Origin of the sequence: Parabacteroides acidifaciens (assembly GCF_003363715.1) — a bacterium.
In the GTDB taxonomy this organism is placed as follows: Bacteria; Bacteroidota; Bacteroidia; order Bacteroidales; family Tannerellaceae; genus Parabacteroides; species Parabacteroides acidifaciens.
Map to the genome: position 1 here is coordinate 1 of NZ_QREV01000045.1, position 40,748 is coordinate 40,748.

The 40,748-nt window shown below is 44.9% G+C and carries 36 protein-coding genes and 2 pseudogenes; 12 read left to right on the forward strand and 26 right to left on the reverse strand.

What is annotated here, in order from left to right; translation table 11 throughout:
• Positions 1 to 306 precede the first annotated feature (306 nt).
• From rocF to DWU89_RS15555, 3 genes are all read right to left on the reverse strand, one after another.
• A complete protein-coding gene (gene rocF, locus DWU89_RS15545) occupies positions 307 to 1,203 on the reverse strand; it encodes an arginase (protein WP_115500553.1) in 897 nt (298 codons plus the stop codon).
• A 6-nt stretch (positions 1,204 to 1,209) separates the two neighbouring features.
• A complete protein-coding gene (gene rocD / locus DWU89_RS15550; protein ID WP_115500584.1) occupies positions 1,210 to 2,418 on the reverse strand; it encodes an ornithine--oxo-acid transaminase in 1,209 nt (402 codons plus the stop codon).
• A 340-nt stretch (positions 2,419 to 2,758) separates the two neighbouring features.
• Positions 2,759 to 3,991, reverse strand: a complete 1,233-nt coding sequence (locus DWU89_RS15555) for an MFS transporter (protein ID WP_115500554.1) — start codon at positions 3,989 to 3,991, stop codon at positions 2,759 to 2,761.
• Positions 3,992 to 4,216: 225 nt separating this feature from the next.
• On the opposite strand from DWU89_RS15555, the gene DWU89_RS15560 reads away from it, so the two are divergent.
• Positions 4,217 to 8,179, forward strand: a complete 3,963-nt coding sequence (locus tag DWU89_RS15560) for a hybrid sensor histidine kinase/response regulator transcription factor (RefSeq protein WP_115500555.1) — start codon at positions 4,217 to 4,219, stop codon at positions 8,177 to 8,179.
• Between the two features lie 58 nt (positions 8,180 to 8,237).
• Here the strand turns inward: DWU89_RS15560 and DWU89_RS15565 are convergent, their stop codons facing one another.
• From DWU89_RS15565 to DWU89_RS15635, 15 genes are all read right to left on the reverse strand, one after another.
• Positions 8,238 to 9,395, reverse strand: coding sequence for a 1-acyl-sn-glycerol-3-phosphate acyltransferase (locus tag DWU89_RS15565; RefSeq protein WP_115500556.1), 1,158 nt, complete (start codon positions 9,393 to 9,395; stop codon positions 8,238 to 8,240).
• Between the two features lie 5 nt (positions 9,396 to 9,400).
• Positions 9,401 to 10,378 carry a D-alanine--D-alanine ligase gene (locus DWU89_RS15570; RefSeq protein WP_115500557.1) on the reverse strand — a complete coding sequence of 326 codons (978 nt, stop codon included), beginning with the start codon at positions 10,376 to 10,378 and terminating at the stop codon, positions 9,401 to 9,403.
• Between the two features lie 2 nt (positions 10,379 to 10,380).
• Entirely contained in the window at positions 10,381 to 11,460 is a 1,080-nt protein-coding gene (locus DWU89_RS15575) for an RluA family pseudouridine synthase (RefSeq protein ID WP_115500558.1), read from the reverse strand.
• A 2-nt stretch (positions 11,461 to 11,462) separates the two neighbouring features.
• A complete protein-coding gene (locus tag DWU89_RS15580; RefSeq protein WP_115500559.1) occupies positions 11,463 to 12,095 on the reverse strand; it encodes a PASTA domain-containing protein in 633 nt (210 codons plus the stop codon).
• Between the two features lie 120 nt (positions 12,096 to 12,215).
• The gene (gene rpmH, locus DWU89_RS15585; protein ID WP_005633099.1) at positions 12,216 to 12,368 is read right to left on the reverse strand and encodes a 50S ribosomal protein L34; all 153 of its coding nucleotides are present in this window, start codon (positions 12,366 to 12,368) and stop codon (positions 12,216 to 12,218) included.
• Between the two features lie 142 nt (positions 12,369 to 12,510).
• On the reverse strand, positions 12,511 to 13,476 hold the full coding sequence (locus DWU89_RS15590; protein ID WP_115500560.1) for a tetratricopeptide repeat protein: 966 nt from the start codon (positions 13,474 to 13,476) through the stop codon (positions 12,511 to 12,513).
• Between the two features lie 48 nt (positions 13,477 to 13,524).
• Positions 13,525 to 15,339, reverse strand: coding sequence for an O-antigen ligase family protein (locus DWU89_RS15595; protein ID WP_222940365.1), 1,815 nt, complete (start codon positions 15,337 to 15,339; stop codon positions 13,525 to 13,527).
• 14 nt (positions 15,340 to 15,353) lie between these two features.
• Positions 15,354 to 17,270 (reverse strand): hypothetical protein, encoded by a 1,917-nt coding sequence (locus DWU89_RS15600; protein WP_115500562.1) that lies wholly within the window; start codon positions 17,268 to 17,270, stop codon positions 15,354 to 15,356.
• Between the two features lie 21 nt (positions 17,271 to 17,291).
• Positions 17,292 to 18,179 (reverse strand): signal peptidase I, encoded by an 888-nt coding sequence (gene lepB / locus DWU89_RS15605; protein ID WP_115500563.1) that lies wholly within the window; start codon positions 18,177 to 18,179, stop codon positions 17,292 to 17,294.
• Between the two features lie 161 nt (positions 18,180 to 18,340).
• Positions 18,341 to 18,775: a hypothetical protein gene (locus DWU89_RS15610; RefSeq protein WP_147292127.1), complete on the reverse strand. Its 435-nt coding sequence runs from the start codon at positions 18,773 to 18,775 to the stop codon at positions 18,341 to 18,343.
• A gap of 200 nt (positions 18,776 to 18,975) precedes the next feature.
• The gene (locus DWU89_RS15615; protein WP_115500565.1) at positions 18,976 to 20,175 is read right to left on the reverse strand and encodes a 6-bladed beta-propeller; all 1,200 of its coding nucleotides are present in this window, start codon (positions 20,173 to 20,175) and stop codon (positions 18,976 to 18,978) included.
• 156 nt (positions 20,176 to 20,331) lie between these two features.
• A complete protein-coding gene (locus DWU89_RS21135) occupies positions 20,332 to 20,577 on the reverse strand; it encodes an NVEALA domain-containing protein (RefSeq protein WP_244205930.1) in 246 nt (81 codons plus the stop codon).
• Positions 20,578 to 20,802: 225 nt separating this feature from the next.
• Positions 20,803 to 21,666, reverse strand: a complete 864-nt coding sequence (locus tag DWU89_RS15625; protein WP_115500566.1) for a DUF1573 domain-containing protein — start codon at positions 21,664 to 21,666, stop codon at positions 20,803 to 20,805.
• Between the two features lie 7 nt (positions 21,667 to 21,673).
• Positions 21,674 to 22,726, reverse strand: a complete 1,053-nt coding sequence (locus DWU89_RS15630) for a BF3164 family lipoprotein (RefSeq protein ID WP_115500567.1) — start codon at positions 22,724 to 22,726, stop codon at positions 21,674 to 21,676.
• 9 nt (positions 22,727 to 22,735) lie between these two features.
• Positions 22,736 to 22,966 (reverse strand): NVEALA domain-containing protein, encoded by a 231-nt coding sequence (locus DWU89_RS15635; protein WP_115500568.1) that lies wholly within the window; start codon positions 22,964 to 22,966, stop codon positions 22,736 to 22,738.
• Between the two features lie 224 nt (positions 22,967 to 23,190).
• Here DWU89_RS15635 and DWU89_RS15640 point away from each other — a divergent pair, with 224 nt between their 5' ends.
• From DWU89_RS15640 to DWU89_RS15670, 9 genes and pseudogenes are all read left to right on the forward strand, one after another.
• Positions 23,191 to 24,249, forward strand: coding sequence for a response regulator transcription factor (locus tag DWU89_RS15640; protein WP_115500569.1), 1,059 nt, complete (start codon positions 23,191 to 23,193; stop codon positions 24,247 to 24,249).
• 799 nt (positions 24,250 to 25,048) lie between these two features.
• Positions 25,049 to 25,330, forward strand: coding sequence for an OadG family protein (locus tag DWU89_RS15645; protein ID WP_115500585.1), 282 nt, complete (start codon positions 25,049 to 25,051; stop codon positions 25,328 to 25,330).
• 23 nt (positions 25,331 to 25,353) lie between these two features.
• A pseudogene (locus DWU89_RS15650) lies at positions 25,354 to 26,880 on the forward strand (oxaloacetate decarboxylase); the annotation flags it as partial.
• A 24-nt stretch (positions 26,881 to 26,904) separates the two neighbouring features.
• Positions 26,905 to 27,273, forward strand: a pseudogene (locus DWU89_RS21295) (acetyl-CoA carboxylase biotin carboxyl carrier protein); the annotation flags it as partial.
• Positions 27,273 to 28,508 (forward strand): sodium ion-translocating decarboxylase subunit beta, encoded by a 1,236-nt coding sequence (locus DWU89_RS15655; protein ID WP_115500571.1) that lies wholly within the window; start codon positions 27,273 to 27,275, stop codon positions 28,506 to 28,508. The pseudogene DWU89_RS21295 and the gene DWU89_RS15655, both read left to right, overlap by 1 nt.
• 100 nt (positions 28,509 to 28,608) lie before the next feature.
• Positions 28,609 to 28,773, forward strand: a complete 165-nt coding sequence (locus DWU89_RS20815; protein ID WP_167451705.1) for a hypothetical protein — start codon at positions 28,609 to 28,611, stop codon at positions 28,771 to 28,773.
• Between the two features lie 53 nt (positions 28,774 to 28,826).
• On the forward strand, positions 28,827 to 29,069 hold the full coding sequence (locus tag DWU89_RS21300) for a GNAT family N-acetyltransferase (protein ID WP_392391936.1): 243 nt from the start codon (positions 28,827 to 28,829) through the stop codon (positions 29,067 to 29,069).
• Between the two features lie 141 nt (positions 29,070 to 29,210).
• The gene (locus DWU89_RS15665; RefSeq protein WP_115500586.1) at positions 29,211 to 31,127 is read left to right on the forward strand and encodes a DUF349 domain-containing protein; all 1,917 of its coding nucleotides are present in this window, start codon (positions 29,211 to 29,213) and stop codon (positions 31,125 to 31,127) included.
• Positions 31,128 to 31,179: 52 nt separating this feature from the next.
• Positions 31,180 to 32,391, forward strand: coding sequence for a hypothetical protein (locus DWU89_RS15670; protein ID WP_115500573.1), 1,212 nt, complete (start codon positions 31,180 to 31,182; stop codon positions 32,389 to 32,391).
• Between the two features lie 45 nt (positions 32,392 to 32,436).
• On the opposite strand, the gene DWU89_RS15675 is transcribed toward DWU89_RS15670, so the two are convergent.
• The 6 genes from DWU89_RS15675 to DWU89_RS15700 form a co-directional block, all read right to left on the reverse strand.
• The gene (locus tag DWU89_RS15675) at positions 32,437 to 33,213 is read right to left on the reverse strand and encodes a hypothetical protein (RefSeq protein ID WP_115500574.1); all 777 of its coding nucleotides are present in this window, start codon (positions 33,211 to 33,213) and stop codon (positions 32,437 to 32,439) included.
• Entirely contained in the window at positions 33,206 to 33,946 is a 741-nt protein-coding gene (locus DWU89_RS15680) for a hypothetical protein (RefSeq protein WP_115500575.1), read from the reverse strand. Before DWU89_RS15680 ends, DWU89_RS15675 begins: the two co-directional genes overlap by 8 nt.
• A gap of 230 nt (positions 33,947 to 34,176) precedes the next feature.
• Positions 34,177 to 34,668, reverse strand: coding sequence for a cupin domain-containing protein (locus DWU89_RS15685; protein ID WP_115500576.1), 492 nt, complete (start codon positions 34,666 to 34,668; stop codon positions 34,177 to 34,179).
• A 121-nt stretch (positions 34,669 to 34,789) separates the two neighbouring features.
• Entirely contained in the window at positions 34,790 to 35,488 is a 699-nt protein-coding gene (locus tag DWU89_RS15690; protein ID WP_115500577.1) for a LytR/AlgR family response regulator transcription factor, read from the reverse strand.
• Complete coding sequence (locus tag DWU89_RS15695) at positions 35,485 to 36,507, reverse strand: sensor histidine kinase (RefSeq protein ID WP_115500578.1); 1,023 nt, start codon at positions 36,505 to 36,507, stop codon at positions 35,485 to 35,487. The genes DWU89_RS15690 and DWU89_RS15695 overlap by 4 nt, the downstream gene beginning before the upstream one ends.
• A gap of 18 nt (positions 36,508 to 36,525) precedes the next feature.
• Entirely contained in the window at positions 36,526 to 38,715 is a 2,190-nt protein-coding gene (locus DWU89_RS15700; RefSeq protein WP_115500579.1) for an outer membrane beta-barrel family protein, read from the reverse strand.
• A gap of 160 nt (positions 38,716 to 38,875) precedes the next feature.
• On the opposite strand from DWU89_RS15700, the gene DWU89_RS15705 reads away from it, so the two are divergent.
• Together DWU89_RS15705 and DWU89_RS15710 are read left to right on the forward strand one after the other, a co-directional pair.
• Positions 38,876 to 39,073 (forward strand): hypothetical protein, encoded by a 198-nt coding sequence (locus DWU89_RS15705; RefSeq protein ID WP_115500580.1) that lies wholly within the window; start codon positions 38,876 to 38,878, stop codon positions 39,071 to 39,073.
• On the forward strand, positions 39,070 to 39,345 hold the full coding sequence (locus tag DWU89_RS15710; protein ID WP_115500581.1) for a type II toxin-antitoxin system YafQ family toxin: 276 nt from the start codon (positions 39,070 to 39,072) through the stop codon (positions 39,343 to 39,345). Before DWU89_RS15705 ends, DWU89_RS15710 begins: the two co-directional genes overlap by 4 nt.
• On the opposite strand, the gene DWU89_RS15715 is transcribed toward DWU89_RS15710, so the two are convergent.
• Positions 39,342 to 39,932, reverse strand: a complete 591-nt coding sequence (locus DWU89_RS15715; protein WP_115500582.1) for a hypothetical protein — start codon at positions 39,930 to 39,932, stop codon at positions 39,342 to 39,344. The two genes, DWU89_RS15710 and DWU89_RS15715, sit on opposite strands and share 4 nt — an antisense overlap.
• A gap of 11 nt (positions 39,933 to 39,943) precedes the next feature.
• A complete protein-coding gene (locus DWU89_RS15720; RefSeq protein ID WP_115500583.1) occupies positions 39,944 to 40,435 on the reverse strand; it encodes an RNA polymerase sigma factor in 492 nt (163 codons plus the stop codon).
• Between the last annotated feature and the right edge of the window lie 313 nt (positions 40,436 to 40,748).

A 40,748-nucleotide genomic window follows, 5' to 3' on the forward strand; every position in this document is an offset into this window, starting at 1 on the left:
GCTTTTCTTTACACATTTTTATTTTCTAATTGTGTAAACTTTTTTCCGTACAAGTCAAACATGCAATAGAGGACCGAGGTTTATCCGTTATTGATTCACTATTTGCCTGATTTGAGCTATCCCGTTCCCGCGCTCCGACGCGGGATCGCAAGGAAACAGGCGTTATCCTGAACCTACAAATGAAGATTTAGGATGTGGCAGGCTATTTTGCGATCCCGCGTCGGAGCGCGGGAACAGGATAGCTCATTATTTCTTATAAGTGTATGCTCTTTTTCAAAGCGATGCCTACCCTTTTTTAGAAATATCCTACAGCCTGGAGGTTATGTAATCGATGATATCCAGACAGAGTGCCGTCGTCTGGTCATTCACATCGAGTTCGGGATTCAGTTCGACCAGGTCCATCGACTTGATCAGGTTGGTGGAAAGCATATGTTCGACGAAGTCTTTGAACTCGTCCGGCATCAGCCCCTCGCAGACACGTGTGCCCGTGCCAGGAGCAAAGCGGGGATCGATACTGTCCACGTCGATACTGAAATGAACATTGCGTATCTTCCGTTCCTTCAGCTTCCGCTTGATATCTTCGGCAACAAAACCGATGCCTTTCAGGTGGATCGTGTCCATCGTATAGACACTCAGTTGCTCGCGCTCGATCAACTCCTGTTCGCCTTCGTCCAGGCTGCGGGTACCGACCAGAAAGACGTTCTGCGGATTCACCTTGTTGCCGGGAGCGTAGACATTCACCAGTTCTTCGCTACCCATCCCCATCAATGCGCTGAGTGGCATTCCGTGGATATTGCCGCTCGGAGACGTCTCGCTCGTATTGATATCGCCGTGTGCATCCAGCCAGATAATACCGAAATCGTCGAAACACTTCCCCACTCCGGAAGCACTACCTAATCCCAACGAATGGTCGCCGCCGATCACCAGCGGGAAAGCGCCGCCACGCAAGGTGTCATAGACCAGCTCCGCCAGATTATTGTTGACCTCGACAATCGCATCCAGATATTTCATACTCTGCCCACGGGCAAACTTATCCGCTTCCGAAACGGACGGGACATACAGGTTGCCCAGATCGAAAGCCCGGTGGCCGTTCTTCCGGATCAAAGCCATCAGCCCCCGTTCGCGCAAGTGGTTCGGGGCACGCTCCACTCCCTCACGGTCGCACCCTAAATTCAGGGGAACTCCTATCACATTTATCTTCATAGGCAATCAGAATTGTGCAAATGTATCTTTTATAATGCCGACAGCCTCCATCATCTGCTCGCGCGTAATCACCAACGGCGGCGTGAAACGGATGATATGGTCGTGCGTCGGCTTGGCAATCAACCCGTTTTCTTTCAAGGCAAGACAGATATCCCAGGCGACCTTGCCTCCGCGCGGTTCGGTCACGATGGCATTCAGCAGTCCCTTACCCCTCACCTGTTTGATCATCGGGTTGTCGATCCTTTCCATCTCGCTACGGAAAAGGGCACCCATCTCGAATGCGTTTTCCGAAAGATGCTCGTCGCGCACCACTTCGAGGGCCGCTATCGCCACACGCGCAGCCAAAGGATTGCCGCCATAGGTGGAACCATGTTCACCCGGAGCGATTGTCAGCATGATCTCATCGTTGGCAAAGACTGCCGACACTGGCGTAACGCCGCCCGACAGGGCTTTACCCAAAATCAAAATATCGGGATGAACGGCCTCATAATCACAGGCGAGCAACTTACCTGTCCGTCCGATACCGGTCTGGATCTCATCGGCGATAAAGAGTACATGATGTTGCCGGCACAGCTCATAGCAAGCACGCAGATATCCGTCGTCGGGGACAACCACACCGGCCTCCCCCTGTATCGGTTCCAGCAGGAAGCCGACCACGTCGGGGTCTTTCAAAGCCTCTTCCAACTCCGCCACATTATTATATTGTACTTTGATAAAACCGGGCGTATAGGGTCCGAAGTCTGCGTACGAACTGGGGTCCGTACTCATGGATATGATCGTGATGGTACGTCCGTGGAAGTTCTCGCTGCAAACGATGATCTTAGCCCGTTCGGGAGCAATCCCTTTTACTCGATATCCCCAGCGACGTGCTAACTTCAGGGCGGTTTCGACCGCTTCGGCACCGGTATTCATAGGCAGCAGCTTGTCATACCCGAAGAACTTACAGGCGAACTCCATATACTCGCCCAGCACATCGGCGTGGAAAGCACGCGACACTAATGTCAGTTGTTGCGCCTGATCTGTCAGCGCCTTAATGATCTTCGGATGGCAATGCCCCTGGCTCAGGGCGGAATAACCGGACAGGAAGTCAAAATAACGTTTTCCTTCCACGTCCCAAACATAAACGCCTTCTCCCTTTTGGAGAACGACAGGCAGGGGATGATAGTTGTGTGCACCATACTTCCCCTCGCGGGTGATGTAATCTTCCGGTCTCATCTTCATTCAGATTTAAAATTAGCAGACTGTAAGCGTTTCCTACGTCCATGAGCCAAAGGTAAGAAATTACGCTAACACATTGTCACCAAAACATATATGTTAAGAAACATAAGTCAGCTTATACTTACCGGACGCAGACGACGCAGATCACGCAGATTGACGCAGATATATTATTAAAAATAAGTCTGCGTTCCTCTGCGTGATCTGCGTCGTCTGCGTCCGGTAAATACAAAAGAAGGGACGACTGTTATGTCATCCCTTCTTAAAAAATGTGGCGTGATAATATATGAATCTTGAGAATTAAAAGGTTTGATAAAATTATTACTTTATTACTCTATTGTTATTTATTAGTCTTTAATGCTACCGGTTTGAATAATAAGGCAAACAGGATCAATAATATGAATGAGAATATTGTCGAAATAGCAAAGACAACGGGCCAGTCGCACTTATCCCCGTCGCGGAAAAGACCGATCAGCCAACCGTTCCAGAGCGTCCCGATCAGGAAGCCGATGCCCCATACCAGGAAGAAAAGCAACCCTTGCGCCTGCGCCTTCATTTCTTTGGGCGCCACATTATCCGTATAGACCTGGCCGCCCACAAAGAAGAGACCGAAAATCAATCCGTGCACAATAATTCCAATATAATAGAACCACTGTTGCCCGGTTTCCGCACCGAGGTAGAATGATGCGTAGCGGACCACCAAGGCGATCATACCGAAGATTAGGGTATTCTTGATCCCGGACTTGATCAATATCCAAGTGGTAATGACGAGGAAGAACATCTCCGCCAATTGCCCGAGGTTCAGCGTCACGGTTATATTCTGTACCTGTTCGTCAGCCAGGATCATCGAACCATATACGTGGTACAGGTTGAACGGGATGATCGCCAGGAATGTCAGGATCATAAAGGCGCGGTAATTCTTATCTTTCATCAGCGAGAAGGCGCTGAATCCGGTTATGTCCATGACCGAGATACCGGCACTCTTATCGACCGAAGGAGGCGTATGCGGAAGTCTCAGGTTCAGAAGGGCAGCGACGAAACAAACGGCGGCACCGCAATACATCGGCAAGTTCGTATCGTCGAAAGCCGGAAGATGCATCACATGGAGCGCGATCACACTGAAGATACCCGAAGCGACCCACCCCACCGAACCGAACATACGGATACGCGGGAACTGCTCCGAAGGCGTATGGCTCATGGCAATCGTACTGGTCAGGCTCTGCGTCGGCATGTGGCAAAGCATCGCCAGCACCACGAATGTCATCAACGGGGCAAACGAATCCTGCTGTGCGGCAAAAAGCAAAAAGACACCGGTTAGTATATTCAGTACGGCCAATATCTTCTCTGCCGCAAAATAACGGTCGGCAATCGCACCGATAAAGGAAGAAGCCATCGCACCGATCGCCATCGCACTCAGCACTAACGAAACCTGGTAAACCTCCAGCTTAAGCGTATGGGAAAGATAAGCGGCCAGCGGAACCCACCATACGGCACTCAGCATATACTGCATAAACATCATCGTGCAGAGCTGAACTTTTGTTCCGAATCCTTGTTTTGAAGTAAGAGTGTTCATATGATTATTAGAATAAAAGGTTTCTACGACCTGTGTTTTTACATGATACAAATGTAGAGATTCCCTCAGGCCGGTTTGTCCGACCTTGTTGCAATCTTTCCCGTATTTATCTCATTCTCTGAGAATCTCACCCCTATTGAGATGATTTATGAAATCCGTGATACAATAAATGAAAACCCATACTGCATTTTTCCGTATCTTTCGCCCGTAATAGCAAAATCGCATATGAAGTACCTGAAGTTAATCTTATCAATCCTATTTATATTTTGTCTCACCCGGACATATGCCGACGACAGCAACTACCTTTTCCGCCATTACCAGGTCGAAAACGGGCTTAGCGACAATATGGCGACCTGCTGCGTGCAGGACGGAAAAGGATATGTCTGGATCGGGACGCGGGACGGTCTGAACCGCTTCGACGGCTACACCTTCAAAGTCTTCCGTAACGACCCCGACGAATCCGAGACGTTGGGAAGCAACTGGATCACCTGCCTGGGATGCGACCACGACGGCAACCTGTGGGTCGGGACGCTTTCGGGCCTTTACCAATATAATGACGAGAAGGAATCATTCCGGCATATCGCCTTTACCGCAGACAAGGGCATCGACATTTTCCAGTTCGACAAGGATAACAAGCTTTGGATACTGATGGATGGAAACCTGATCCAGTATAACACGGAAGACAACCAGTTCCGTATCTTCTCCTCCGAGAATAACCAGAATTACACCTCGTTCTGCATCACCCGTGAGAACAATATCTGGATCGGAAGCTCGGACGGCCATATCATGTTGCTGAATCCGGAAGACGAGACAACAGAGTCTTATAATGTATTCACCCATTCTTCCCCGAACACGCCCCGGAAGCTGTCCATGCTCTACCCCTCGCCAACAAACGACCGTATCTACATTGCTTTCGAGCACGACGACGTCAAGATATTCGATCCTGCGACATGCGACTACCAGGACCTCAACATCCAAAAGATCAACCAGCTTACGATCCTGATCAACAGCTTTCTGGAAAAAGACGCCAATGAACTGTGGGTCGGAACGGATTCCGGACTGTTCATTTATAAGATCGACACCGGAGAATGTACCCGCATACGGCAGGACCCGTTGGACCCATACGCCCTGTCGAGCCATTTCATCTCGGCCTTCTGCCGGGACAGGGAAAACGGCATCTGGATTTGTTTCCACCAAAACGGCCTCAACTATTATTCTCCCTTCCGCCCATTCCACGTACACTATCCCTGGGACGGGCAGCACTCGATGAAGGGGGAAGTGATACGGGATATCTGTACCGACGTATATGGGAATATATGGGTCGGGACGGAAGATGCCGGCATCAACTGTCTGGAAAAGAAAACCGGGACCTTCACCAACTACCAGCCGGTACCGGGAGGCAACGGACTGTCGCACACCAATATCCGGGGATTGGCCGCATCGGGCGACCGGCTCTGGATCGGACATGTCATCCACGGTATCGACCTGATGGATATCAAGACGCGGAAAGTGATCAAACACTACAACCTGCTGAAAGATTCGGTAACGGTGAAAAACAGTGCCATACGCTGCATCAAAGTCTCGCAGGAAGGACAAATATATGTCGGCACCGATGACGGCGTGTATAAATACGACTTCCTGAACGACCGTTTCCTCTACGCCCCGCAGTTTCCGCCTTTCGCGGTGAATTGTATCTACGAAGACCGCCTGGGCAGAATCTGGACCGGTATGTTCAACCGCAGTTTCTACTACAACCCGATCAGTAATTCCGGCATGTACCTGCCATACGACAAGCTGAACACACAACGGCACAACTTCGTGAACGACGCCTGCGAAGACAAAGATGGCAACATGTGGTTTGCAACCGTGGAAGGCGTAATCAAATATGATTTCCAGACAGGCGAATCCCTGCACTACACCGTAAAGAACGGCATGCCCAGCAACGTCGCCTTCCGTATCCTGCGTGACGAGAACGAGCATATGTGGATCAGTACGGCAAACGGCCTGGTCAGCCTCGAACCCGGAACGGGGAAAATCACGACCTACACCGAGTCGCATGGGTTGATCACCCGCCAGTTCAACGACAACTCGGCTTTCAAAGATAATGAAGGGACTTTCTACTTCGGCTCCGTAAAAGGTTTCATCCACTTCAATCCGTCCGAAGTCATTCCGACCGCCGAAATGATGAATGTGCACTTGGGTAGCCTGGAAATCCAGAATGAAGAAAGCGAGAAACGGATTATCAACTGTTCCGCCGAATCGGAGCCGAAGAAAATCACGCTGACACACAAACAGTCCACTTTCAGCATCAACTTCTCCGCCCTCAATTTCATCGCGCCCAAATCCATCCAATATTCATACCGGATGGGTAATACGGAATGGATTCCCATAGGCGAACGTAACACGGTCTATTTCACAGAGCTACACCCGGGCGATTATACCTTCGAGGTACGTGCCGCCAACCTGTCGAATACGTGGAGCGACACGCCGACACGGCTGAATATAACCGTCTTGCCGCCCTGGTGGGCTTCGAACACGGCCTATGCTTCCTACCTCGGTGTCATACTCGCCATTATAGCCGGGTCGTTCTGGTCCTGGCGGCTGAAGACCAAACGGGCGATGGCCTACAATATGCAGTTGTTCGAAGACCAGAAAGAAAAGGAGCTGTATCAGGCAAAGATAGACTTCTTTATCAATATCGCCCACGAGATCCGCACACCGCTCACCCTGATCAAGAATCCGCTCGAACGGCTCCTGAAATCCGATAAGATCGGTGAAAAGGAAAACAAGTCCCTGACACTGATGGACAAAAACGTATCGCGCCTTCTGTCGCTGGTCAACCAACTGTTGGACTTCCGCAAAACGGAGATAGAAGGATATCGCCTCAGCTTCGTCCGGACGGAGATCGTCACGCTCCTGACCGAGACTGCCAAACGTTTCCAGGAATCGGCTACGGCAAACGGCCTGTTGCTGAACCTCGACCTGTCGCTATCCGAACTTTATGTATTTGTGGATAAGGAAGCGATTACCAAGATATTCAGCAACCTGTTCTCCAATGCGATCAAATATGCGGCAGGCAGTATCATCGTGCGCCTGCAGCTCGCACCCGACTACGAGACATTCACGATCGACTTCATCAACGACGGCAAGCCGATCCCCGCTGAAATAGGGGAAAAGATATTCGAGCCTTTCTACCGGATAGCAGGAGATGCCGGCAGCAAGCCTGGTACAGGACTCGGACTGCCCTTAGCGCGTTCGCTGACGGAGATGCATAACGGCACCCTTCAACTGGCGAAGTTTGCCGATGGCCCGTCCATGACCATGTTCCGCCTGACCTTGCCGGTCAAGCTCCCGGAATCCATCAAACAGACGGAAGAAGAGGTAACGGCACAGGCCACGCCACAACGGACGGACTTCATCCACGATGAATCGCGCCCGACAATCCTGATCGTTGAAGACAATAAGGAAATGGCTACTTTCATTGCCGATGAAGTCAACCAGTTGTATAACGTAACGCTGGCCGGGAACGGAGCGGAAGCGATCGGACTGTTGAAGAAACATAGCATCCAACTTATTATCAGCGATGTGATGATGCCTGTAATGGACGGTTTCTCCCTGTTGAAGGAAGTAAAGACAGATATAGAATTCAGCCATATCCCGGTCATCCTGCTGACGGCCAAGAACACGATGCAGTCGCGCCTCGAAGGATTGGAGTTAGGGGCGGACGCTTATCTGGACAAACCTTTCTCGACCAGCCTGCTGATGGCACAGATATCCAACCTGATCTCGAACCGCGACAACATACGCAAGTTCTATTTCAACTCCCCGATCGCCAATATGAAATCGATGGCATACACAAAGGCGGATGAGAACTTCCTTGAAAAGCTGAACGAGATTATCAACGAGCATATCGGCAACCCCAACCTGGATGTAAACATGATTGCCGACCTGATGCACCTCAGCCGTCCGACCCTGTACCGGAAAATTCGCGCCATCTCCGATCTGACACCCAACGAACTGATCAAGATCAGCCGTCTGAAAAAAGCGGCCGAACTCCTGATACAAGGAAACATGAAGATATATGAGATATCGGAAGCAACCGGTTTCAGTTCCCAGTCCTATTTCTGGTCCGCCTTCATCAAACAGTTCGGCATGAGCCCGTCGAATTATGCGAAAGAGAATAAGTAATAACAAAAAAGGCACGGATCGATATAATCCGTGCCTTTTTTATTATTACTACTTGTTCTTACTCCTGGTTAGCCAGAAAATTCTTCAGCGGATTTGTGTACATTTCCAGCATCTTTGTACGCAGGAATGCTTCATCCTTATTCGGTAATACGATTTTATCCAACTGGCCTTGCAGGTATTCTTCAAACTGCTTCTTGTCCTTCAAGCCGTAGTGTTCGCTGAAACGGTGCGTTCCGGTCAGCATATCATAAGCTACATAATTGCAGGGATAGAAACGGTAATGTTTATAAATCTCCTTGTCGATAATAGTGGCAACAGCATTGATCAGTTCATTCTTCTCCATATTCGGATCCAACCGGGCAAGCTGGTCGTTAATCGGCTGAGTCAGGGTAAAGTGGACACGTCCCTTGTTATTCAGAATACCGGTCTCCATACTCAACAGGTCGTCGCGCTGGCACTTTACAAACTCGGGATCGTCGCGTTTCTGCTGAAACTCCTTTGCTTTCAGGAAGTCGCACGGGTCGAACTCATAAGAGATCGCTACCGGGAAGATATTCAACTCCATCAGGTTCGACAGGAAATCCTTATCGCCACTCATGTTCAACATCTTCAGGATACTGCCCTGCGTACGGTCGTCGGAATCCTTGGCGCGGCCTTCACGCTGCGCAATCCAGACAGACTCTTTCGTCTCGGTGATCGTATGGCGGATATAAGCGGAAAGCACCTTGCTCACTTCCAACATCTGGCGCACCGGGATATTACGTTTGACAATAAAGCTGTTGTTCAGGCGTACCAACGTCTCGATCCAGGGACGGATCAACAGGTTATTACCAATGGCTACCTGTGTCATTCCATAACCCACATCATACAGCATGACATTCAGGAATGAAGCATCCAACACGATGTCGCGGTGGTTAGAAATAAAGGTACAAGGCTTTTTATCCTTCGGTAAACGGCTACGGCCGGAAATCGTCAGCGAGAAAGTGGTCTTGTTTGCCACTAACATAACTGCCTCATACGCCAATTTAGACTTAAAGTCTTCTTTCGTCTTAAAGGAGCGCATGGTTTCGGAAAACTCTTTCCAGTTCACATCCGGCTCTATATACCGAAAGGCCCGCTCGAAATCTTCGTTGGCAACAAGCGATTCGATCGCATCTTTTACCTCGTCGTTATTCAGCGGACGAATATCGTCAAAATTATTAATCGGAACTTCCATATCTTTTAGTTAAACTCGTTTTCTATAATATCAGTCATTACATCTTTTATATCCAGACCGGCAGCCCGTACTTGCTGCGGGATAAAACTGGTCGCCGTCATGCCGGGAGTGGTATTGATTTCGAGCAGTTTCGGTTCACCGTCTGCCGGAATAATATAATCCACACGGATCAGGCCTTTGGCGCCCAATATATCGTATATTCTTGATGTCTCGCGTTGTACCTTTTCTGTTAGTTCTGCAGAAATGCGGGCCGGTGTAATCTCCTGCACCTGGCCGTTATACTTGGCGTCGAAATCGAAGAACTCATTATCCGTTACGACTTCGGTAAGCGGGAACACCACTTCTTTTTCCGCTGTCTTATAGCAACCGCACGTCACCTCGGTCCCTTCGATAAAACTTTCGATGACCACTTCGCGCCCTTCGCCGAAAGCCTTCTCGATAGCCGGCCGGATCGCCGAAGCCTCTTTCACTTTCGTCACTCCGAAGCTGCTACCGCCATCGTTCGGTTTGACAAAAACCGGAAGCCCGAGGCTGCCGACCACTTCTTCGTCCGTAACCGTCTGTCCTTTGAACAAATGTATGGAACGGGCAATATTGACACCGAATCCTTTCAGATAGTGATTGCAGGCGAACTTATTGAAAGTAAGCGCACTCACAAACATTCCGCAAGAAGAATAAGGCATTCCGATCATATCAAAATAACCCTGCAGGCGTCCGTCTTCTCCCGGAGTACCGTGAATCGTAATATAAGCAAAATCAAAATGTTTGACCTCGCCATTCTCGCGGAAACTGAAATCGTTTTTATCTATTGGCGTATGTTCCCCTCCGGGAAGTTTCACTGCCCATTCGTTTCTTTTAACGATGGCAATATATACATTATATTTGTCTTTATCAAGAAAAGAGTAGATTCCTTCAGCACTTTTTAAAGAAATAACAATTTCGGAGGAATCACCTCCGGCTACAATAGCAATGTTCCTTTTCATCTTTATAGTTCTTTAGTATTTGCATATACGCGCCATTTATCGATCAATGCAGTCATGTCGGCAGGTATTTCGGAATCAAAAAACATTTCCTCGCCTGTAGTCGGATGAACAAAGCCTAACGTCTTGGCATGAAGCGCCTGACGGGGACAAATGGCAAAACAGTTATCGATAAACTGTTTATATTTAGAAGAGGTTGTTCCTTTCAATATCTCATTTCCGCCATAACGCTCGTCGTTAAACAAGGTATGGCCGATATATTTCATGTGGACGCGAATCTGATGCGTACGCCCTGTCTCGAGACGGCATTTCACGAGCGTGACATAGCCTAAGCGTTCCTGTACGGAATAGTGCGTAACAGCCGTCTTGCCCTGATCTCCTTCGGGAAACACGATCATCTGCATGCGGTCACGGGGGTTGCGGCCGATGTTGCCTTCGATCCGGCCTTCGTCTTCACGCACGATGCCCCACACTAATGCACGGTATTCGCGTTTGGTTGTCTTATGGAAAAACTGCATACTGAGATGCGCCTTTGCTTCCGGTTTTTTGGCGACAACAAGCAGTCCGGATGTGTCTTTATCGATGCGGTGCACGAGCCCCAGCGCGGGATCGTTCGGATCGTACGTAGGATCATCCTTCAGATACCAGGCAAGGGCATTCACCAACGTGCCTGTATAGTTTCCGTGTCCGGGATGCACCACGAGTCCCGCCGGCTTATCCACCACTAACAGGTCGTCATCTTCGTACACGATTTTAATCGGAATATTTTCAGGGAGAATCTCAAAGGTCCGCGGAGGCCGTGTCATCATGATCGTCACGACATCTTCCGGCTTCACCCGGTAATTACTCTTCACCGGCTTACCGTTCGCCATGATGCAACCGGCATCGGCGGCCGACTGTATCCGGTTCCTTGTAGCCCCAAACATGCGGTCGACCAGGAATTTGTCCACACGCAACAACGACTGTCCGCGATCGGCAACGAAGCGGAAGTGTTCATACAGTTGAGGGGCCTTATCTTCGCCCTCTTCCGGCTGCAACAGGTCGTCTACCTGTTCATCATCCATTTCGTCCAAAAACTCATCCATAGTTAAAACCAGTTTTCTTCTTCACTATCCAACGATTCGACCGGAACACTGTCGTCCGGCAACCCGAGCGAGTCCGCCGGCATCTCTGCATCGCCGCTGCTGACCTTCAGGACCAGCGGAGCGGTAAGCGGCACATGTTCGCCCTTTTGGAGCGTGCGTCCGTTCAGTTCGACACTCAGAGCCAAGTCTTTAAAATCACCGGGCACATATTCGATCTCGATCTTTTCAAATCCGCGGGCACGGAGGATGGCATAAGCCTGCCGGAAAGAGAGATCTTCCACTTCCGGAATCGTCGCCATCTGCGAGGTAAGCGCGTTCACCGTGATGAACACGATACGTCCTTCTTTCACTTTCGAGCCGGCCATCGGCACAAGCTCGACAATCGCACCCGGCTTCACATCTTTAGAAAAGACGGAGTCGATCACGTTATAGCGTAAATTACTATTCTTAAAAAATTCAGCGGCTTCTTCGATTCTCAGTCCTTTGACATCCGGCACCACAACAGCCTCATTGTGCCGGGTGTACGAGTCGAGCCACTTCAGTGTTCCGAATACCAGAGCACAGGCTACGACGACAGCCAGCAACAAATTTAAGACGTACGGATTTTTTATCAGCTTAACTAAAAAGTCTTTCATTTCTATCTTGTATTTGTAGGCGGGTCAAAAGTAGAAAACAAAGCCGTTAAAACAAAGAAAGTAAAGGCTTTTTAGTAAAAACCTCTACTTTCTTTATGAAAAATCTTCAAACGGAAAGAATTATCCGTTGTATTCGTCAGAAACTGTTAATTTAGCTCTTCCTTTAGCACGACGAGAAGCTAATACTCTGCGGCCATTAGCTGTAGCCATTCTTGAACGGAAGCCGTGCTTGTTCTTTCTTTTCCGGTTGGAAGGTTGAAATGTTCTTTTCATCTTTCTGTATATTATTTATTATTATCTTATTCTCATACCAATTTGGGCTGCAAAGATAGAGGCTTTTTTTTAATAAACAAAGAGTTGCCTCAAAAAACTTTCAGCAAACGACAACCGCACCTTGCTTGAAAACGGAAGGCAGCTAAAATATCCCTCCCTTATACATATCATTAAAGTTCGTATGCTGTCCCTCCAACTTCTGCGCTTCGTCACCTTCGGGATTCAGTTCGATCGACTTTTTCAGGTCTTCGAAAGCGCCTTCCTTATCACCTTTCAGGTTCTTGGCGCGACCACGTTCGGCATACGCTTTGGCAAACTCGGGTTTCAGGTCGATCATTTCGTCAAAGAAAGAAATGGCTTCATCCAAACGCTCCTGTGCGATCAGCAGATTGCCGGTCAACAAGGCGGCTTCGTCGTTAAAGGGATTCAGCTCCAATGTATTCTGATAGTCGGCAGCAGCGGCATCCAAGTTTCCCATTGCTTCATGAATACGGCCTCTCAGCAGATAAGTCGTTTCTTCTTCGGGGGCCAGTTCGATCGCCTTTTCGACATCGGGAAGTGCCTCGGTAGCCTGCGACATAGATAATAATATCTGGGCACGCATTAGGTAGGCATCCGTAAAGTCTTCTTTCAAGGCAATCGCTTTAGTCAGGTCGGCAATCGCACCCAGCGGATCGGCGGTGGTCCGTTTTGCCTTCCCCATCAGGAACCATGCCAGGTGGTTCGTATCTTCCAGTTCGAGGACATGCTGGCAATCAGCAATCACATCGGCATCTTTATCCAACATAAAAAGCACGCTTACCCTTGTCAGACGCGTATTGATATGGTCGGGTTCCAACTCGACCATCCGGTTCAGCACTTCGAGCGCTTCTTCCGCCTTATTTGCAACCGTATAGGCAGCAACCAGATAAGTCATCGTCTCAAAATCCTCCTGCAGGTTCAATGCCTCGGTAAAACATTTGATTGCATACGCCACCTGCCCCATCTTCTGAGCACGGACACCGTCGTATTTCAATATATCGAATTTCTTCTGATCGCTCTTTGCTTTTTCCTCCTCCGGCGTTGCAGCCTTGGATGACGAGAATAAAGATGTAAAAAAGTTTCCCATAACGTCTTGCTATTTGTTTCGAACGGCAAAGATATAAAAAATAATGAGTCAATGGTAATGGGCCAACATCCTTTCCATCTCCTCTCTCATCTCCCTAACAGCAGTACTTTGAACTTTCGGTTCTTTGGTCAAAACAGCTTTGGCAGCAGATTGAAATTTATCAGCCTGGTAGAAATCCGGTTCCGCATATAACTTTGCTAATAAATAGTATGGATACAATCTTTCCGGCAGTATTCCGATTGCATGAAGCAATTCCTTTTCCGCTTCCCTGTAATTTCCTATAGCCTGCTTATTTTTAGCAATCATATACCGAATCATCGGATCTCCACTTAATAACTTCGCACGTTCTAACAACTGTATAGCTTTTGCATATTGTCCCGTCTTATTCAAGCATTGCGCTTCTTCAAATAAAAACTCCGGTTTATGCTTTAGTCTGTCATGCAGTGCCACATAATCATCCGCCACCGATCCATACGACTTATTCTTATAAAATATCTGCATCCGCCCCCACCGTTTATAAGCGTCATATTGCCCTTTCTGTCCATTGGTAATAGCAATCCCGCCCAATGCCAAAATCGTAATTACTCCTTTTACCGATAGTGTCCGATAGTTCCTCTTTCCCTCTTGAGAAGAAATAAGAGATATGTTTTCTTCCGTTACACATATCGCTCCTAAAAACACCAGCACCACCCAAAACGCAGGTAACTGCAACGGATACGACGACACAGCAAACACGACCAGTGCCAATATTCCACCAACCGCTCCATTCTGCCTGTTTCGGATTCCATAATAGACAAAACTCCCCAACCATAACATAAAGACAATCAATCCCCCGATCCCCTGCTCAAGCCCAATTTGCAAATATTCATTAAATGCATATTCCGGACATCCAGCTACCAATTTTACCTTATTGCTCACAGCCCCTGTCTCGAAATATTGACCCTGCATTTCTGCATATGCTTCAGGAAATCCACCCAAACCTATTCCCATAATCGGATGTTCGGCTATCACCTTTCTTGTCACTTTCCACATTAGTAACCGTCCATCCGCTGAATCCTGCTTTAGTTCATATATCCCCACTACTGCACAACCCATCAATATAGCTACAATCATTATAAACAGTATCGTAGCACTCCGATATCGCCTGCATACAGCCTTTGTCTTTTCCCATCCGATCCGTTCCACCCAATAAACCCATCCGCACGCCACAATTGCCGCCATCCACGCCGACCGGCTCATTCCGGCAGGCAAAACAATCAAGATCGCTCCGACACATATCCAGGCAAAATAGTGTATCAGCCGTTGAAACCGCAAGGTCGCCCACAGGCAAACCGGCAATACGACAGTGATATACCCAGAGTAGGGACCCGGATTAAAGAAAGAACCTGTCAGCCGGAAAAGCGAGTGATTAGAATAGCTGTAACCGTGCAATTGCTGCATTCCCCAGACCGCCTCGGTCAATCCGGTAAGCATCAGTACAAGCAGGAAAAAGAATTTCAGTGAAGAATATTCCGTCAGAAAATAACGCAACAGGAACCACAAGACCAATAACTGCGCGCCAAAGAGCAGCTTCTCCGGTTCGGGATTCAGCTGCCAGTCATACGTCAGCAACGTGATCCCAGAAAACAAGAGCAACAACCCGTCCGGCAGCGCAAACGGAATACTTATCCTCTCACCGAGCCATACCGTACCAATCGTCCCGATTGCCATCAGCAACATTACGAAGTGGAACCAGAAGACTTTCCCCATTACAATGCCGTTAGCCAATCCGCTGTCAGCAACGAGCGGCGTGGCAAGCAGCATTGCCCCAAAAACGGATGTCAGCGCAATCCGGACTCCATGCCTATGGAGTTTCTGTTCCATGCCAGTATCTTTTATCAATATCTATAGTTAATCTCATGTCCAAAAACTTGTTCCCCGTTTTCTGCAAAGAAAACTTGTTCTTCCTTTCCTTTAGTCAGGTTGCGAAGCCATAATAAAGAATTGTGTGGTACACGATAATATAATTCCCGACCTTTAGCAGTTTGCTTACCAAGGGATTTCCACCCTTCTATCCCTGAAAAATAGAACAATTCATACTCATCACCTGCCCAGACGAAGTTATCATCGTTACGAGGTGAAAAACTAATTTTCCCGACTGAGGTCAGCTTTCCCATATCAAAACCAATTGCACAAGAGGAATCTCGCAGATTGATATAAGTCAAAATATTCCCGTCTGTCAAATCCTCCGGATTGTAAACTGGCATCATTTCCGGCAAAGGCAAGAGCTCAATCGGCTGTACCGCATCACGGTCGGAATAAATCGCCAATTCTGCCAATTCAAGCCTGTAATCAGGAGGTGCAACATAGCGCATATACCGGAATTGCCCTTGGTGTAATGGAACTACCTCAATCAGATTGGATTGTAATGTATCCGTGATCTCATACAGCAAGATCGCATCTTTGAAATCCCTTCTACAAGCCGCCTCGAAACGTCCGCCAATCAGATCTTTCTGTATATTACGAAATAAAGGCATTAAAGGCATTTTACGTACGAGTCGTACTATATCCAGTCGCGTCGTATCGGGACGTAAAAAACGCAAACTATCTTTTACTAAAATGAAAGGATCTCCGACAGGAACCAATTCGTGCCCATCTTTACCAACCGGCATATAGATATTATCCGGCTCCACATTCCGAAAGATAACTTCTCCACCTTCGTTTTTCGCAATATCAATCGGAATCCATTCCCCACGGTTGAATACGCCGAGATAAGCCAATGGCTCCCGGTTTTTCCACAATGGGACAGGAACTTCGTTCGTTCCCGAATAGTTATTCGTCACATCCCGTATGAACCTATTTTTAAAAAATGAAGGAACTGCTGTTGCTACTGTGATCCCGGCTATTGGCTCCGGTTGTATCCCGAAACAATAACGATACACTTTCCCTTTTTTACGCCCATCGTCTTTCATCTCACGGCTCGCTTCAAACTGGGTGTACCAAAACGGCAGGAAACGCCCAGTCGTGTCGCGCACAACACTCCACATGTGCCCTTGTTGATATTCAGGAGAATAAGAATAAAAATCAATCGCTACCGGTATTCCGCAAGCTCGCATGGCATAGGTGGTGATGTCACACGATTCACGGCAATAACCGATGCGATTGTCCAATAGGAATTCACCTCCCAACCGAGGCAATGAAAAGTCCGTATTGTAATAATAGGATTCTTTTTTCAACTCACCAGCAAGAATGCGACATGCTTCCACCACATCTGTCCCATTCGGATAAAGCGAGTCTAAAAGTGGCACATATCGTTCATAATACATCCTCCTCCAAGCAGTTAAGGGTTCATCACCAATGCGGTAAGGCAGAATTAACTCGCAAAACTCCCCAAAAGGCAAATTACGATTCCAGGAATATTTGCGGTATACTTCGAAAGCGAGATCTATATTTTCGATCAGATAACAAGCTGTCATGGTTTGCACATCCGTTTTTCTAACTGATGAATAAAACGAAACACCCTGCCATTTGGCAACATCAACTTTTGGAATAAACAAATTTCTGGCTCCCTGAACCAGTACGGGACGTATGGAATCGAGCAAAGGACCCTCGTAGCCATACCAACGGGGCATGTTCCGGATCAAGAAACGAGCGGCTGCCAACTTTTCCGGCTCGTCTTGATAATGTAACAAGACCCTTTCCAACTCAGGTCTGTTTTCTCCTGCAAGATCCAAAGCATATTCAATCTGTTTATCCTTATTGAAAGAACAAGCGGAAAACAATACTATCAGGCATATCAAGATTTTTGTATTCATATAAATTTCTTTTTCTTCATGTTAGTGTATAGTTTTCAAAAATCGTTCCCAACGAAATTTGCCAGTATAGGGATTAACCGATTTCCAGATAAAAGTCGCTTTTCCAACGATATATTCTTCCGGCAGCAATCCCCAATAACGCGAATCCTGCGAGTTTTCCCCTTTGTCGCCTGCCATAAAGTAATAGTTTTTCTGAAAACAGTAGTCTTTGATCGGTTTACCATTAAGAAAAACGGTTGAATCTTTATACTCTATTTTAGTTTTTTGTTCCCAAGCTATAAGTTTATGATACAATAGATAATTCTTCCTATCTATTGGCAACCGGTCACCGACTTTAGGAATATAGAGTGGACCAAAGTTTTGAATATTCCAATCAATAATGCCGATAGAGTTATATAGCAAACTACGATACACACCATCCGGGAACTTTCCCGGCAAAGTTTGTCCGATCTTTTGTTGTGACTCAATATTCCCTAATGGCTCGTCTATTCCTTCTACCTGAAATCGACCGTTCTTGATGGAAAGCGTGTCTCCCGGCAACCCGATACATCGTTTGACATAGTACTTCAAAATGTGCATTTCGATCCTGCTCCAATTATTCGAATACGGAAAATTGAAAACCAACACATCATTCCTCTTAATTTTTCGAAATCCAGGAGCCCTATGGATCTCAACTTGTTCAAACCGCAACGTGGCATTCAAGTTGAAAAGCCTTGCTCCCAAGGTTGGCTTCCAGATAAAGATAGCATCCCCTTCAATCAACTCAGGCTCCATAGAGTCGCTGGGAATACGGAAAGAGGAGAAGAGAAAGATTTGTGCCAATGTCCATAGTACAATCATTACACAAAGCAACAAAAACAGGTCGATTGTTTTTTCTAATACGATTTTCCATCTAATAAATAGTTCCATTGTAAATTTATCACATAATATTATTCACATTATATATGAAGATCTATGCTTTCCTGTCTTTTGTCCGATCATGCAACTATAAAAGAACATTACATTACGTTATAAATCAGTTCCTGTTTAAAGCTTACATGTCTATATAAATGTAATTCATGCATTTATATTTAACGATTTAATATCTTTGTTTGCATAATTTCCAAGTAATCATTAGAGATTTCATGATTTGTTTTATCTGTTATAATAACATTCTCCATCCGCAAATCAGGTGTAATCATAAAAGCAATAGGATAATCGTTATATTCTTCAAATAGACCAAAATCGTCTTCTGCTCTATAAATATCAAGATTCAAATCATGATCTTTTATAAATGCTTGAAAATTTCGACGATTTCCAAACTTACAAATTAGTACAATCTTATTTTTCCCTATAATATTACTTGTTTCTTTTAGGGCATTTAAAAAAGATTTATAACATGCAGAACAACTTTGTTCTGAAATAAAATATCCTAAACGATAGCCATTTTGATACAATTCATCAAATTGAGATCTATTATTATTTCTATCGTATAAACAAACATTTTGTATGTTTCTACCTTCCATAGAATACTGCAGTTTGGATAAAACAATCATATTTTCTATTTTATATAACATATTTGCGTTCCCTTCTCGAAGTCTTTCTAATTCGGTCCTTTGTATATTGTTCGTTTTTTGCAAACAAGAATAAAAATAAACAAACAACATTACACATATCACCTCAAAAACATAAACTATACTTTTAACGATCTTCGTATTCATGTTTCCTAAATCTTGATTTTAATTCGTAAAATTACTGGGTTATCATCTTCTTTCAAATTTGAACACATTTTATATAACTGAGGATATTTGTTTTTAAATTCATAAAATTCAGACTCCGACAAAGTCGATATATAATTATTATATCCTTCTATCAAATAAAAAGGATCTAAATCCCAAAGCATCTCATTGCCATCCATATTATGTGGAAGATTTTTATATTTCAGTTTCAAAAGATTGCCTTTAAAAAACAAGTCATCTTCTATCGCTTGTGCAGTAACGACTTTTCCGGTATTTTTTGAATAGAGCGAAAAATATCCGTTAAATTCTTTATCAGTAGAAGTCAAATATATATAATCGTCAGCTATTCCAAAAGACCTTAAGCATCCGTAATCTTTTAACCGGGCTAATTTTTTATCCTGTTTTACGACATCGTCATCTTTGTCAAAAAAATCTTCCGGTATTGTTTTCCCCATATAATTTATTTCTATTTTTCCTACAAGAGAATTATCAATCAACTTGTATATATAATGTCCATAAGGATTGTTTACACAAACAGTATCCTTGTATAAGAAAAGGCTCGATAAGTTTTGATTTGTATCATTTACTGTTTTGTAATTATCCTTGATCGGGAAAAAGGTCTTCAATACTTCTCCCTTACCACTCATTGACACAAGCAGGTTGGGATCATCCAAACGAGTTTCACGAGAGGTTGCGATCAAATTGCCATCATGTAGAAGCAAACATTCACGTAAACCTAACGGAACTTCTGTATCGTACAAAAAAGTACCGTCAATACTTGTTGTTGTTATTTTTCTATATGACATCAATTTCACTTCATTTTCATTGGATATACAAAAAATCTCCAAATCATAATATTCTCCAGGTCCCTGTCCCCTTCTGTCAATCGAATACAAAAAATCCCCGACACTATTGAATACAAATAATTTCCCATTTTGATATCCTGTTGTGGCGTGTATATAGTATTTATTATCGTGATATATAATTTTATTGACTTCTCCTATCAAATTATTCGATCGTGTTTCCAAAGGTATTAATTCTATGGAATCAACAAACTCAGACAATTTTATTCGCTTCCATTTATTTAACTCTATGGATATTTTTGTATCAGCTGTAATCTGTTCTTTATCACTGCGACATCCTACCATTAAAAACAGCATTATGTATAAATATAATATATATTTCATCTCACTTTCTGTTAATAAAACAAAAACACTTTAATATAATTCAAGCTAATTAATTCCTTTAGCTGATACAATCAGCAGTTGGTTTACTGATTCTAAAAGACAAATTGACCATAGCATAAGTAGTTTCCCAACTGCTGATTTACAAAGCTTATATAATCAGCATGGTTCTTGGTCATGAATATTACATGTACCGGAACCTCTTTCGCAAATTTTACAAGAGCCACTTGTCTTCATAACAAATCCCTGGCAATTCGTACAAATTATTTCGTCTCTGGCAAGGGCCTCAACATTTTCCAATGCCAAATCAGACAATTTAACCTCTTGTTTATTTTGCTGGTAATTCCAGCCAGCAGCTGCGGCGATCGCAGCAAAAGCGATAACACCGATAATTCTCTTTCCCATTTTCGTATTATTTTTAGGGATTTAAGATTTCTGTTAGTTTTTGGATCTTTGCCCAGTATCATTTCCTGAGATTGGGTGATTTCCAACCTTTTTTGTTTGCTTCAAATTTACTACTTTTGCGCGCTACCTCCTTCTTTATTTGTTATTGAATGAGGAAAAGTCGGGGAGTTTCTGCTGAAGGTTGCAAGTCTATGGGCAGAGACTCCTTTCTTTTCCCGATATTTATTAGTTGACCGTTCCGATAAAACTCAATGTCAGTGCTTTCGGAATATTGCCATAAATGTCCACCGTCCGGTAAAAATCTCCCGGCTGTTCCACTTCGTAGCTGACCGTAATCGTTCCACTTTCTCCCGGTTGTAATTCTTTCCAGTCGCAAGTCGCTTCAGTGCAGTCGCAAGAGGTTGTGAAACCTTTCAACTTAAAGAGGCTTGATCCGGTGTTTCGAACCGTAACGATCTGTTTTTTTATCGTTCCTTCTTTAACCGTTCCAAAATCGTATTCGCTCTTTTCCGGTTCAAGGGTTGTCGTTGGCAGTACCTCTTTATCTTGGATGCCGGTAATCTGCTTCAGATACAAATCCTTGACAGCCAAATTATGCACCGGATTACCGATCACTTTCACCTTGTTGTCCTTATCAAGAAGGAAAGTCTGGAAGGTAATCTCTTGTGGAAATCTGTTCAGCTTGTCCAAACGGCTATCCCGGTCAATGCAAACTGGACGGGTGAAGTTGTCACGTTTCAGGATATATCGCAACTCTTTGTCGTCTTTCGACTGGAAAACAAAAATGAACGGAATATTGCCATTTGTTGCCGAATCGACATGGGCGATCAATTCTTTCCATTTAGGCAGTTGCAGTTTGCAACTTGTGCAACCTGTTGAATCGACATAAATCAGTACTTTGTATTCGCTTTCCTGTATCGTGTAGTCCACCGTATCTGTGACGAAACGGGTAAAAAGCATATCCTGCGGAAAGACGATCTCTTTCCCTTGCCATTCCTGAACCAAGCGGGCAAATTGCTCTTTCTTGTTCTCCTGGCAAGCGGCTAACAAAAATAACAGAGATAATATGTAGAGTAGTTGTTGCTTCATTTTCTTATTATAGTTTGAATGTCACGATCGGATTATTGCTTTCCGCGCAGGTTGCAATTCCGGTGTTTGTTTTTTCATTAATATGGATGCCTAAGATATTTTTATCGAGCGTATATTTTCGAACCGGATTTCCTTCCAAATCGAACACGTAAAGGAAATGGCCTCCTTTAGGAGCTGCCATGCCACGTTCATAAAATTTATCTCGCTCTTTCCAAGACATCCCATCGAAAACGGTATAAATATAATCGTCTGTGACTTGTATGTCCACGAACCCTTTGATTCCGGTCGGGAATCCTTCTCCTCCTTTTTCGATGAATTGTGGTTCTCCGGCAGGACCGTATATAACGTTATGGGTTTGAGTCTTTAGATTGTATATTTCAAAGGTTTCTCCCAGTTGAGTTGCTATTGCGTATATCCCGTTTTTAGGGTTGTAGTCGGTAAAACTGCGCCAAGCCTGTGCTAAGGCAGGATGAATATCTTGTTTATAGCTGATTTCGGTAGGTATTTCACCTATGTTTTTGATCGGTTTACCTCTATGACTGACTTTGTGATAACGAAAATCGCCCAGGTAGTCTGTGATCAGAAAGGCTGAATCTGTACGGTAGAAGTCTAAAGAACGGACCAGACTTTTGTCTAAGTCTATTTCTTCCACACGGGATGCCGTTTTTTCGTAGGGAGAGATTGACCATCGTGTGATCTGCATCCTATTCGCATCGAGCGCCCAGATGGAATCGGACGAACAAAACTGGAACATTTCGGCGGAAAGCATTTCTTCCGGACCTTCTCCCCGTTTACCGAAGGATACTATAGGGGTCCATTCGGGGTATGTGAAAGAGTAAAAGTAATGATTATCATTATGTAGATCCATAATAACAGCGATACTGTCTTTTATCGCTACCCGATAGGGATAACGGAAAAAGGCAGAATCAATAGAAATCTCCTGCGTGGCTACTGTTTTCTCATCAGGAAAAGTTGTATACCGAGGGTAAAGAGGATCGGGTGAACCACTGCAGGAGATTAATATTATTCCTATAAGTAATATGTATAGGAAATTTTTCATTATTGATTTTTATCTAAAACCACTGTATTTTCTTTCCACTTTTCTACCATGACATTCTATGTCACCCCAACCATAACACAAATAATTTTCATTAGAATCGTCTTCTGCTGAGGCTAAAGCCTCAATATTTTCAAACGCCAAATCATTCAATATGTTTTTATCTGACGGGGTAGAGTAAAAATACAAACCTCCCAGTAAGCAGAGGAGAGCGATACCTGATTGAATAATCTTTCTTTTCATGTTTATTCCATTTTGTTAAATTAGTTTTTGTTATATTTGTCTCATAAACCACTTTAATAGTAATAAGAGGTTGATGCAAAAGTATATATAAAATTGACTTAGGCAAGTGCTTTTAGAAAGGCTGGAGATGGATTGCTGGTAACTGTTTGATCTACAATATGCGTGTCAGCAAATTGTCAGAAAACTTAGCCCGTAGTCAAGGATGAAACAGGAGGATTTACGACATGAAACAAAAGATTTATATAATATTAAGTTGTGTGAGTCTGACTTGTTTATTCAGTTGGTGGCTATGGAGTGCTTTCCATATGCAGTTAAATAAATTATGTTCAGAATCATCTTTGGTATTTGCAGAGGTAATACAAAAAGAGAAAACATTGAGAATAGGGCGGAGATTTGGTGATTACGATCCGATGAGTTCACCGAACAAAATATCAGGAACAGAAAAAGGAGAGTGGTGTGATCAGGATTTTCTTTTTTATAAAGATTCAACCCGTACATTGTTAGACAGCCTTTTCCGTGCTACACTGTTAGAACATAAGATTCAAGCAAATACGGCTCTTCATTGTATAAGGGAAGGACGTGTTATTAAAACTTCTCCCAATGACACTTTTTATGAAGAGGCATTTCCTTTGGAACAATTTGTTTATCGAATAGACGAGAACCCTGATAGAATGATCATGTTACAAGCCTATATCAAGTTCCCTTTCGGGACGGTTTGGCTACACGGTTATTTAATGTGGGGAATTTCGGGTTTTGGACTTTTGTTGTTAGGAGGCGTTATTATAGCTTATCGTTTCTGGTGTAAGAAAATGCAGGAGTTGCAGCGGCAACAACAACACGAGTTAAAACAGCAGGAATTGTTACAAAAACGACAAGAATTACAGGAAAAAGAAAAATGGTTACCAACTCCTGATCTGTTAATTCAGAGCAAGACAATCAACTGGGTTGGATTGGCGGAGGATTTGTTTTTTGATAAAGAACATGGCGGTTTATGTTACAAAAATGAAGTAAATATCTGCCTGGTAGAAAACTCGCTACGATTATTTTGCCTTTTTGTACAAGTCGAAGAGCATAAACTAACCTATGAAAAAATATGTATAGAAGTATTGGCCCGATCGACAAAATATGGATTATCTAAAGCAGATCGTGACGCTGTAGCCAATGCGATTCGCCATTTACGAAAACACTTGGAACAAATACCTATCATCCAGATAGAAGCAATCAGAGGTTTGGGCTATCAAATGGTCATTTCTACTTCCACGCTTGACGAGGAATCGCATTAGATTACAATAACCCCCTTTTTAGCCGTTTTTCTATTTCGTCCGAAATTCTGATCGATTTGGGATTGACTTTTTTTATGATTTTAACCTGATCGGATGACAATAGATAAAATGAGGTGCCTAAGTCGCTCCGGAAAGCGTACAATTTGATTACCAAAAAGCGGAAACGCCGGCAATGTGATAAACCTTAACTCCCGGAGAATCGAATATTTGAAAATAAAACGGACGGCGTTCCAAATATCCTAAGGAAATTCAGGTGCTTTTTTGCCATGAAAACGGTCCTCTTTCCGATTACGACCGTCCTAATCGCCATTACGACCGTGCTAATCTTCGCGAGGTGCCGAGTACACTACACATTAGCACGGTCGTAATGGCAAAGAGGACGGTCGCAATTGGTGAAAACGCTCAAAAAAGAGAGAAAAGTCCCTTTTTGAGGTCAAAAAAGCGGATTAACATTTGTTTTGTTTCGGAGGCCTTTCGAACCAAAAAAATACGTTTTATACAATAAGCCCTCGAAAATCAGGAACAATTTCCATACCCATCGAAGAACTATGCATATAAAAGGATGAGTTGGTTTCAAAATAAACAAATTATCAAGTTAACCATATACATTCATAACATAAAAACCAAAGTTCATTACAAATTATAACTTTTTCAGAAAAAAGGAACGTTATATTTTGTATTTTTATATCGGAGCATAAAGCAGGTTTCAGACATTTTACTAATTTTGTGCCAGATTTTTTAACTTGGGTAGGATTGTGCCAGCCACACCAACCGCACGCCTCCCTATCAATTTATGAGTATGGAAAACTTGGAAACTGGACTTTTGTTAATGGTAGTTGGGATGACCACCGTTTTTGCCATTCTGCTAATCGTTATCAATCTTGGGAAGGGGCTGATCGTATTGGTCAACAAATATGCACCCGAAGAGATCATTGTAAAAAAACAGGTGACGCCGCAAAGACAGGCAGCAGCCGCTTCGCCGGCCGGCGGAATTACAAACCAGACAACTGCCGCTATCGTATCGGCCGTCAGTGTTGTGACAGGCGGTCAGGGTAAGGTTGTCAAAATCGAGAAATTATAATTGCATTTATACATAAAAATATCATGAAGAGAGAAATCAAATTTAGTTTGGTCTTCCGTGACATGTGGCAATCTGCCGGAAAATATGTTCCCACCGTTGACCAACTAACCCGGGTAGCACCTGCCATCATCGAAATGGGATGCTTCGCCCGTGTAGAGACCAATGGCGGAGGATTTGAACAGGTTAATTTATTATTTGGTGAAAACCCTAACAGGGCTGTACGCGAATGGACGAAACCATTCCATGAAGCCGGTATACAAACACATATGCTCGACCGTGCACTGAACGGATTGCGCATGAGCCCGGTGCCCGACGACGTGCGCCAGTTGTTCTATCAGGTCAAGAAAGCACAGGGGACGGATATCGCCCGTACCTTCTGCGGATTGAACGACGTCCGCAACATTGCTCCCTCCATTAAATATGCGAAAGCAGCCGGAATGATCTCACAGTGCTCGTTGTGTATCACCCACTCCCCGATCCATACGGTCGAATACTACACCAAGATGGCGATGGAACTGATCGAATTGGGAGCGGACGAAATCTGTATCAAGGATATGGCAGGCATCGGCCGGCCGCACTCGTTAGGACAGATCGTGGCTAACATCAAGGCCAAGCATCCGGAAATTCCGGTTCAGTACCACAGCCATGCCGGTCCCGGTTTCAACGTGGCTTCCATCCTCGAAGTTTGTAATGCCGGTTGCGACTACATCGACGTGGGCATGGAACCACTTTCATGGGGAACAGGACATGCAGACCTGCTGACTGTCCAGGCAATGCTGAAAGACGCCGGCTATAAAGTACCGGAGATCAATATGGAAGCCTACATGAAGGTTCGCAGCCTGATTCAGGAATTTATGGATGACTTCTTAGGATTGTATATCAGCCCCAAAAACCGTCTGATGAACTCATTGCTGATCGGTCCGGGATTGCCGGGCGGCATGATGGGTAGCCTGATGTCCGACCTCGAAAAGAATCTGGAAACGATCAACAAAAACAATATCAAGAACAACAAGCCGCTTATGAGCCAGGATCAGCTGCTGATCAAGCTGTTCGACGAAGTGGCTTATGTATGGCCGCGTGTCGGTTATCCTCCTCTGGTAACACCGTTCAGCCAGTATGTCAAGAACCTGGCCCTTATGAACGTGATGCAGATGGAAAAAGGCAAAGCCCGCTGGAGCATGATTGCCGACGACATCTGGGATATGATTTTAGGCAAGGCAGGACGCCTGCCGGGACCGTTGGCTCCCGAAATCATCGAGAAGGCAAAAGCCGAAGGACGCGAATTCTTTGAAGGCAACCCGCAGGACAACTATCCTGACTCACTCGACAAATACCGCAAGCTAATGAACGAAAAGCAATGGGAAACAGGTGAAGACGACGAAGAATTGTTTGAATATGCCATGCATCCCGCCCAGTATGAGGCTTATCGTTCAGGCAAGGCAAAAGTGGAATTCAAGGCGGATGTCGCCAAGAAGAAAGCAGAGAAACAAGGTGCCGCCAAACCCGTAGCACCGGCTGCAACACCTGCCGCAGCTCCAGCCAACGTAACGATGGCAATGCCGACCACACCTCAGGTCATGACTGTCGATGTAAACGGACAGGCATTCAAAGTTACTGTCGCATTCGGAGATACCGCAGGCGCACCCTCTGCACCGGAAACACCGGCTGCTCCCGCTACCGCACCAGCGCCTGCCGCTGCACCTGCCGGAGCCGGAAAAGAAGTGCTTTCGCCGTTAGAAGGTAAATTCTTCCTGGTGAAAGGAGCTTCCGACACGCCTGTAAAAGTCGGGGATGTAGTGAAAGAAGGAGATGTGCTTTGTTATGTGGAAGCGATGAAAACGTATAATGCCGTACGCGCTGAATTTGGCGGTACTGTCACTGCAATCTGCCTGGCTTCCGGTGACGCGGTTTCGGAAGATGACGTATTAATGACAATACAATAATGAACGAGATATTTCAAAATTTGTATGAGATGACTGCGTTCAGCAACATCATTGCTGAACCGCAGTTCCTGATCATGTATGCCATTGCGTTCATCCTGCTTTATTTAGGTATCAAGAAGCAGTATGAACCGCTATTGCTCGTACCGATCGCATTCGGCGTGTTGCTCGCCAACTTTCCCGGAGGCGATATGGGTGTGATACAGGCAGACGAGAATGGCTTGATCAACATACATGGAGTGATGAAGAACATCTGGGAAATGCCGCTTCACGACATCGCCCACGAACTGGGATTGATGAACTTCATCTATTATATGTTGATCAAGACAGGGTTCCTTCCGCCTATTATTTTTATGGGTGTGGGAGCGCTGACGGACTTCGGGCCGATGTTGCGTAACCTGCGGCTTTCCATATTCGGAGCGGCTGCCCAATTGGGTATCTTTACCGTTTTGCTGGTTGCCATCCTGATGGGATTTACCCCAAAAGAAGCGGCTGCATTAGGTATTATCGGCGGTGCTGACGGACCGACGGCAATCTTTACGACAATCAAGTTAGCTCCGCACCTGTTGGGACCGATCGCAATTGCGGCCTATTCCTATATGGCATTGGTTCCGGTCATCATCCCACTGGTAGTCAAACTGTTCTGCTCCAAAAAGGAATTGTGTATCAACATGAAGGAGCAGGAAAAGAAATATCCGTCTACCACGGAGATCAAGAACCTGCGCGTGCTGAAGATCATTTTCCCGATCGTGGTCACTACGGTTGTGGCGTTGTTCGTACCGAGTGCAGTGCCTTTGATCGGTATGCTGATGTTCGGTAACCTGGTAAAGGAAATCGGGACAAACACATTCCGCTTGTTCGATGCTGCCTCAAACAGCATTATGAATGCGGCAACCATATTCCTGGGATTATCGGTCGGTGCGACTATGACAGCAGAAGCCTTCCTGAACTTCACGACAATCGGTATCGTGATCGGCGGCTTCCTCGCATTTGCCCTCTCCATCGCAGGCGGTATCTTCTTTGTCAAGCTGTTCAACCTCTTTACAAAGAAGAAGATCAATCCGCTGATCGGAGCGACCGGACTGAGTGCTGTGCCGATGGCATCGCGCGTAGCCAACGAAATCGCCCTGAAGTACGATCCCAAGAACCATGTTCTCCAATATTGCATGGCCAGTAACATCTCCGGCGTAATCGGTTCTGCCGTTGCTGCCGGCGTGCTGATCTCGTTCTTAGGATAAAGCCATAAGCGTCCTTATAAATTAAAACCTGTTATTCGATTGGATAACAGGTTTTTTTATTTACCTTTGTCTCATCATTAACTATTAAAATGTAAAGATTATGGCCAGACCTATCAAAGAAACCCCGATTCTGTTCGGCGAAGACGCCAAACGCTTCATGAAGGAGATGGAAGAGACACGTAACAAACGAGCCTCCAAAGAGGAACGTGAACGCATAAAGAAGAATTATGAACTCCTAAAATCAATAGCAGATTTTTCTATTTAGCCATTAAATTATGGATATAACAAACTATCTTCCGCAGTTATCCGGCAGTAAAAATTGGCAGATTAGCAATTAACAGTGAATATCAAAAAATGGGATTAGGTGTATATATCATTGATTTTCTTAAAAATCTATTCATCCACGATAACCGTACCGGTTGCAAATACATAACTGTTGATGCTTACAGAAGTGCAACACCATTCTACGAAAGAAACGGTTTTAAATATCTATCCGAGGCAGATAAGGATTCAGAAACCCGGTTAATGTATTTCGATCTGATACAACTTGTAGAAGAATAGGAAGATTTTCAGCCTTTTATTTATTATTTTAACATTTTCTCGCAAATAAATCGCTTTCAAATGCTGAAATCCAAAAATATTTACTTTAATTTGTGACTTGATATAGGATACATTTATCCTTATTCTTAAATGCGATTGAATATGATGGACACTCACGAAACTAATTTGCCTGCCGAAGAAACCGGCAAATTGGAAGAAACTAAAGCCCCGGTGACGGCACCGGAAGACACGGCGGAAGAAGTTGTAACGAATGAAACACCGGAAGCCGAAGTTGTAGCAGAAGAAACATCTGCTGAAGCAGAAGTCAGCACTGACGAAACTGCGGCAGGCGATGATGTGGCTACGGCTGCGGGAAAATTATCGAAAGAAGAAATTCTGGAGAAATTGACCGGATTGGTTGCAGCGGCAGCCGATGCAACCCGCAACGAGGTGGAAGCCCTCAAACAGGCTTACTACAAAATCCACCGGAGCGAAGTGGACGAATTGAAGAAAGCATTTCTGGAAAACGGAGGTGAAGAAAAAGATTTCGTTGCTCCCGAAGATGAAACAGAAAACAAGATTAAAGACCTGCTTGCTGTTTACAAAGAAAAACGGGCCGCTATCCTTGCCGAAGAAGAACGCGTAAAGGCTGCCAACTACGCCTTGAAGCTCCAGTTGATCGACCAGCTGAAAGCCCTGACAGAAAGCCAGGAAGACTTCAACAAGCTATACAACGACTTCAAAGACATCCAGCAGAGATGGAAAGAAGTGAAAGCCGTTCCGCAGGAGCATGTCAGCGAACTGTGGAAGAACTATCAGATATACAGTGAAAAGTTCTACGACATCATTAAGATAAACAACCAGTTCCGCGATTACGACTTCAAGAAGAATCTGGAATTGAAAACCGCCCTCTGCGAAACAGTCGAGAAACTGCAGACAGAACCGGATGTCGTATCCGCTTTCCACCAGCTTCAGAAGCTGCACCAACAATGGCGCGAGATCGGTCCGGTTGCCAAAGAATTGCGCGAAGACTTGTGGGCCCGCTTCAAAGCCGCTTCCACAATTATCAACAAGCGCCATCAGGAACACTTCGAGGGTCTGAAAGCTAAAGAGCAGGAGAACCTGGAAGCAAAGACAGCTATTTGCGAACAAATAGAGGGCATCGACTACTCCGCTTTGAAATCATTCAAAGACTGGGAAGAGAAGAACAAAGAAGTGATATCCCTGCAGGAAAAATGGAAAACAATCGGTTTCGCACCGAAGAAATCCAACGTGAAGATATTCGAACGCTTCCGTGCTGCCTGCGATGTCTATTTCAACCGCAAAAGCGAGTTCTACAAAGGCATCAAGGAAGAGATGGAAAAGAATCTCGAACTGAAAAAAGCCTTGTGCGAAAAAGCGGAAGCATTGAAAGACAGCACTGAATGGAAGAGCACTACCGAAAAGATGATCGCCTTGCAGAAAGAATGGAAAACGATCGGTTCGGTTGCCCGCAAACATTCCGACGCCATCTGGAAACGCTTCATCTCGGCCTGCGATTATTTCTTTGAACAAAAGAACAAGAATGTCTCTTCCCAAAAGAGCGTAGAACAGACAAATCTGGCTGCTAAAAAAGCACTGATCGAGAAGATCAACGCAATAGAAGAGACTGACCATGATGAAGCTCTCGCCACCTTAAAAGGACTCATGGCGGAATGGAACACCATCGGCCATGTCCCGTTCAAGGAAAAAGACAAGATATACAAAGAATATCATGAAGCGGTAGACAAACAATTCGACCGCCTCAAAGTCGACCAGAACGACCGCAAGATGCAGACATTCCGCAACAACCTGAGCGATATGAGCGGCGGTGAACGCGGAAAAGGAAAGCTTTACGGCGAACGGGAAAAACTGATGCGTATGTTCGAACGGATGAAGAACGAACTTCAGACCTACGAAAACAACATCGGATTCCTCAGTATCTCCTCCAAAGGCGGCGGCGGATTGGTAAAAGAGATGGAACGTAAGATTGAAAAACTAAAAGACGAGATGGCACTTATCGTCAAAAAGATTGATGCCATCGATGAGAATCTGGAATAAAACATATGAAGCCGCCCGTTAACCGGACGGCTTCGTTGCTTTTCTTTTGCATATGAGATCTAAATTACACTATTTCAACCCAGGACACGAAACAGCCATACTCCAAGGCTCTGAAAATTATACTCCCCCGACCAACGTACAAAGAATGATTCGGGAGCTGGCCTACCTTCCTGTCTGGTATGCAGACCCGGAAGATTTTGTTTTCACGGAAGAACTCATCTCTCCCCGTTTCTTCTCTTTGCAACCAAAAGAACTCAAACCCTTTGCAACCCCTATCTCCCGGAAAGAGCTTGAAGGAAAAGGGAACAACCTGCCCCAAATGGAAGCAGCTCCCTGGGGCGTTTCACCTCAAAGCCTCCATCTCTTCAACAAGCTCAAGCAAAATGGCAACCTGGATCTTGCCATCCCCGAATGGAAAGATGATTATACCTGGTTGACAGGCCGTCAGACCGCTGCCGAATGTCTGGACAAAATACGGGAACTGATGCCGGAGATGGCTTTCCCCGTTGCACCGAAATTCTGCAAGAAGATAAGGGAAGTGGAAAAATACCTGATTCTCCAAAGGGCTCCTTTTGTCCTGAAAACCCCTTATTCTTCCTCCGGCAGAGGACTCCTCTGGTTGCCGGAACGCAAGCTAACGGCTAAAGACCGCACTTGGATAGAGGGGGCGCTTAACAAACAGGGATGCGTCAGCATCGAATGCGCACTCGACAAACACCTCGACTTTGCCATGGAATTCCATTCGGACGGAAAAGGGAATGTACGCTACGAAGGCCTTTCCGTATTCGGAGCAGAAAAGAAAGGAGCCTATTCCGGTAATGTATTGGGAGAGCAGTCACATTTGGAAAGTTTCTTTATCGAGCACTTCGGAGACGACACCTTCCAACGGTTGAAAGAGGTCGTGCGCGAAGCAGTCCGGCAGATATACGGCTCGATCTATTCCGGCTACCTGGGAGTGGATATGCTGGTTTACCGCAAAGCTTCCGACAATTCATTCGCCATACATCCTTGCATAGAAGTCAACATGCGGTACACAATGGGTATGGTCGCCTTGCGCATCAGCCAGAAATATCTGGCGCCACACGCACGCGGCGATATGCACATCACATACCAAAGCAAACCGGGAGAAGCCTACGAGCATCACTGCTTCATGAAGAAAGCCTACCCGCTCGAAATGAAAGACGGCAAAATAAGAGAAGGCTACGTCCCCCTCTGCCCGGTAACGAAAGAGACGAAATACCGGGCCTATATGCTCATATTCTAAGCTGAAATAAGTTTTTAACTTGTAGACTAACTTGAAAAGGAGACTTCAAAGTTTTGTATAAATGTTTCCATCCCTTGTATTTATAAGGTAAACATTTAGGCTACGCCCTAAAATGAAACTTTCGGTAAACAAAGCTGTTTTTTTCTTTACTGTATCGAGTTTATTAAAAATAACAAGTATAGCACAGTTCTTGATGTTATTTTCAACTTCAAGTGCTTTTGACTCACTATCAATAGGAATATAAATTGTATTAACATAAAAATAATCAGAACCACCAAATATCTTTTTAGGCTTTTCTGTCTTTATCGATGTGGGTAAAGATAAACATAACTGATAAAACTCTGTATAATTCTCGATATTACCAAAACTGTATTGCGATACAGAGAAACTTAACTTGATGCATTTTGACGTTAAGTCATAAGAAGATGAACGTGGTAAATCAAAAATAAGAGAACATGTACTACTTTTTAGCTTATCATACTCTTGTTTCATTTTCTGGTATAGCTCTTTCCCTTTCTCTGACTCAAGAAATACTTTTACTTTCAGTTCAGTATCGTATGTATTCCATAATTTGTAATATCTAATAAGATCCAAGTTTAGCAAATTATTGATTTCTGCCAGTTCCCCTTCTTTGGATGAAGAGAAAAAGGATGGATCATATACAACTTTATCAAGTCCTTTTTTTCTAAATTTGAGGGTATTTTCAATAAGAGAATAATAAGAACGGCTCTCCTGTGCATTTAGACAAAACACATACATTGAAAACAACATTATAACTATATATTTCATATTCTGCTTCATGCTAATAATTTGACTATTCATAATATTGAGTTTGTGTTAGTACATTTTGAGAAGAATATCCTAATAATTCTATAACTTCCTCTTCTTTTACAGCTTTATTTCTTTGCTTAAAATAGGATATAACAATCTTTTCTTTGTCCTTATAAGCATTATAAGGGAAACGAGCTCCAAATTCCGTTAATGTTCTAAGATTGTAATTATAAAAATCCGGATATTTATTAGGAGTCAATCCATAGCGTTGTGTATTGATTATTAGATTATTTTGTCGAGGATCATTGACAGAACGGACTAAGCATATCAATTCTTCTAATTCAGATATACGAGTTTGGATATCTGAAAAATCCCCGAGTAGATAACGCGCAACATCATTTGGTTTACTACAAATTGTTAAATAGTTATTAATCCTTATTCCCCTAATTAGAATACTCAGATAAAAACTATCGCTATTAGATAAACAAATATCAACACCACCTCTATAAAGAAGAAAACGTCCTTCTTTATTTTTTGATTTACGATGAAAATAGAGTTTTCCAAAGCGATTTTTCTGTAGTTCATTTTTGTGAACATAGCCATCAACGAAACTTGTCTCATCGTAATAGTAAACCTCTATTTCAATAGGATAGACACATACATCTTTTAATTTAATCATATACTCGGTCAAAACCAGATGATTAATCTCCTGCAATATCTTACACTTCAATTCAATATCGTTTGTTGTAGAAAGCTCATCAACTTTCTTTTCTAAATGTTCCATGTCATCATAAATTTAGGGTATATCCCAATATTATCCCCCTGCTATTACCACTACCTATCATCAGACCGACATGAATCAACTCTTAAAACCGATCTATATTGGCCATTAAGTAATAGAAGACAGTCAAAGGTATTAAAATAAATAAGGACAGAGGAAATACTAAACTATGTTCTTGATACACATTTAGGGCAATAAACACTTGATAAACATGAGGAGAGAGTGATTAAACTCTAAATTAACGAAAGAATCATTTCCCTATGATCAGGATATTCAGATAATAAAACATCCTCATCTGCCAATTCAAAATCTGGATATTCGAATCCAGGTGCAACAGCACAACTAACTAACGCAAAACCTTGCGCCTCTTTTAGTCGGGCGGCAAACCAGATACCAGGCTCTATAGTAACCTGCAAAGTTCCACTTTCCTGATCAGATAACTCACGACAAACCAGTGTTCCTTCTTCAAAAGAATAAATCAGTAAAGGTTCACCTTTATGGAAAAACCAGCTTTCAGGAGATTTTATCCGGTGGAAAGCAGAGAAATCATCCTTTTCCAACAAATAATAAATAGTTGTCAACACTCGTTTCCCAATTGGTAAACCATCGATCGGCTTCCAATATTCTGGACGATACTCTTCCTTGTAATATCCCCCTTCTGGATGAGGCGTCATTCCTAATCGCTTAATCCAATAGGAAGCTTGCATATCCTTCATCTTTTCCATCTACTGATCAAGTTTATAATCTGACAAAAATATCTTTTTTCTTCAGACAAACAACATTAACCCTGCTTTTATTTTAGAAAAGAGTTACCTATAAAAAGCTATTTCTATTGTAAACTTCAGATTACAACGTATTCCTCAACACCCGCCTCATCACCGCCTCGCGCAGGTTGCGGGCGACGGGAATCTTATGGCCGGAGATATGCAGCATGTTTCCTTCTATCAGGTCGATACGGGCGATGTTTACAATGTAGGATTTATGGGATTGCAGGAACGTGTCTTCGGGAAGGGAAGCGGCGATGTTCTTCATCGTGGAATGCACCAGCGTCCTGCCCGCAGGGGTATAAATACAGACATAGTTCTCGACTGCCTCAACAAACAGGATTTCTTTCAGATAGATTTTCTTCATCAGCTTATCACTTTTCACAAAGAGATAAGGATCATCGCCGGCGGCAGGAGCTTCCTTTTGCAAGGCGGCATGCACCTTGTTCACCGCTTTCAGGAAACGCTCGAAAGAGATCGGTTTGAGCAGGTAGTCGGTGACATCCAGTTCATATCCTTTCAGGGCATACTGCTCATAAGCGGATGTGATGACCACTTTCGGAGGATTCGCCAGCGTGGAAAGCAGGTCCAGGCCGGACAGGTAAGGCATCTCGATATCCAGGAAAAGCAAATCGGGCTGCTGCTCCTTCAACAAAGTGTTCAACTGGATCGCATCTTCGCATACGCCTGTCAGGGTAAGGAAATCCACCTTCTCCACATACGACTGCAAGCCTTTCCGGGCAACCGGTTCATCATCTGTTATCACACAATTTATATTCATAAGGCATCGATTTCTATCATGAGTTTTACGGAATACTGTTCCGGTTCTTTCTTAATGACGAGACTGTGCTTTTCAGGATAGAGAAGCTCCAACCTCCGTTTCAGGTTTTCCAGCCCAATCCCCTTTTTCCCGGACGGAGAAGGCGGAAGAGGAGGCAGACTGTTCGTAATCTCAAACAGGATTTTCCCTGCCTCATCCGTCATACGGCAATCGATCCGGTAGTCACCGCCCACATACTTAAAGGCATTCTCCACCAAAGGCAGAAACAAAAGCGGATAAACCGGCTGTTCACAGAGCGAAGGAGAGAAAGAGACGTCCAGCCTCAACCGCTCACTCATCCGCAGCTTCTGCATATTCATATAGGTACGCAGATAGTCGATCTCTTTCTGCACTGGGACTTTCTGACTTCCTCCGTAGAGCTGGTAACGCAGCAGGTCGGACAGCATTTCGATCGTCCGTCGGGGAGCCTCGTTCTTCTCGTCGATCTGGAAATAAACCGTATTCAAAGCGTTGAACAGGAAATGCGGATGATACTGGAAACGCAGGAACTTCAATTCCATCTCCAACTGATCCACCTTAATCTTTTCCAGCTGCAAGATCCGGTTCTGCAGCTCTTTCTCCATCTTCCCGCTACGAAGCAGGATGTAATACATGAAAAGAAGAGGGATATAAATCACATCTGCTATAACATAATCGACCCAGGTGTTTCCCAAATGCAGAAGCCCGATATGATCACCGACAAATATAAGCAGGTTAACCATCACAAACAACTTGAGGAACGTCAAGAAGTACTCGGCTGCCGGAGACAGGTTCAACCGGGGCTTAACCTTATCGAGGAAGTAGCGGCTTTCATAATCAAAGACATAACACATAAAGACCGTTACCGCCAACGCCTGCAGATGAAACCGCATCGAATTAGCCCAAAACGCTTCATTCTTCGCCAAGTCGGTCGTCAACCGGATGAAGTTGAACATCACGATTCCTAAAAACAACGGATATAAACGGGGTAATATCTTCATGCCTGCTCTTGTTATTTCCTACAAATTTATTCTTTTACTCTCATCTACGCTACTTTTCCGGCGGGATTCTTTCACTTCGTAGCCTTTACTGAAACGATAGGTGAAGGAGATGCCGATCTGGGTATTGTCCTGCCGTTCATTGGTAAAAGCCTGCTGCCCCGGCACCGTCAGCATCATCTTCTCCCGGTAGGAATGGAAAATGTCGCGGGCGAACAGGCGGATCGTGCCGTTATTCTTCAAGACTTTCTTCCTGATGCCTCCGTCAACTTGCCAGATCGGACTGAGCGTGGCTTGCCCGGCCGCCATCTTGCCGTTGTAAGAGCCGGACAGTTCCATGCTCCACCCTTTCCCGAAATCGAGTTGGTTCATAAGGCTGCCGATCAAGGTCGCCCGCTTGTTGACCCGCTCGCCGGCTGTATCCGTCCAACGATAGTGGTTATAGACACAGGCCACGTTCGCATTCACCGTCCAGAAAGAGGCCAGGGGAAGATTGCCGGTATAAAGGCGCGGCCCGAGGCTGGTTCCCGTAGACAGGTTCATCGGCGTGACATACACCTGCCTGTTGTCTTTCTCGAAAAAGCTTTTCACGATCACATCATGTGTGCGGGAATAGAGAAAGCCGGCCCGGAACAGGTTCTTATAGATAAAAGTCAGTTCCAGGTTGTCCGATTTCATCGGCTTGAGTGCCGTGTTTCCCTGTTCAAAGGTATAGTCGTCGAAGATATAGACAAAAGGATTCAGATCTCCATAGTTAGGACGGACGATCCGCCTGCCGTAAAAGAGGGACAGCTTGTTTTGCCGGAACGCATATTCGAGCAACAAAGAAGGGAAGAGATTCGTATAGCGGCTGGTGAAAGAAGAGTCTATCTGCGCCTCCCCGCCTGTCAAGCGCCCGTCTATGCGCGTATTCTCCACACGCAGCCCGGCCCGGATATAAAAGGGTTTGAAAGTCGCACCGCACTGGATATAACCGGCGTTTATGTTTTCATCATATACGAAATGCTGGCTCAGGGCTTCGTTCGGCACCCAGCCGTTTCCTTTGTTATCCGCATACGACGCCTCGTTGTCGATCGAGATGAAAGAGAATTTAGCGCCTGCCTCCAACTCCCATTTCCCGGCAAAAGGCAAGGTCAGGTTTACTTGCCCGGTATAGAGGTTGATTGCGCCCGGGACATCTCCCTTTACGGAATCTACCCGCCCGGGCCGATTTTGCGAAGAGCTATGCAAGTCCAGGTTATCCGTATAGCCGAAATGGAGATAGTCGAAGGAAGCATCCACCACCTTTCCCGCCGTATCCAACTGGTGAGTCAGGTTGACTCCGGCAGTGAAGTTCTTCTTTTTCCGGTCCTCCACATTCGAGGTGTGGAGCATGGAGTCAGGCGACGCAGAAGAAGGAGCGCTGAAATAAGTAAACATATCGCCCGGCATCCGGCTCTGATGCAGATTGCCGTTCGTGTACACGCCGACTACGGTACGCGCGGAGGCAAAGAAATCAATCCCCGCCCGGTAATAATGGGAGGTATAAGGATATTTGCGGTAGGAATCCTGCCGGACGGACAGCTCCACCTTGTCCGGTTCCCGCAGGCCGGTAAAGAGGCGGTCTATCTGAAGCTCGTTGCAATCCGTCCCCTGCGAATAGGAATAAGTCAGGTAAAAGTTGAATAAGCCCTCGCGCCTGTTCATCGACAGACTTCCGTTCCCGACGCCATACTTCCCCTGCCGGAAACTGCCGTTAGCCGTCAGGTTCATGCCCTGGAGCCGCATCTTCTTCGTCCGGATATCGATCAGCCCGGCATTGCCGCTCGCGTCGTAACGGGAGGACGGGTGCGTGATCAGATCGATCTTTTCCGCTGTTGCCGCCGGGGTGGACTTGAGCAGGGTGACCAGCTCCTGTCCGGAAAGATACGTCTGTTTCCCGTCCATCAGGACGGAAATGCCGCTTTGTCCGTTCAGGTAAATCTTCCCGTCATTGCTGATCATGACGCCCGGAAGCATTTCCAACACTTCATACAGGCTGCCCTGCCCGCGCGCCACAGCCGACTCGATATGGTACGTCATCTTGTCCGCCTTAATCGTCACGACCGGCACTTTCGCCGTAATAACAATTTCCTCGATCTTCTGATCCGCAATCGTGTCCGTCTGGGCAAGAACGCCCGTGCCTGCGCACCCCGCCAGTAGGAATATCCCCATAAAAAAGCCTTTGTTCATATCATTTTTATTTCAAAACTACACTCCCAAAGGCTCCCCGTCAAATTATTATGACGAACGGTCCGGATTGGTTGACGAACGGTTTAATAGACTTTAATTTGCTGATTCAAAGAAATTAGCTACATTTGTATTCGATAATAACAGTCAATTAAATAGCAATATGGATACGGCAATCAAAAAAGTAGAACTTTCCATTCCGGAAGTAGACATGGCTTTACTGAAAGAACTGGCAAAAAAGTTCGGTTGGAGTGTCAGCAAAAAGAAATCCAGAATTGAAAAAGGATTAGAGGATATCAAAGCCGGACGGGTGCATAAGGCCAAAAACGCAGAAGACATGTTCAAACAAATTTTAGGATGAAATACGAACTAAAATTTGCCAATAGTTTTAAGAAAGACCTTAAGACATGTAAAAAGAGAGGATATAATCTGGACTTATTACAAGCAGTCATCGATATCCTTCAAGCAACCGGGACTCTTCCGGATTATTACCATCCGCACAAACTAAGCGGAACCTACGAAGGGTTATGGGAATGCCATATCAAAGGCGACTGGCTTCTGATATGGCAACAAAATGATACGGAACTTATCCTGATTATGACCGATACCGGAACCCATTCCGACCTGTACTAACCCGGTTCCTCCTCGAACTCCTTCAGCTCTTCCAGGCCTTTTTCGATAACACGGATATTCTTCTGGTAAAAACGGATCTGGAAATAGGCAATAACAGCAGCAACAAAGAGAGCCACAACCATTCGCAGCTCCCATCCTGCAACAAGCCGATCCTGTTCAATAAACAAAAAAGCGATTATGCCGACAATGGCTATTCCAGTACCAATCACATGATTCCTTTTCATCCACAATTTATACACGAACTCCAGCCTGGCAAGCTCGCAAATTTTTTTCTTTTCCATATCAAACCTTATATGAATAGAAAGGAAAAAGACCTGCATAATAAAACCTATAACTAAACATCCTTCCAACACCACAAATGAAAGTGGCCTCATCACCAATTGCCCGGTAAAAGTCAGTATCGGGAACATAAGACAAAAGACAAGCACCAATATAAGTCCCCATATATCATACCGGAACAGCCGTTCATAGGCCGATTGCGTCCGGTTGGTTATCATCTCCTTGATAATCCTTTTGTTCAGCATCTCACTCTTTTCAAGCTGTTCGTTCAAGACACTCCAGCTCGCTTTTAATTCTTCCAGTTCCATATTTATTACGTTTAACTGTTCGACATTGTTTTCAATTTCTCACGGATACGATTGAGTTTGACTGCCACGTTGTTCTTGGAAATACCCATGATGTCCGCTATCTCCTGATAGCTTCGTTCCTCGAGCCAGAGCAGGATAAGCGCGCGTTCGAGCTGGCTGAGCCGATTGATCATCCGGTAGAGTTCACGGAGCTGGGCCGTTTTGTCTTCATCTTCGGCAAAAGCTTCCAGATCGACCGAGATCGGGACGACTTCCGGCTTCCGCTTCGACTGGCGGAAAAAGGAGATGCAGGTGTTCAGGCCGATGCGATACACCCAGGTGGACGACTTACATTCGCCCCGGAAGCGAGGGTAAGCTTTCCACAGATTGATCACCACCTCCTGATACAAATCGTTCAGGTGATCGGCATCGGATGCATACACATAACAGACTTTGTAGATGACCTGCTTGTATTCCTCCACAAGTGCGATAAACTCTTTTTCCTGTTGTCGGGTAGCTTTCATTCTCTCATCGTTTTATTTAATTAGTCGCACAATAGGGAAGTATATTACACGACGACGGTCTTTTTTCTGCCCATGAGGAAGATATTTTCCGTCGAAAGCCATGTAATTAGGGAAGAGCAGGCATCCAAACCTTGTTCGACCCGGGTCGAACAGCTGTCCCACCCCCGTCGAACAGCTGTCTGACCTTCGTCGAACAACTGTCCGACCCGGGTCGGACAAGGATTATGTGGCAGGGGGTGACCTTTCCTGAAATCAGTTTACAGATTAAACAATTATAACTAAACTCAATTTACATAACAAAGATTAAAACCTA

What these genes read in the sequence shown, in the direction of transcription:
- DWU89_RS15565 (WP_115500556.1), bottom strand. Translation starts at nt 9,395, where the DNA reads ATGGAAGTTCCGATTAATAATTTTGACGATATTCGTCCGCTGAATAAC.
- DWU89_RS15630 (WP_115500567.1), bottom strand. Translation starts at nt 22,726, where the DNA reads ATGAAAAATTTCCTATACATATTACTTATAGGAATAATATTAATCTCC.
- DWU89_RS15645 (WP_115500585.1), top strand. Translation starts at nt 25,049, where the DNA reads ATGGAAAACTTGGAAACTGGACTTTTGTTAATGGTAGTTGGGATGACC.
- DWU89_RS15575 (WP_115500558.1), bottom strand. Translation starts at nt 11,460, where the DNA reads ATGGATGAGTTTTTGGACGAAATGGATGATGAACAGGTAGACGACCTG.
- DWU89_RS15590 (WP_115500560.1), bottom strand. Translation starts at nt 13,476, where the DNA reads ATGGGAAACTTTTTTACATCTTTATTCTCGTCATCCAAGGCTGCAACG.
- DWU89_RS15715 (WP_115500582.1), bottom strand. Translation starts at nt 39,932, where the DNA reads ATGGAACTGGAAGAATTAAAAGCGAGCTGGAGTGTCTTGAACGAACAG.
- DWU89_RS15710 (WP_115500581.1), top strand. Translation starts at nt 39,070, where the DNA reads ATGAAATACGAACTAAAATTTGCCAATAGTTTTAAGAAAGACCTTAAG.
- DWU89_RS15560 (WP_115500555.1), top strand. Translation starts at nt 4,217, where the DNA reads ATGAAGTACCTGAAGTTAATCTTATCAATCCTATTTATATTTTGTCTC.
- rocD (WP_115500584.1), bottom strand. Translation starts at nt 2,418, where the DNA reads ATGAGACCGGAAGATTACATCACCCGCGAGGGGAAGTATGGTGCACAC.
- DWU89_RS15685 (WP_115500576.1), bottom strand. Translation starts at nt 34,668, where the DNA reads ATGGAAAAGATGAAGGATATGCAAGCTTCCTATTGGATTAAGCGATTA.
- DWU89_RS15615 (WP_115500565.1), bottom strand. Translation starts at nt 20,175, where the DNA reads ATGAAATATATATTATATTTATACATAATGCTGTTTTTAATGGTAGGA.
- DWU89_RS15655 (WP_115500571.1), top strand. Translation starts at nt 27,273, where the DNA reads ATGAACGAGATATTTCAAAATTTGTATGAGATGACTGCGTTCAGCAAC.
- DWU89_RS15690 (WP_115500577.1), bottom strand. Translation starts at nt 35,488, where the DNA reads ATGAATATAAATTGTGTGATAACAGATGATGAACCGGTTGCCCGGAAA.
- DWU89_RS15600 (WP_115500562.1), bottom strand. Translation starts at nt 17,270, where the DNA reads ATGAATACAAAAATCTTGATATGCCTGATAGTATTGTTTTCCGCTTGT.
- DWU89_RS15700 (WP_115500579.1), bottom strand. Translation starts at nt 38,715, where the DNA reads ATGAACAAAGGCTTTTTTATGGGGATATTCCTACTGGCGGGGTGCGCA.
- DWU89_RS15680 (WP_115500575.1), bottom strand. Translation starts at nt 33,946, where the DNA reads ATGGAACATTTAGAAAAGAAAGTTGATGAGCTTTCTACAACAAACGAT.
- DWU89_RS15675 (WP_115500574.1), bottom strand. Translation starts at nt 33,213, where the DNA reads ATGAATAGTCAAATTATTAGCATGAAGCAGAATATGAAATATATAGTT.
- DWU89_RS15580 (WP_115500559.1), bottom strand. Translation starts at nt 12,095, where the DNA reads ATGAAAGACTTTTTAGTTAAGCTGATAAAAAATCCGTACGTCTTAAAT.
- DWU89_RS15610 (WP_147292127.1), bottom strand. Translation starts at nt 18,775, where the DNA reads ATGGAAGGTAGAAACATACAAAATGTTTGTTTATACGATAGAAATAAT.
- DWU89_RS15570 (WP_115500557.1), bottom strand. Translation starts at nt 10,378, where the DNA reads ATGAAAAGGAACATTGCTATTGTAGCCGGAGGTGATTCCTCCGAAATT.
- DWU89_RS15720 (WP_115500583.1), bottom strand. Translation starts at nt 40,435, where the DNA reads ATGAAAGCTACCCGACAACAGGAAAAAGAGTTTATCGCACTTGTGGAG.
- DWU89_RS15635 (WP_115500568.1), bottom strand. Translation starts at nt 22,966, where the DNA reads ATGAAAAGAAAGATTATTCAATCAGGTATCGCTCTCCTCTGCTTACTG.
- DWU89_RS15705 (WP_115500580.1), top strand. Translation starts at nt 38,876, where the DNA reads ATGGATACGGCAATCAAAAAAGTAGAACTTTCCATTCCGGAAGTAGAC.
- rpmH (WP_005633099.1), bottom strand. Translation starts at nt 12,368, where the DNA reads ATGAAAAGAACATTTCAACCTTCCAACCGGAAAAGAAAGAACAAGCAC.
- DWU89_RS15670 (WP_115500573.1), top strand. Translation starts at nt 31,180, where the DNA reads ATGAGATCTAAATTACACTATTTCAACCCAGGACACGAAACAGCCATA.
- DWU89_RS15625 (WP_115500566.1), bottom strand. Translation starts at nt 21,666, where the DNA reads ATGAAGCAACAACTACTCTACATATTATCTCTGTTATTTTTGTTAGCC.
- DWU89_RS15595 (WP_222940365.1), bottom strand. Translation starts at nt 15,339, where the DNA reads ATGGAACAGAAACTCCATAGGCATGGAGTCCGGATTGCGCTGACATCC.
- DWU89_RS15555 (WP_115500554.1), bottom strand. Translation starts at nt 3,991, where the DNA reads ATGAACACTCTTACTTCAAAACAAGGATTCGGAACAAAAGTTCAGCTC.
- DWU89_RS20815 (WP_167451705.1), top strand. Translation starts at nt 28,609, where the DNA reads ATGGCCAGACCTATCAAAGAAACCCCGATTCTGTTCGGCGAAGACGCC.
- DWU89_RS15695 (WP_115500578.1), bottom strand. Translation starts at nt 36,507, where the DNA reads ATGAAGATATTACCCCGTTTATATCCGTTGTTTTTAGGAATCGTGATG.
- lepB (WP_115500563.1), bottom strand. Translation starts at nt 18,179, where the DNA reads ATGGAACTATTTATTAGATGGAAAATCGTATTAGAAAAAACAATCGAC.
- DWU89_RS21135 (WP_244205930.1), bottom strand. Translation starts at nt 20,577, where the DNA reads ATGGGAAAGAGAATTATCGGTGTTATCGCTTTTGCTGCGATCGCCGCA.
- rocF (WP_115500553.1), bottom strand. Translation starts at nt 1,203, where the DNA reads ATGAAGATAAATGTGATAGGAGTTCCCCTGAATTTAGGGTGCGACCGT.
- DWU89_RS15665 (WP_115500586.1), top strand. Translation starts at nt 29,211, where the DNA reads ATGATGGACACTCACGAAACTAATTTGCCTGCCGAAGAAACCGGCAAA.
- DWU89_RS15640 (WP_115500569.1), top strand. Translation starts at nt 23,191, where the DNA reads ATGAAACAAAAGATTTATATAATATTAAGTTGTGTGAGTCTGACTTGT.